We start from the raw sequence: 57671 nt of genomic DNA on the forward strand, positions 1-57671 counted from the left end.
GCCTCGGTCCTGTCCGTGTCGATGTCCCATGGGTCAGTCTCCAATGAAAAATGCCCTCCAGACCAACGCCTGGAGGGCACTTCTCGTCGACTCGATGCAGACTATTTACACAGCCTGATGAAGCCGGCTTCTTGATCCAGGAGCGCAAGGCCCCCGAGTGCTTACTTGACGTGCTTGCCGATCAGCGCGGCCAGCTCGAACATCGACACTTGGGCCTTGCCGAAGATTTCCTTCAGCTTGGCGTCGGCGTTGATGTTGCGCTTGTTGGCCTTGTCTTGAAGGTTGTTCTTCTTGATGTAGTCCCACAGCTTGCTCACAACAGCCGTGCGCGGGAGCGGCGTCGAGCCGACCACGGCAGCGAGTGCCGGGCTGGGGGTCAGGGCCTTCATGAACGCGGCGTTGGGCGTGCGCTTCTTGGCGGGAGCAGCCTTCTTTGCGGGTGCGGCCTTCTTTGCAGGAGCAGCAGCCTTCTTCGCGGGAGCGGCGGCCTTCTTCGCAGGAGCAGCAGCCTTCTTTGCGGGAGCGGCGGCCTTCTTCGCAGGAGCAGCGGCCTTCTTTGCCGGAGCAGCAGCCTTCTTCGCGGGAGCCGCAGCTTTCTTTGCCGGAGCTTTCTTTGCAGTTGCCATGGTTGATTTCCTTTTTTGATTGAACGTTCACCAATGAAAAACTTGCGTCTCCAGTGGCATTGCGGATGCTAAAGGAGAAAAAACGCGTTTCCAAGGGGAAAAGCGCTTTTTTCATTGGGGGCTGTTGTTTTTTCAGAGGGCAGATCGGTGCTTTTTCACGTTCGCCGTGCCGGCCACGTTGCGAGCACCACGCCCACGATGGCGATCACGAACGCAATCAGCTGTGGCGAAGACAGGTTTTCGCCCAGCACGAGCACGCCGACAAGGGCCGCGCTCACCGGCAGCAGCACCGCGAACACACCCGCTTGTGCGGCTGGTACGTTGCGAAGTCCGGTCATCCAGAGCCACACCGTCCAGATGCTCGCGGCCAGCGCGTAGGCCACGAGCAAGGCCCAGGTTCCGAAGCGCACGGCAGTGAAATCGAACTGCAGCGCGAACCAGATGCCGAACGGCATCGAGAGCATGAAGCCCCACAGGTTGATGAGCGATGCGATGCGCTTGGGGCCGAGGCGTCCCGTGAGCGACTTGCCGATCACCGCGTACGCCGTCTCGCAGAGCACCGCGCAGAACACCAGCAGGTTGCCGAGCCACGGCATCGACGACTGCGTGGCGGTGGGGGCCGCGGGCGCGTGAGTGGGAGACAGCGCCAGCAGGCCGATGCCGAGCGCGGCACACGCGATGGCCGCGCCGATGCGCGAGGTGATGCGCTCGCGCAGGAAGAGCCAGCTCGCAACGGCCACGCAGGCAGGGATCGACGCCATGATCACGCCGGCCGACACCGCGCTCGTCAGGCTCACGCCGAACAGCATGCAGATCGAGAACAGGAAGTTGCCGAGGAACGATTCGAGGAACACCAGCCAGCGCGTGCGCGATGTCATCGGCAGCTCGCCGGGCGCGCGCTTGAGCCAGTGCGGCATGGCGAGCGCGGCAATGCCGAAGCGCAGCCATGCGAGCAGCAGCACGGGGAAGGCGGCGACCAGGGGCTTGGAGAGGGCGACGTAGCCGCCTACGAGCGACATGCTCAAGGCCAGGCAGCCGTAGGCCACGAGGCGGCCTGATGCGGGGGCGGTGGAGTTCAATAGACTGAAGTTTTTTGGTTACGGAAAGCGGATTCGATGATGCCCCACGTTTTTGTTTACGGCACGCTGCGCAGTGGTGGACGCAACGACATCGCGCGCTACCGGCCGCCGCCTGTGCGTCTGGGTGAGGCGAGCATCGAGGGCACGTTGTACGACTTGGGCGCCTACCCTGGCATCGTGCTGGGTGGCGGGGGGCGTGTGAAGGGCGAGGTCTATGCGGTCGAGGCGGGAGTGGAGGCTGCGCTCGATGTGCTGGAAGAGGTGGCCGATGACGATTCGGGCGAGTACATCAAGCGGCGGGTGCGCGTGGATGTGAAGGGGCAGTGGGTCGATTGCCTGGTCTACGAGATCCACCCGTCGCGCATCGTTGGTCGGGGTGTGATCGGGAGCGGTGACTGGATCGCGCACGCGCCAAGAGACGGCGCGTCGTTTTCACCACCGAAAGGTTGATTGCGTATTGTGAAATTCATAAGTGCTGCGCCGCAATATTTTTTCTCAATATGAGAAAAATAATTTTGCATTGAGAAATACTGCTGTAAGTTGTTGATTTTGTTGATTGAAAAATATGTCTTCTATAAGACATAAGAGTCCGCGAGCGGATTAAAGTAAATGCTCGGCCGCAGTGCCAGACCTTCAATCAACCTCACGGAGTGACCATGCCCCAGACCCTCACAGAACAACTCAGCCGCGAACAACAGATCGCCGCGCTCGAAAAAGAGTGGGCCACCGACCCGCGCTGGAAGGGCGTCAAGCGCGGCTACAGCGCGGCCGACGTGGTGCGTCTGCGCGGCTCGTTCCCCATCGAGCACACGCTGGCCAAGCGCGGTGCTGAAAAGCTCTGGGACAAGATCAACGGCGGCGCCAAGAAGGGCTACGTGAACGCGTTCGGCGCCATCTCCGCCGGCCAGGCCATGCAGCAGGCCAAGGCCGGCCTGGAGGCGGTGTACCTGTCGGGCTGGCAGGTCGCAGCCGACGGCAACACCTCCGAGACGATGTACCCCGACCAGTCGCTGTACGCCTACGACTCGGTGCCGGCGATGGTCCGTCGCATCAACAACACCTTCCGCCGTGCCGATGAAATCCAGTGGGGCCGCGGCGTCAACCCGGGCGACAAGGAGTTCATCGACTACTTCCTGCCGGTCGTGGCCGATGCCGAAGCCGGCTTCGGCGGCGTGCTGAACGCCTTCGAACTGATGAAGAACATGATCGCGTCGGGCGCTGCCGGCGTGCATTTCGAAGACCAACTTGCTGCCGTGAAGAAGTGCGGCCACATGGGCGGCAAGGTGCTGGTTCCCACGCACGAGGCCTGCGAGAAGCTGATTTCGGCGCGCTTCGCCGCCGACGTGATGGGCGTGCCGACCATCGTTCTGGCCCGCACCGATGCGGAAGCCGCCAACCTGATCACGTCCGACCACGACGCGAACGACAAGCCGTTTTTGACCGGCGAGCGCACGCAAGAAGGCTTCTACCGCGTCAAGAACGGCCTGGAACAAGCCATCAGCCGCGGCGTGGCCTATGCACCGTACGCTGACCTAGTGTGGTGTGAAACCGGCGTGCCGGACATCGGCTTCGCCCGCGAGTTCGCCCAGGCCGTGCATGCCGCGTGTCCCGGCAAGCTGCTGTCGTACAACTGCTCGCCTTCGTTCAACTGGAAGAAGAACCTCGACGACAAGCAGATCGCCTCGTTCCAGGAAGACCTTTCGGCACTGGGCTACAAGTACCAGTTCATCACGCTGGCCGGCATCCACATCAACTGGTTCAACACCTTCCAGTTCGCCCACGCCTACGCCCGCGGCGAAGGCATGAAGCACTACGTGAACATGGTGCAGGAGCCCGAGTTCGCGGCGCGCGACAAGGGCTACACCTTCGTGTCGCACCAGCAGGAAGTCGGTGCCGGCTACTTCGACGACGTGACCACCGTGATCCAGGGCGGTTCGTCCAGCGTGAAGGCGCTGTCGGGTTCGACCGAGGAAGAGCAGTTCCACTGATCCTTTCGGATCGGCCGATGACGGCCGTGTTGCTGTCACCTTGAAGCCCGGCCGATCGCCGGGCTTTTTTGCTTTTCTGCGCTGCCAGGTCAAAGCGCTTGGGGCTGGAGAACGCCGTGCTCGCGGCCTGAACGGGCAGCGGATAGAATTGTGAGCTCTGCACTCAACAAGAGCGAGAAAGGCACCTTGGTTATGACACCGCGAACTACTCCGCAAGGAATCAGCGGCTTTTTCTTCACTGAAGGAAAAGGCCGGTAGCCCCGCGCGTGCTGGCTTCTGTCAGCTCTACATCCAAGCAAAGCGCGGTCTTCCACCGCGCTTTTTTGTTTTTCTCCCCGAGGTTTTCAAATGATCCAGATCACGCTCCCCGACAACTCGCGCCGCGAGTTCCCCGGCCCGGTTTCGGTGGCCGAAGTGGCTCAATCCATCGGCCCCGGCCTTGCCAAGATGACGGTGGCGGGCAAGGTGGACGGCAGGCTCGTCGATGCCAGCGACGTCATCGACCACGACGCCAAGCTCCAGATCATCACGCCCAAGGACGACGAGGGCCTGGAGATCATTCGTCACTCGACGGCCCACTTGGTCGGTCATGCGGTGAAGCAGCTCTACCCGACGGCCAAGATGGTCATCGGCCCGGTGATCGACGAGGGCTTCTACTACGACATTTCGTACGAGCGCCCCTTCACGCCCGAGGACATGGCGGCCATCGAAGCGCGCATGCGCGCGCTGATTGCGCAGGACTACGACGTCGTCAAGAAGATGACGCCGCGTGCCGAGGTGATCGAGGTCTTCAAGTCGCGCGGCGAGGACTACAAGCTGCGTCTCGTCGAAGACATGCCCGACGAGCAGGCCATGGGCCTGTACTACCACCAGGAATACGTCGACATGTGCCGTGGTCCGCACGTGCCCAACACGCGCTTCCTGAAGATCTTCAAGCTCACGAAGCTGGCCGGCGCCTACTGGCGCGGCGACGCCAAGAACGAGCAGCTGCAGCGCATCTACGGCACGGCCTGGGCCGACAAGAAGCAGCTGGACCAGTACATCCAGCGCATCGAGGAGGCCGAGAAGCGCGACCACCGCAAGCTGGGCAAGGAGCTCGACTTGTTCCACATCGACGAAGTGGCACCGGGCGTGGTGTTCTGGCACCCCAAGGGCTGGGCGGTGTGGCAGCAGGTCGAGCAGTACATGCGAGGCATTTACCGCGACACGGGCTACTGGGAAGTCAAGGGCCCGCAGATCCTGGACAAGAGCCTGTGGGAGAAAACGGGCCACTGGCAGAACTACCGCGACAACATGTTCACGACGGAGTCGGAAAAGCGCGAATACGCGCTGAAACCGATGAACTGCCCGGGGCACGTGCTGATCTTCAAGAGCGACCTGCGCAGCTACCGCGACCTGCCCTTGCGCTACGGCGAGTTCGGCCAGTGCCACCGCAACGAGCCCAGTGGCGCGCTGCACGGCATCATGCGCGTGCGCGGCTTCACGCAGGACGACGGGCACATCTTCTGCACGGAAGACCAGATCCTGGACGAATGCATCGCCTACACGGAGCAACTGCAGAAGGTCTACGCCGACTTCGGCTTCACGGACATCCTCTACAAGGTCGCCACGCGTCCCGAGAACCGCGTGGGCTCCGACGAGCTGTGGGACAAGGCCGAGCATGCGGTGATGGAGTCGCTGCGCCGTTCGGGTGTCGACTTCATCATCTCGCCGGGCGACGGCGCCTTCTACGGTCCGAAGATCGAGTACACGCTGCGCGACGCCATCGGGCGCCAGTGGCAGTGCGGCACGATGCAGGTCGACTTCAACACGGCGGAGCGCCTGGGCGGCGAGTACGTGACGGAGTCGAGCGGCCGCGCGCACCCCGTGATGCTGCACCGCGCGATCGTCGGCAGCCTGGAGCGCTTCATCGGCATGCTGATCGAACACCACTCCGGCGCCTTCCCCGCATGGCTCGCGCCGGTGCAGGTTGCGGTGCTCAATATCAGCGAAGGACAGGCCGATTACGCTCGAGACGTGGCGAAAGCGCTGCAAAATCAAGGGCTTAGGGTTCAGCTTGACCTGCACAACGAAAAGATTACGTATAAAATACGGAAGCATTCGTTGCAAAAGCTTCCTTACATCCTCGTCGTAGGCGACAAGGAAAAGGAAGCAGGTGCCGTCGCAGTGCGCGCCCGGGGCAATCAAGACCTCGGTGCAATGTCCCTCGAATCGTTCGTGCAACGGCTCGTCCAGGATGTTGCCGACAAGCGTTGATTTGTCCGGGAAACACCCCCATATGTTTCCCCTGCAAGTCGTGTCGCCTGTCCGCGAGGACTGACCGGCGTTCGCTACAGATTTTGTAGCAAATTTTGAAGGATTCTGACCATCGCTACTGCATTTCGCGACCGCCGCCACCGCGAGGAACGCCAACACCGCCTTAACCGGGAAATCATGGCCCCGGAAGTCCGCCTGGTCGGCCCGGAAAACGAGCCCATGGGTGTCATGAGTCTCTCGGAGGCCTTGCGCCTTGCTGGTGAGGCTGACGTGGATCTGGTGGAGGTCGTTGCGGCGGCCAACCCGCCGGTTTGCCGCCTGATCGAGTACGGAAAGTTCAAGTACCACGAGCAGAAGAAGGCAGCCGAGGCGAAGTCGAAGCAGAAGGTCATCGAGGTCAAGGAAATCAAGTTCCGCCCCGGTACCGACGACGGCGACTACAACATCAAGATGCGCAACATCAAGCGCTTTCTCGATGAGGGCGACAAGTGCAAGATCACGCTGCGCTTCCGCGGCCGCGAGATCACGCACCAGGAGCTCGGTCTGGCACTGCTGCAGCGCATTCGCGACGAACTGGGCGACCTGATCATGGTCGAGCAGTTCCCCAAGCTCGAAGGCCGGCAGATGATCATGATGATCGCGCCGGGCCGCAAGAAGGCTGGTGGCGCTGCTCCGAAGCCGGCAGCAGATGCTGCGCCGGCAGCGGCGTCCCCCGCTACGGCCTGAGCGGGCGGGGTCGCAGTAGACAGGTTTTGAAGGGATTTCGCCGTTGCCGGCACTTCGAAAGAAGGGCAGGCAGGGGCGAGATAAAGAAGTGTCTCGGGGCCAACAAGTTCGTGGAGTTTCCACGGCGCCTCACGAGCACAAACTAAAGGAGCATTCACATGCCCAAAATGAAGACCAAGAGCAGCGCGAAAAAACGTTTCCGCGTTCGTCCCGGTGGCACCGTCAAGCGCGGTCAAGCCTTCAAGCGTCACATCTTGACGAAGAAGACCACCAAGAACAAGCGTCACCTCCGTGGTGCAGTCGCAGTGCATGAAACCAACATGGTTTCTGTCGCCGCCATGCTGCCCGGCCGTGGCATTTAACTAGACGAACAGGAGTACACACATGCCTCGCGTCAAACGTGGTGTAACGGCTCGCGCCCGCCACAAGAAAGTTCTCGCACTCGCCAAGGGTTTCCGCGGTCGCCGCGGCAATGTCTTCCGCGTCGCCAAACAGGCGGTGATGAAGGCAGGCCAATACGCCTACCGTGACCGCCGTACCAAAAAGCGCGTGTTCCGTCAGTTGTGGATTGCGCGTATCAACGCCGCCTCGCGTGAACTGGGCCTGACCTACAGCCAGTTCGCCAATGGCATCCGCAAGGCCGGTATCGAGATCGACCGCAAGATGCTTGCGGACATCGCCGTGCACGACAAGGCCGCTTTTGCCGGCATCGTGGAGCAGGTCAAGGCCAAGCTGGCTGCTTGATTCTGCACAGCAGGCTGCTGCCTTCGGGCGGCTTCCTGTGCCCACGGCTCAAGGGCTGGCGCTTGAAAAGGCTCCAGCTCTTTTTTATTTCCCCTCGAAGATTTTGTTGCTATGAACGAGTTGGACTCCCTTGTCGACACTGCACGCGCCGCTTTTGCCCAGGCGAAAACGCCCGCTGAACTCGAAAATGCCAAGGCGCAGTTCCTTGGCAAGTCGGGTCGCATCACCGAGTTGATGAAGGGCATGGCCGCACTGAGTGTCGAAGAGAAAAAGTCCCGCGGCGCCGCGATCAACGTGGGCAAGCAGGCCATCGAGGCCGCCTTGACCGAGCGCCGCCAGCAACTGGCCGACGAAGAACTCTCGCTGCAACTGCGCGCCGAAGCGCTCGATGTGAGCCTGCCCGGCCGCCGCCGCATTCCGGGTGGCCTGCACCCCGTGAGCCGCACGTTGGAGCGCATCGAGGAGATCTTCTCGAGCATGGGTTTCGATGTGGCCGACGGCCCCGAGATCGAAAGCGACTGGCACAGCTTCACCTCGCTCAACAACCCGCCGAACCACCCGGCGCGTTCGATGCAGGACACCTTCTACGTCGACATCAACGGCGACGACGGTGTTCCCTACAACCTGCGTCCGCACACCAGCCCGATGCAGGTGCGCTATGCGCATCAGCACATCAAGAAATACGCGGCCGAGTTCGCCGCCGCCGCCGCCGATGCGACCGGCACCGTGAAGGCGCCTGAGATCCGCGTGATCGCGCCCGGCCGAACTTACCGAGTCGACAGCGACGCCACGCATTCGCCCATGTTCCACCAGTGCGAAGGCCTGTGGCTCGGCGAGAACGTGAGCTTCAAGGACCTGAAGGTTGTCTTCACCGACTTCTGCCGCACCTTCTTCGAGCGCGACGACCTCGTGCTGCGATTCCGCCCGAGCTTCTTTCCTTTCACCGAGCCCAGCGCCGAGATCGACATCCAGTTCTCGAGCGGTCCGCTGGCCGGCCGCTGGCTCGAGGTGTCGGGTGCCGGCCAGGTGCATCCGAACGTGGTGCGCAACATGGGTCTGGACCCCGAGCGCTACATCGGCTTCGCCTTCGGCATGGGCCCCGACCGCCTCACGATGCTGCGATACGGCGTGAACGACCTGCGCCTCTTCTTCGACGGCGACCTGCGTTTTCTCTCGCAGTTCCAGTAAGCACCCACCCATAAAAAAACCAGATCGAGATCGAAGAGATGCAATTCCCGGAATCCTGGCTGCGCGAGTTCTGCAACCCGCCCCTCGACAGCGCCGCACTGGCCGAAACGCTCACCATGGGCGGCTTCGAGGTCGAAGAGCGCCGCCCGGTGGCGCCGCCTTTCACGCGCATCGTGGTCGGCGAAATCAAGGAAGCGGTGCAGCACCCCAACGCCGATCGCCTGCGCGTGTGCCAGGTCGATGCGGGGCAGGGCGCCTTGCTCAACATCGTGTGCGGCGCGCCCAACGCGCGCGTCGGCATCAAGGTGCCCTGCGCGCTGGTCGGTGCCGAGCTGCCACCGGGCGAAGACGGCAAGCCCTTCCTCATCAAGCTCGGTCAGCTGCGCGGCGTCGAAAGCCAGGGCATGCTGTGCTCGGCGCGCGAACTGAAACTGAGCGAAGACCATGGCGGCCTGCTCGAGCTCGATGTCGATGCGCCTATCGGTGCCGACGTGCGCGACGTGCTCAAGCTCGACGACGCACTGCTTACGCTCAAGCTCACGCCCAACCTGGCGCACGGCCTGAGCGTCTATGGCGTGGCGCGTGAACTTTCCGCGCTCACCGGCGCGCCGCTCAAGACCCCGGCCATCGCCGCGGTCGCGACGTCGTTCACCGACGTGTTGCCCGTCAAGGTCGAAGCCCCCGAACTCTGCGGCCGTTTCTCGGGCCGCATCATGCGCGGCGTGAACACCAAGGTGACCACGCCGGCATGGATGGTCGAGCGCCTCGCGCGTTGCGGCCAGCGCAGCGTGACGCCGCTGGTCGACATCTCCAACTACGTGATGTTCGAGTATGGGCAGCCGACCCACATCTTCGACCTCGACAAGATCCACGGCGGCCTCACGGTGCGCTGGGGCAAGGCGGGCGAACAGCTCAAGCTGCTGAACGGCACGACGATCACGGTCGACGACAAGGTCGGCGTGATTGCCGACGACCGCGAAGTCGAATCGCTCGCCGGCATCATGGGCGGCGACGCCACGTCGGTGTCCGACGACACGCGCAACATCTATGTCGAGGCCGCATTCTGGTGGCCCGAAGCCGTGCAGGGCCGTTCGCGCCGGTTCAACTTTTCGACCGACGCGGGCCATCGCTACGAGCGTGGCGTCGATCCGAGCCGCACGGTGCAGATCATCGAGCGCATCACGCAACTGATCGTCGAGATCTGCGGCGGCCAGGTCGGCGCCATCGACGACCAGACGCTGCACGTGCCCGTGGCCGTGCCCGTCACGCTGCGCGTGGCGCGTGCAGCGCGCGTCATCGGCATGCCGCTGAGCCAGGCGCAGTGCGCCGATGCGCTGAACCGCCTCGGCTTTGCCATCAAGGAAGGCGAGGGCACGTTGACCGTGACGCCGCCGCCGCATCGCTTCGACCTGTCGATCGAAGAAGACCTGATCGAAGAAGTCGCCCGCCTGATCGGCTTCAACAATCTGCCGACCGCCGCGCCGCTCGCGCCCATCACCGCCCGCGTGCGGCCCGAGGCGCAGCGCAGCCGTTTCGCGGTGCGCCGCAGCCTGGCTGCGCTGGGCTACCAGGAAACGATCAACTTCAGCTTTGTCGAAGCGCACTGGGAGCAGGACCTTGCCGGCAACGCCAACCCGATCCAGCTGCTGAACCCCATCGCCAGCCAGATGAGCGTGATGCGCTCGTCGCTGCTCGGCTCGCTGATGCAGGTGCTCAAGTTCAACCTCGATCGCAAGGCGCAGAGCGTGCGCGTGTTCGAAGCGGGCCGTGTGTTCCTGCGCGACGACAGCGTGGCCACCACCGACAGCACGGTGCGCGGCGTGAACCAGCCGATGCGCGTGGCCGGCCTGGCATGGGGCGATGCAGATGAATCGCGCTGGGACGGCAAGTCGCAGCGCGTCGATTTCTACGACATGAAGGGCGACGTCGAAGCGCTGCTTGCGCCCGTGGTCCCGACCTTCGAGGTGGCCGAACACCCCGCGCTGCACCCGGGCCGCTCGGCGCGGGTGCTGGTCGACGGCAAGGCCATTGGCTTCGTCGGCGAACTGCATCCGCGCTGGCGCCAGAAGTGGGACTTTTCGCAGGCGCCGGTGCTGTTCGAACTCGATCTCGACGCCGTGACCGCGCGGCCCGTGCCGGTGGCGCAGGCCGTGCCCAAGCACCAGGCCGTCGAACGCGACATCGCGATCGTCGTGGCCGAGTCGGTCGCGCATGACGCGCTCATGCAGACCATCCGCGCCGCAACCGCCGCACAGGGGCTGCTGCGCGATGCGGCGCTGTTCGACATCTACCGTTCGCAGCCTTTGCGCGACGGCGCCGTGGCGGCGCCGGGTGCGCTGGCGCAAGGCGAGAAGAGCATGGCGGTGCGCCTGAGTTTTCAGAGCGACAGCGCCACCTTGACGGACGAGCAGGTCGAGCCTGCCGTGCGTGCCATCGTCGAACAATTGGGCGCCACGCTCGGCGGCCGCTTGAGGGGTTGATGAGAATGAACGCTGCCGAATTCACGCTCGAAGCCATCGAAACGCCGGCGCTCACCAAGGCGCACTTGGCCGACCTGCTGTTCGAGCAGATTGGATTGAACAAGCGTGAGTCCAAGGACATGGTCGAAGCTTTCTTCGAGCTCGTGGCCGGCAGCCTCATCGAGGGCACGGACGTGAAGATCTCGGGCTTCGGCAACTTCCAGATCCGCGTGAAGGCGCCCCGGCCGGGCCGCAATCCGCGCACCGGCGAAGCCATTCCCATCGGTGAACGCCGCGTGGCGACCTTCCACGCGAGCGCGAAACTGAAGGAGCAGATCCATGGGAGCATCGATCAGGGCAGCGCGTCCGAGGTCGAGTGGAGCTTGGGCGCGGAATAGTGCTTGGTACTGTGCGCCTGCGTGGAGTAATCTCTAAGGTTTCCCGCGCACAGTCTTGATTTCAATGGAGAAAACGCTCCCGCCGATTCCTGTCAAACGCTACTTCACCATCGGTGAGGTGGGCGAACTCTGTGGCGTCAAGCCGCACGTGCTGCGCTATTGGGAGCAGGAGTTCACGCAACTGCGTCCCATGAAGCGTCGCGGCAACCGTCGCTACTACCAGCACCACGAGGTGCTCATGATTCGCCGCATCCGCGATCTGCTCTATGACCAGGGCTTCACGATCAGCGGCGCGCGCAACAAGCTGCAGGAACTCGTGCAGGGCGAGCGCGAGCGCCGCAAGGCCGGCGAGGTTCCGCTCGAAGGCATGGAAGCGATCGAGATCGACCAGGAAGAATTCGACGCCGCCGTCGTGCAGGACGCGCCCGTGCCGGCGTCCGCAACGGCGAAGACGGCCGATCTGTCCCAGTTGTTGCACTTGCGCCGCGAACTCTTTGAAATTCGTGAGCTGTTGACCATCGGACGCTGAATTTACACAGCTATAATCGAGAGCTTCGGTGTGTGGCGCAGCCTGGTAGCGCACTTGCATGGGGTGCAAGGGGTCGAAGGTTCGAATCCTTTCACACCGACCAAAATCAGTAGTTTGATCAACGGGTCAGAGCCACAAGCTCTGACCCGTTTTTCTTTGTCTTCGGCAGTTCCGGTCACTACTGACAAACCCATTCCGTTTCCAACTCCGGCCGCAGCATTCCAAATGCGGCGGCAAGGATGTTCCGGTCGGAACTCGGCGTACTCCACCGTTGACTCACTCACCTCCAGCCCTCACGCTGGCAGCCTTGGCGTTTCCAACTGCCGCAGGTCACGCTCGATTCGGCGACGGGCCCCTGCGCTACTTCGCCGGACGCGGCCGCACGCTGACGCCGGGCTGTTCGGTCGACTTCTGACGACGGCGCGCTCGCTGGTTCTGTTGCGCGTGGTCGCGGCGCTGGGTGGCGGCTACGGCCTGCCGACCGAGCGCACACCGCTGCTGCGGTTCTCGGCGCAGCGAACCGGCGGCGCGCCAGTCAGCCGGCTGCTCGACCTCCGCACCTTCGCGCCGCTGCCCGACCCCGGCACGCTGGGCGCGAGCGGCTTCTTCTTTCCGTCGATGCGTCCACGGGCAAGCTGTTGCAGGGCTTCCAGGCGGCGCCGGCCATGAGCGTGCAGCGTTTCCTGTCCAGCGTGCATTTCATCCAGTTCAATTACTGGGCCCTGCGCTGGCTGTACTTCGTGCTGGGCCCGTCGGGCTGCGTGACGATCGCGTCCGGCCCGGTGTTCTGGTTCGAAGCCCGGCCTGCTGGCGGCAAGGGACATCGCAGGCCGGTGGGGCATGGGTGTGCTGCCATGAGCTTGCACGGTGTGCGCCACCGGCCTGCTGGTGGCCTTGACGCTGGCCTGGTTGAACCCCGCCGACGGTTTCGTGCGCGAGCGCCCATGAAAAAGCCCGCACGAGGCGGGCTTTGGAATGTGGTCGTGAACTCTTACGCGGTCCACGCTACGGCAAATTCTTTTGCATGAAGTCAATTTTGTTTTTCTCGTCGTAGTGACTTCGACGCGCCGGTATGAGATTCGGCTTGCCTGGCCAGGCAACGCTCAGGATCTTTGAGCGAAGCCGCGAGTATAGCAGGGCCTCCTATAGGACATTCGTCCAGTGGCGGCCGCCTCCCCTAAGGCGGACAGTACGGGTTCTCCATCACTCCCTCCCGAGACCCTCATGACCACCGCCCAACGCTTCAAGCTCGCCGCCGCTGCCGCCGCCATCGGCCTCTCGTTTTCCGCCACGGCGGCCACCCCGGCGGCGCCGGACACCGCCAGGCCCAGCGTGGTGATCGTCCACGGCGCCTTCGCCGACGGCTCCGACTGGGCCAAGGTCATTCCGCTGTTGCAGGCCAAGGGCCTGCACGTGGTGGCCGTGCAGAACCCTCTGACCTCGCTCGAAGACGACGTGGCCGCCGCCAGGCGCGCCATCGACGCGCAGCCTGGCAAGGTGGTGCTGGTGGGCCATTCGTGGGGCGGCTCGGTCATCACCGAGGCCGGCGCCAACGACAAGGTGAGCTCGCTCGTCTACGTGGCTGCCTTCGCGCCCGACGCCGGCCAGAACAGCGCCGAGCTCGGCAAGGACTACCCGCCGGCACCCGGCTTCGCCCACATCGTGGCCGACAAGAGCGGCTTCCTGTCGCTCACGAAGGAGGGCATGAGCAAGCACTTCGCGCAAGACCTGCCGGCCTCGGCCACCGCCGTGATGACCGCCACGCAAGGCCCCATTCTGGGCAAGTCGTTCGAGCAGAAGCTCTCGGTCGCCGCCTGGAAGACCAAGCCGTCGTGGTACCTGGCCACCAGCGCCGACCACATGATCCAGCCCGCGCTGCAGCTCGACATGGCGAAGAAGATCGGCGCGCACCTCACGCGCGTGAACAGCAGCCACGTGCCTCAGCAGTCGCAGCCCGCCAAGGTGGCCGAGGTGATCCTGGACGCTGTGCGCCAATCCAAGTAAGGTGCCGCGTGCCGGTGCGGGGCAACCTGCGTGCCGGCGCGCCTCCCTCAGCTTCTTCCGCCTCCCGTGCCGCCTTCTTCCCACGTCCAGGTCTTCGACGCCATTCGCGCCCTCGCATTCGTCGGCGATCTCAGCATGGGCCAGCCCATCGACCATTCGGCGCGCACCGCGTGGCTCGCGTCGCAGCTCGCGGCCGCCACCGGGCGCAGCGAAGAAACGCAGGGCCATGCGGCCTGCGTGTCGCTGCTGCGCTGGTCGGGGTGCACGGCCAATGCCCCCGAGTTCTCCGACCTGCTGGGCGACGACGTCGGCGGGCGCCGCACCATGCTCTCGACGCCCTCGGCGCGCGCGGCCTCCGACTTTGCGGGCACCGTCGGCCCGCTCGCCGAAATCCATTGCGAGGTGTCCGGCGACATCGCCCGCACGCTGGGCATGCCGGCGGCGGTGGAGCTGCCGCTGCGCCACATCTTCGAAACCTTCGACGGGCATGGCAAGCCGAACGGGCTCGATGCCGCGTGCATTCCCGAAGCAGTGTTCCTGGTGTCGATCGCGGGCGACCTCGAGATCTTTTCCCGCGTGCACGGCCTGAACAACGCGCTGCGCTACATCGCCGACCGTGCCGATGCGCGCTACCCGGCTTTCCTGGTCGATGCGGTGCAGCGGCATGCGCTCGACTGGCTCCACGTGCTGGAGCAGGGCGCCGCCGCGGAGCCCTTGCCCCTGGCCGGCGCGTTGCAGGGCACCACGGCACCGCTCGAACTCATCGCCGACGTGATCGACCTCAAGCTGCCCTGGATGACCGGCTTCTCGCGCCGGGTGGCCGAAGCAGCCTTGCGCTGCGCGGCGGACATGGGGCTCGACGCCGCGCGGCAGCAGCGCATCTACCGCGCGGGGCTGATCCACGGCATCGGGCGCGCGTCGGTGCCCAACGGCGTGTGGGACGTGCCCGGCGTGCGCAGCGAGGCCGACGCCGAGCGGCTGCGCCTCGTGCCGTACTGGACGGAGCGCGCGGCGCGCCGCATCGACACGCTGCGCCCCGAGGCCGAGATCGCCTCCTTCGTGGACGAGCGCCTCGACGGCTCCGGGTTCTTTCGGGGCGTGAAGGGCGCGGCCATCGACACCGAGGCGCGCGTGCTCGCCGTGGCCGCGCACTGGGTGGCCTTGTGCACCGGCCGCCCCGGCCAGGCCGCGCTCGCCGAGGCCGACGCGATCGCCGCCTTGCGCGCCGAGGCCGATGCAGGGCGGCTCGATGCGCAAGCGGTGGCTGCGCTCGCCGGTCTGCCGCACATCGATGCAGCGGTGCCGTTGCCGGCGGGCGACGCGTCCGCGCTGCTTTCCGGCCGCGAGGTCGAAGTGCTGGGGCGCATCAGCCTCGGCGAAAGCAACAAGGAGGCGGCACGCTCGCTGGGCATCAGCCCGAGCACCGTGCGCGCGCACCTGGAGAACATCTTTCGCAAGCTGGGCTGCACCACGCGCGCCGCGGCCACGCTGAAGGCGCTGACGCTCGGCCTGCTCTGAGGCCGGCCGCGTGGCGCGCACCCCGCTCAGCCGAAGGTGAACACGTAGGCCTGCGCACCGGCATCGAGAAACTCGATCTCGAACAACCGGTCTTGCGCGTTCGACGCCTGCCGCACCAGCTGGTAAAGCCGCTGTGCGTCGACCGTGCCGTTGCCCTGCGCATCGGTGTCCGCGCCGTGGTCCGCCAGCGGCGGCTGGCCGTCGATTCGCACGCGAAAGCGCACCGGCTTGCCGTCGGCCGACGGGCCCAGCACCAGGTGCAGGTCGCGCGCGTGGAAGCGGTAGACGATGCGGCCGTTGGCATGGCCCAGCACGGCGCGCTCGCTGCCCACCGCCCACTCGCCGTCCAGCGCCCACTGGTTGGTGCGCAGCGACGCGGGCGCCTGGTACGCGCGTGCACGGTCGCTCGCGATGCCGCCCGGCGAAGCGAAGCCGTGCGCGCGCTCATAGCCCAGGTAGGTCTCGCCCGAGAGAGCCGGTGACGCGGCGGCCGCGGCCTGCGTGCCCTGGCCCTCCGGCGAAACGAATGCGCCGGGCGCGGCCGGCCCACCGGCCTCCGCCAGCAGCTGCTGGATGACCTGCTCCGACTGCGCGTACTTGCCTTCCCCGAACTGGTGATGGCGAATGCGCCCCTGCGCGTCGATGAAGTACAGCGCCGGCCAGTACTGGTTGCCGAAGGCGCGCCAGATGGCGTAGTCGCTGTCCACCGCCACCGGAAAGCCCACGCCCAGGTCCTGCGTGGCACGGCGCACGTTGGCCGGCTGCTTCTCGAAGGCGAATTCCGGCGTGTGCACGCCGACCACCACCAGGCCCGCGTCCTTGTACTTCTCGGCCCACGCGCGAACGTAGGGCAGGGCGCGCAGGCAGTTGATGCACGAGTAGGTCCAGAAGTCGACCAGCACCACCTTGCCGCGCAGGCCTTCGGGCGTGAGCGGCGCGGAGTTGATCCATTCGACGGCGCCGGTGAGCGGCGCGAAGCCGCCCTCGTCGGGCAGGGACAGCGCAGGCTTCTTCGGCGCGGGCTGCGCGGAAGTCGGCATCAGGCCACTGCGCTCGACGGCCCCCTGGGGCTGCGGCCTCTTCACATCGACCCGGTCCACGAGCGCCTTCTCCAGCGCAGAGGTGGTGCCGAAGGAAATCTGGCCGAGCAGGCCGGTGTCCAGCCCCAGCGCGATGGCGCCCACACCCGCCAGCACGGCCACGCCTGCCGCGCGCCGCACCCATTCGCCCGTGCGCAGCGAGCCCTTCATGGCCGCGAACAGCCGCCCGCCGAACAGCAGCGCCGCCGCCAGCGAGGTGCACGCTCCCGCCGCATAGGCGAGCAGCAACAGCGAGGTGCCGATGCTCGCGCCGTTCAGCGCCGCACCCGTCAGGATCAGCCCCAGGATCGGTCCCGCGCACGGCGCCCACAGCAGCCCCGTGCCCACGCCCAGCAGCAGCGGCGACCACACCGGCGCCGCTTCGCGTTCCGTGCCTGACAACCGGATGCCCAGCGCCACCAGCGGCCGGCTCAGCCGGTCGGCCAGCGATGGAAACAGCAGCGTCACGCCGAACACCGCCAGCAGCGCGATGGCCGCCTGGCGCCCGTAGTCGTTCAGCGTCACCACCCAGCCACCGCCCACGGCCGCCAGCGTGGCAACGGCCGCGAAGGCGAGCGCCATGCCCGCCAGCATGGGCAAGCCATGCGAGCGGAACGGGCGGTCGGCCCGTGCGAACACGAAAGGGAGCACCGGCAGGATGCACGGGCTCAGGATGGTGAGCACACCACCCAGGTAGGCAACGATGAGGAGCAGCATGGTGTAGTTCTCGGCAAGGGGTCGGCGGCGGAAGAAGCTCAGCCTTGCGGCGCGGCGCGAAGGTTCAGGCTGAGCCGGGCTTCCAGCCCGCCTTCGCCGCGGTTGCGCAGCGCCAGCTCCGCGCCCATCGCCATCGCCAGCTGGTGCGCAATCGCCAGGCCCAGGCCCGTGCCGCCGGTGCTGCGGTTGCGCGAGCCCTCCACGCGGTAGAAGGGCTTGAGCACGTGCTCCAGCTCGGCGGGCGGAATGCCCGGGCCGTTGTCGACCACGGCCAGCACCAGCCTGTCTGCGCCGGCATGCACCTGCAGGCGCACGTCGTCGCCGAACTTCAAGGCGTTGTCGATCAGGTTCATCAGGATGCGGCGCAGCGCGTTCGGCCGCGTCACGATGGGTTCGCCCACGCGGCCTTCCAGCCGCACCTGCTGGCCCGCGTCCTCGTAGTCGGCCAGCATGCTTTCGAACAGCGCGTCGGCGTCGATGCGCAAGGGCGGCTCGGTGGCGCCGTGCAGCGTGCGGGCGTAGGTCACGCCTTCGCGCACCAGGGCATGCATCGCGTCCAGGTCCTGACGGAACTTATGGCGGTCCGGCTCGCTGTCCATCAGGTCGGTGCGCAGCCGCATGCGCGTGATGGGCGTCTGCAGGTCGTGCGAGATGGACGCCAGGATTTCCACGCGCTCGGCCATGTAGCCCGCAATGCGCTTTTGCATCGCGTTGAAGGCGCGCGCCGCATGCTTCACCTCGGTGGGGCCTTCTTCCGCCAGCGGCTTGCCCTTCAGGTCGGGCCCCAGTTCGTCGGCCGCGTCGGCCAGCTGCGCCAGCGGCCGCGTCACCAGCCGCACCGCATGCCAGGCGCACACGGCCAGCACCAGCAGTTGCACCGCCAGCAGCCACATGACCCAGGTCGACACCGGCATGTCGACGCGGCGCGCATGCACGATCACGTCCGAGCCGTCCGACAGCCGCACCTGGATCTGCAGGCCCTGCGGCGGGTTGTCCACCTGCGCGACCTTGACGATGCGAAACGGCTGCATCGCATCGGCGATGGCCGTGGCGAACTGCTGCTGCAGCGGCGCGTCGGGCGGCATGCCTTGTGCGGCGCCACCGAGCGCGAAGCTGTAGTTGCGCCGCCCCAGCCGCGCGAGCCAGCCCGCGCGTTCGGCGGCAGGCAGGCGGTCGAGCAGCGCGACCGAGCTGGCAATGTCGCGTTCGATGCCCGTCATCATCAGCTCGCGCATCGCAATGCCGCGTTCGTAGCGCACGGCAGAAAAGGTCAGCAGCTGCGCGATGGCCAGTCCGACGACGATGATCAACGTCACGCGCGAGAACAGCGAGCGCGGAAGCCATCGGCGCAGGCCGAGGGGGGCGGGAAGGCTGGCGGTGATGGTGGGCATGGGCTGGTTTATAGACCCCGGTCCGGCCCATCGGGCGCCTCTTTGTATTGCAGTGTGTTGGCCGCGGCTTCAGACATGGAACATTACCCGGCAGCAGCGGCGTACGCGGCTCGCAGTCGCCGCTCGCTTTCCCCGCGCACGCACCGTGGCCCCGCGCCCCGCCGGATACACAGCCATACAAACGCGCGGATTCCCGGCACGGCGCGGGCTACATTGCGGCTTTCGCCCAAGCCAGCCCACCGCACGGCCGCCATGACCCTCCACACCTCCGACCACATCCTCATCGTCGACGACGACCGGGAGATCCGCGAGTTGCTCACCACCTACCTGGTCAAGAATGGCCTGCGCGTGGTGGCGGTGCCCACGGGACGGCACATGCGCGCGGCGCTGGAAGCGTCGGGCCCGTTCGACCTGATCATCCTGGACCTGATGCTGCCTGGCGAAGACGGACTCACGCTGTGCCGCGACCTGCGCACCGGCAAGTACAAGGCCACTCCTATCCTGATGCTTACCGCGCGCAGCGAGGAGGCCGACCGCATCCTGGGCCTGGAGATGGGCGCCGACGACTACCTGGCCAAGCCCTTCGCCGCGCGCGAGCTGCTGGCGCGCATGCGCGCGGTGCTGCGCCGCACGCGCATGCTGCCGCCGAACATGCGCTCGACGGAGTCGGCCTCGATGCTGGTTTTCGGCGAATGGCAGGTGGACACCACGGCGCGCCACCTGATCGACGACGCCGGCGTGATGGTGGCGCTCAGCGGTGCGGAGTACCGGTTGCTGCGCGTGTTCCTGGACCACCCGCAAAAGGTGCTGAGCCGCGACCAGTTGCTCAGCCTCACGCAGGGCCGCGAGGCCGAGCTGTTCGAACGTTCGATCGACCTGCTCGTGAGCCGGCTGCGCCAGCGTCTGCGTGACGTGGCGCGCGAGCCGCGCTACATCAAGACGGTGCGCAGCGAGGGCTACGTGTTCGCGTCGTCTGTCGAGGCGCTGGACTGACGCTGGCGCAGGCGTGCATCGGCGCGCGTGGTGATGCATTGGCAACTGACCGGGTTGCGCACTTCATGCGCGACGCCGCCTGCGAGGAACAGCAGGGCCAGCCATAGCTTCTTCATTTCGTTTGCTCCGCCAGCCGCGCCTGGATCTTCTTCTCGGTAACGCCATGGCTTCAGAGCGCGTGTCTACCTGTTCTCGGGGATGGATTCCTCCGACCGAAAAACACACACTCCGACACGTTTCGAAATTCACCTGATCTGAAGGCTTTTTCCATGTCCGCGCGCGTTCTCACCGATGGCATCTGTTCTCGAACTTTGCGCGCGAGCGCCGCCGGGCGCTCGTGGTCCGATCGAATGAGCAAGGCCGTGCTGGGCATCATGGTCGTCGGGCTGGCCTCCTGCGGTGGTGGTGGAGGAGGTGGCGCTGGAAGCGGTGGTTTCGCGTTCCCGATTTCTTCCGCATCGACAGCGACGGCCCCGGTCGAGCCCGCGCCCGCGCCGTCGGCAGCGTCTGGCGCGACTTACACCGTGAGCGGCAAAGTCAGCGGCCTGCTGGGCACCGGCCTGGTGTTGCAGAACAACGCCGGCGACGACCTCGCCATTGCTGCCGACGGCAGTTTCAGCTTTGCCACTGCGGTCCTCGGCGGCACGGGCTATGCGGTCACGGTCAAGAGCCAGCCGAAGATCCTCACCCGGGTCTGCACCGTCGTCAGCGGCACCGGCACCGTGGGCACTGCAGCCGTCGCCGACGTGGCGGTGAACTGTGCCGCGCCCGCAGCGCGCTTTGCCTACGTGACGAACTGGGACTCCAACAACCTCTTCGCCTACACCGTCGATGCCGACACCGGTGCCCTGGGAACGGTGCCCGGACCGATGCCGTCGACCGGGCGCAGGCCCGGCTACATGGCGGTGCACCCCACCGGTCGTTTCGCCTACGTACCCAACGAGGCCGACAACACCGTGTCGGCCTACACCGTCGATACGGTCACCGGCTTGCTCACTCCGCTGGCAGGGCCGCCGGTTGCCACAGGCGCTGGCCCCATGGCCGTGGTCGCGGAGCCGACGGGCCGCTTTGCCTACGTCACCGAAAGAGATGCCGACACCGTGTCGGCCTACGCCGTCGATGCCGGCACCGGCGCGCTCACGCGGCTGGCCGCGCCGGCGGTGGCCACAGGCAGATATCCGTCGCTCCTCGCCGTCGATCCACTGGGCCGCTTCGCCTACGTGGCGAACCTGGGGGACGTCAACTTGTCGGCCTATGCCATCGATGCCGGCACCGGCGTGCTCACCCCGCTGGCCGTGCCGACGGTGTCTACGGGGCCGGGGCCCAGCGCCGTCGCGTTGGACCCGAAGGGCCGATTCGCCTATGTGTCCAATTCGTTCTCCAACACCCTGTCCGCCTTCGCCATCGATGCCGGCACCGGCGCCTTGACGCCGATGGCCATGCCGAGCGCGGCCACGCTGAACTATCCCTCGTCGATCGCCGTGGATCCCTCGGGCCGGTTCGCCTACGTGGTCAACGGCAGCTCGAACACCGTGTCGGCCTACACCCTCGATGCCGGCAGCGGCGCGCTGAGCCCCGTGGCCGGACCGCCTGTGGCCGTAAGGAGTTCTCCGACTTCCATCGCCGTGGACCCCACCGGTCGATTCGCCTACGTGACGAATTCCGTCTCCAAAGACATATCGACTTTCAACATCGACGCCCGCACCGGCGTCTTGAGCCCGATGGCCGTGCCGACCGTGGCGACCGGAGGCGTCCAGCCCCAGTTCCTGGTCTTGTCCAGGTAGTCATCGGCTCGGGCAACCCGAGCCGCCAGGGAGCCGGTGCACCCACCAGTGCCGCACGCCAGGGTGAACGCCGCCCGGAAGGTCGATAGCGCTTGAGATACAGTCGCGAACCTTCCGCCCCCACGACGTATCACCCGAGTGAAACTTAGAAAATCTGTCAATAGCCTGGTTTTTCGGCTGATTGTGATGGGCTTGGTGATGGCGCTCGTGGGAACCGCCGCCAGCTATTTCCAGCTCAGCCGCTTCCTGCGCCAGGACTTGACGGAATCGGTGGCGACGCAGCAGACGGCCCTGGCCGGCTACGTGGCCCGCGACATCGACAACTACCTGGGCGAGCGGCTGCTGTTCCTCGAGCGCCTGGCCGCAGCCCTGCCGCCCGACCTTCTCTCGCAGCCCGGGCAGCTGCGTGCATGGCTGCAAGACCGCAGCGCGCTAAGCCCCGTGTTCCCGCTCGGCCTGATGGTGGCGGACGTTTCCGGCCAGCGGCTCGACGGCGCCGGACCGCTGCCGGTCGGCGGCGCGGAATTCACCGGCGCCCTGGCGGGGCGTTCCAGCCTGGGCCGTGCGCAGGCCGTGCCCGTCACGCAGCATTCGGTGCTGCCCATGGCCACGCCGGTGCGCAACGCCGCCGGCCAGGTCGTCGCGGTGCTGGCGGCCACCGCCGACCTGTCGGCCGATGGGCTGCTCGAGCATCTGCAGCGCGGGCGCGTGGGGCCGGCCGGCGGCATTCTGGTGGTGTCGCCGCGCGACCGGCTCTTCGTGGCCTCGACTGACATTTCGATGTCGCTCACGCCCACCCCGCCGGTCGGCGTGAACCTGCTGCACGACCGCGCCATGGAGGGCTATCGCGGCAGCGGGACCACGCGCAATGCCAAGGGCATCGACGAAATCTCGGCCATCGCCTCGGTGCCGACCAGCGGCTGGTTCGTGGTGGCGCGGCTGCCCGTGGCGCAAGCGCTGGCACCCGTGGGGCGCATGCAGCGCTTCATCCTGCAGCAGCGCGCGCCGGCCGTGCTGGGCGTGCTCATCGTGATCGGCTTCGTGCTGGTCTGGCTGCTGCGCCCGCTGCTGCGCGCCGCCGACCAGGCCGACCGCATGACCCGCGGCGAACTCCCGCTCACGCCGCTGCGGGTGGTGCGCAACGACGAAATAGGGCACCTCACGCAGGCCTTCAACCGGCTGCTCGCCAAGCTGGTCGACAACCAGGCGGCGCTGGCGCGCCTGGCCCACCATGACAGCCTCACGGGCCTGCCCAACCGCAAGCTGCTGGACGACAGGCTGCAGCAAACGCTGGTGCGGGCCAAGCGCAAAGCCAGCCAGGTCGCAGTGCTGTACCTCGACCTGGACGGCTTCAAGAACCTCAACGACACCCTGGGCCACGAGGCGGGCGACGAGGCCCTGCGCGAAATTGCGCGCCGGCTGCTCGGCCTGGTGCGCGAGACCGACACGGTGGCGCGCATGGGCGGCGACGAGTTCGTGCTGCTGGCCGCCGATTTCGAAGAGCCGGCGGACAGTGCCGCGCTGGCATTGGCGCAAAGGTGCATCGATGCGATCGCGCGGCCGTTGCTGCTGCGGCACTCGGGCACCGTCATCGGCGTATCGATCGGCATCGCGCTCGGCGGCGGCGACGAAACCCCGCAAGACCTGCTTGCCGCGGCGGACAAGGCCATGTACCAGGCCAAGCAGAACGGACGCGGCAGCTACGTGGTCGCGGCGCAGCTGCCGGCCATGCGGCTGGTGCCAGGCGCGTTGCGCGCGTAGCTCGGCGCCAGCGGGTTGCTTGCAACCGGGGGCGATGCGGTGAAGGCGTGCCGTCCGACGCGGCGCCGCAGGCGCGCGCGATAAGGTTCGGCATCCACCACCGGAGCACCGCACATGCCCAGAACCCTGCGACACCTTCTTGCCCGCCCGCCGCTGCACATGGCGCTGGGCGTGCTGGCCGCATTCCTGATGACGGGCTGCGCCGTGTCGCCGCCCACCATCACGCCGGTGAAGCAGGTCGACCTGCAGCGCTTCATGGGCGACTGGTACGTCATTGGAAACATCCCCACGCGGCCGGAGCGCAACGCGTTCAACGCGGTGGAGTCGTACAGCCTGAAGCCCGACGGCAGCATCGACACGCGCTTTCGCTACCGCGAAGGCGGCTTCGACGGTCCGCTGAAAACCATGAACCCCACGGGCACCGTGGTGCCGGGCACCGCCAACGCGGTGTGGGGCATGCAGTTCATCTGGCCGATCAAGGCGGAGTACGTGATCGTGGACATCGACCGCGACTACCAGCTCACGATCGTCGGCCGCAGCGACCGCGACTACGCCTGGATCATGGCGCGCACGCCGACCATTCCGGAGCCGCGCTACCAGGCCGCGGTCACGCAGCTGAAGACGCTGGGCTATTCGGTCGACAACCTGCGCCGCGTGCCGCAGCAGTGGCCGGAAGACGCGGACGCGGCGCGCGCGAAGTAATTCGCAAGCAATCCGCAGCCGCGCCGGTTTGCCCGGGCGCTAGATGTGCAGTGCCGCCAGCACGCCGATGGCCAGCCCGGCCACGGCCACGCCGAACATGCCGCGCTCCAGCCATTTCTTCTTGGTGAGCAGCGCCATCGCGGCCAGCGCGATCGACACCTGCAGCACGGTGGTGGCCTGCGCCCAGCGGTGGTGCTGGTGCATCTGCTCTTCGGACTGCGCGTCCCAGCGGTTCGACTCGTCTTCCAGCTTGCGGGCGGCGGCCTGGATGTCGGTCTTTTCCTGCTCGTAGCGCGCCACCTTCACCTGCCAGCCCTGCCGGCGGCCGTCGTCGGTGGCGGTGTCGCGCGCGAACTCGGCCAGCGCCTGCTTGGTGCTTTTCGACTGGAAGTAATTCCACTGGTTCGACGCTTCGGTCTTCTTGATGGCGGCGTTGTTCTTGTAGAGGCCGGCGTTGGCCTGGGTGGCCCCGCCCATGTACGAAAAGATGGCGCCCACGGTGGCGATCACGGCGGTGCACACCGCGATCTTGCTGGTCATGCTCATGCCGCCGCCTTCGCCCTGCGTGGTGTCGCCGCCGGCGCCATGGCCGTCGCCATGCCCTGCGGAGGCTGCGTGTTCGAGTTCGTGATCGTGCGGGCCGTGCACGTGAAAACCATGTCCTGACATGAGGTCCTTCGATGTATTTATAAATTTCGGGCGCGCGCGAGTATGCCCGGTCTTCATGACCGGGCGGCCGATGCGCGTGCGTCGAGGACCCGGCCCGCGGGCTTCACTGAAGAGGCCGGTTTCAGGCCATCGGCGGTGTGGCGTCGCCTTGCGCGCGGCGGGCAGCCAGTGCCCGAAGAAGCACGCGCAGCCTCAGCAGCGTCCTGCGCGCCTGGGTCTGCCAGGTCGCGCTGCGGGGCCTGGGGGGCGCCAGCCGCAGCGGAAGCGGCATGTGCTCGGAGTCGGGCGCGTTCGGGCCGAACGGGTCCTGCTTCATGGCGTGGGCGATCCGCACGAGCCGCATCGACGCCCCGGGTTCGTGGCGGCGCAGGGCCTCCACTTCTTCGGCATAGCTCTCGGTCAGGCGCGCCCACCTCGAGAAGTCATGTCCTGACGTTGCAGCTTCGCGGTTCATCCTGAACCTTTCCTTGTTGATCATTCGCGCCGGGAGGCGGGCCTCGGCGGTGACCCACTCCAGGTTCAGGCGCCTGAGTGATCTATCGGAAAGTCCAGCGATATCTTTAGTACGAAGCCCTTCTTTTTTTTTTTTGGAGTGCCGGGCTAGATCTTCAGTGCCGGGAACGACTTGACCAGGTCGTCCAGCGCCTTCAGCTGGGTCAGGAAGGGCTCCAGCTTGTCCAGCGGCAGGGCGCTCGGGCCGTCGCACTTGGCCTGTGCCGGGTCGGGGTGTGCCTCCAGGAACAGGCCGGCCAAGCCCACCGCCATGCCGGCGCGCGCCAGGTCGGCCACCTGCTCGCGGCGCCCGCCGGAGGCCGCGGCACCGGCTTCGCGCTGCTGCAGCGCATGGGTCACGTCGAAGATCACCGGCAGGTCCTGCGTGATCTTCTTCATCACGCCGAAGCCCAGCATGTCGACCACCAGGTTGTCGTAGCCGAAGCAGGTGCCGCGGTCGCAAAGAATGAGCTTGTCGTTGCCCGCTTCCTTGAACTTCTCCACGATGTTGAGCATCTGCGAGGGGCTCAGGAACTGGGGCTTCTTGATGTTGATGACGCGGCCCGTCCTGGCCAGCGCAACCACCAGGTCGGTCTGCCGCGCCAGGAAGGCCGGCAACTGCAGCACGTCGACCACCTCGGCCACCGGGGCGGCCTGGGCGATTTCGTGCACGTCGGTGAGCACCGGCACGCCGAAGGTGTCCTTCACGGCCTGCAGGATCTTCAGGCCCTCGTCCAGCCCGGGGCCGCGGTACGAGTGGATGGACGAGCGGTTGGCCTTGTCGAAGCTGCCCTTGAACACATAGGGAATGCCCAGCTTCTTGGTGACGCGCACGTACGCTTCGGCGCTGCGCAGCGCCAGGTCGCGAGACTCCAGCACGTTGACGCCGCCGAAGAGAACGAACGGGCCGCTGTTGCTGACGGCGACTTGGGGGCTGATGGTGACGGTGGACAAGGTTTTCTCCAGGCTGTTTGCCTCTATTGTCCGTCCGCTTGAATTGCCGCCCTTTGCCGCCCTTTGCCGACCTTTGCTGCCGGGCTCGCAGCCGCGTGCTACTTCTTGCGGGGCGGCGGCGTGGTGGCCTTGACGGCCGGTTCACCGCCGTCTTCGCGATAGCGCAGCTGGTTGCCGACCCGGCTGGGGTACTTCAGCGCATCCATCGACCCGGCGCGACCCGTGAACGGCAGCATTTCGCTGCCCGTGTACGTTTCGCGGCGCAGGGGAGGCCGGGGGCCCACGGTGGGCTGCGGCGTCGTGACGCCCTGCTCGTCGTGCGCCCGCAGCGCCTCGCGCCCCTGGGCGGTGATCGTGTGCAGATGGCTCGGCGTTCCATCGTGCCGGGGGCTGGAAACCTCGCGCACGTAGCCCTGTGCGCGCAGCTCGGCCAGGTCGTCGGAGACCGGTCTGCCCAGGCTCTGGCCGATGGCGATGCCGAGCGACAGGTCCATGCGGGCCACCGCGCGCAGAACGGCAAGATGGTCCGGGGTGAGGGATGCGGGGGATGGGAGAGTCATCTCGCATTCTCCACGGATCGCGTCACAAAGCGAAATCAGGGCACTGTCAGGTGGTCAGCGTGCCTTGCGCAGGCCCGCTGCCCAGCACCTGCTGCGCCGCGGCCTCGAGCCGTTCGGCCACCGCGTTCAGGAGGGCGTCCGCGAAGCCGCCGGTGGCCCGGGCCTCCTTGCGCGCGCTGGTCACCACCCGCGGCTTGGCGCTCCAGGCCACGGTCGCGCCCGACGCCACCAGCGAAGCGACAAAGGCCACGTCCTCGCTGCACGCCAGAAAACGGAACCCGCCCGCGCGCCGGTACGCGGCGGCGGTCACGCCCAGGTTGGCGCCGTGCACATGGGAATGGCCATCGCTGTCGGTGTAGGTCTGCTGAAAATGCCATTGCAGCAACGGTGCGTTGGCGCCATGCGACGCCCAGTCTTCCACGCCCACCGTGCCGCACACGGCATCGGCCTGAAGCGAGAGTTGGTCGACCAGCCACGACGGCGAAGCGACCGTGTCCGCATCGGTGAACGCGAGCCAGCGCGCCCCGCGGACCAACAGCGCCTCGGCACCCACCGCGCGGGCCATGCCCACGTTGCGGGCGCGAATGCTCAGCGTCGATGCGCCGCCGGCTGCCGCGAGAACACCCGTGGCGTCGGTGCAGGCGTCGAGCACGACGGCGATCTCCACAGGCTCGTGCTGCAGATCGGGGTGGCGCGCAGCAGCCCGCAGCGCGTTCAGGCAAGCGGTGATGGCGGCTTCTTCATTGTGGGCAGGAACGACGATGCCGATCATGGGATGCTCTCTTTGTCGGGCGGGGTGGCTGTGGAGGAAGCTTCAACGTACAGACACCCCATGGGGGCTGCGTCGGAGAACACGGGCGGCTTGTGTAGGGCGCGCACGTAGGCACGGGTACGAAGTGCCGACTACTCGTCGCACGCCCGCACACGGACGCCCCTTGAAGAGGCTTGCGGCGCAGGCGCTGTCAAAAGAGTTGCCGACACTCGAACAGCAGGCCGCCGCGAGCTAAGTGCGCCAACGCACGGACCAGCGGTGCTGTCAGGCGTAACGTGCGCTCGGGGAAGTGTTGCCGCACCACACAAAGGCTCGCATGCCGCTCGACTACCTTCGCAAGATTGAACACGTGGGACTGCCGCTGCTCGTCGACGACGAGAACGACATCCGCTGCATTGCCGTGCTGCTTGCTGCCGGCCTGCTGGACGCCGCGGTGCCGCCGCCCTCCGCGGGCGGAGAAGCCGACGGCGTGCAGTTGCCGGCCGTCGTGAAGAAGATCACGCCGCTCGGACGGGCCGAACTGAGTCGGCGCGGCGGGCCTCAGGGCCCCGGCCATGACGCGTTGAAACCGTCGGGCCCGCCGGCTGCCAGCCCCTGAAACCCTGGCGGGTCAGAGGCTGCGACCCTTCAGCCGATGCGCACGGGCGCCGATCCCCCGGCCGAAGCCGTCGGCCCGTGCTGCAGCGCCACGGGCAGGCGGTCGTCCAGCCAGTCCATGCGCCAGGCCAGCACCGCCACCGCGAGCGCCAGCACCGCCGCCGCGGCAAAGCCTGTGGCGCCGTGCCGGTCGCGGTACGGGTCGCGGGCGATGCGCCGGGCGCCCGGCGGCACACGGGCGGTCTGCGACAGCATGCCGCCCAGTCGCACGTTGACCTTCATTCGCCCGTTGATGGCCCAGCCGCTCGCGTCCAGGATCGGGCCCAGGCTGCGCTGGCGCAGCTTGAGCCAGGCAATCAGCATGCTCGGCCCCGAGATCGCCAGCACGATGCCCAGCAACGCCACCGGTATCCATTGCCCCAGGTCGACGAACTTGCCGAAGACGGCCACCAGCACCGCGCTGATGCTCCCCAGCGCCACGCCGATGGCGGCCACCGTGCCCACGTCGATCTTGCTGGCGGCGCGGGGCAGGGCGCTCGGCACCTTCACCGCGTCGGTGGCGGCGGCCTGGTCTGCGGTGGTCAGCCGGGTCGCGAAGCTCGTCAGGCTGCCCTGGCCTACGGCCTCCTGCGCCGCGGCGCGCTTGGCCACCTGTTCCTCGATGACGCGCACGAACTTCTTGTAGGGCGCGAAGAAGGCCTGCGCCACGCTGGTCGGGTTCTCGATCAGCTTGGTGATGGTGGCGTCCCAGTCGCGGCCCTGGCGGTCGTAGAACACGCCGTTGCGCCCGACGAACAGGAAGTCGATGTCGCCCGCGGTGAACGCCGCGACGATGCTCATCTTCGCGCCCTGGCGCGTGCAGTCGCAGTACGCCAGGCAGGTCTTGGCCAGGCCCGCCAGCACGGCGTGCTTCGCGGTGTCCTGCACCTGCACCGTGAGCTCGCAGCTGCGCCCGTCCAGGTACAGCGTGCCGGCCTGGAAGATCGCGCCATCGCGGCTGTAGAAAGCCTTGAAAGACACGAAGTTGTTCAGCAGCACGACCAGATCGCGCTGCAGCCGGATGAGCTTTTCCAGGTCGACCAGCAGCGCGTTGTGTTCTTCGGCCGCCTCGTCGTCGCTGATGAGGGCCAGCAGGGGCTCGCGCGTTCGCAGCAACGCGTCGAGCTTGTCCAGCGGGAGCGCGGCGGCCCAGTTGCCGGGGCGCTGGGCCATCAGCGCCTGCAGCGGCGAGAGCGTGCCCTTGATGGCCAGCCAGTCGGCCTCGGCAAGCGCTTCGCGCAGGCCGAGCAGCGGCGTCACCGTGCGTTCGTTGAAGACGCCGATGGCCTCGGCCCAGGCGGGGTTCAGGCTGGTGCCGTGCAGCGTCAGCACGCACCGGGGCGTGACGGGCGCCAGCGGCAGGTCGGCGATGGGCTCGGCCTGCAGGTCGAGCGTCTTGGCGCCGAGTTCGTCGTAGGCCTTGGGGGACGGGTTCAGGGCGGTCACGGCCTGCACGTCGAAGGCAGCCACGCGGCAGCGCGCGAAGAAGTCGTCGAGCTTGGCCTGCACCTTGTTCGCCGCATCGGCGGCCGCCAGCGTGGCGTCGCCCAAAGGCATGAGCGTGGCGTTGCCCGCGTCGGCTTGCGCATGCCAGTCGCGCGCCACCTGCACTTCGGCAAAGAAAGTCTCGGCGCGTGCACGGTCGATGCCCGGCGTCGCCTTGTGGCGGTCGGGCACGCTCCCGTGGACATGCATCACCTGCTCGACCGTGGCGCGCACCGCGTCGTCCTGCGCCGTTTCAGGCGTGACGATGCCGTCGCCGTTGAAGCGCATGGCCGCCAGCAACTCACCGCGATCGGCAATGTCGGCCAAGGTGAGCGTGGCCGCGTCGGGCTTGCCCTGGATCGCCAGCAGGCGGCGTGCTTCGTCCCGCAGGCGCGCACCGTCGGGGCTGCTGTCGTCGAGTTCGTCGAGCGTGAGCACGTCGCTGCCCTTCAGCAGCACGTCGGGGTTGCGCAACCTCGCGCACACCCACTGGCAGGCGGCCACGACTTCGGGCGGACGCACCCGCCCATCCTTGTCGGTGTCGATCAGGTCGAGCGTGCGCGCATCGAAGTCGATGCCGCGCGTGGGGCAGGCCAGCGCGACCCAGAGCTTCTGGTCGAGTTCGCCGACGCGGGCGATGTCTTCGCCCGTGCGAAACACCACCTGGTCGGTGCCGCCCGCACGGATGAACTGCCACCGGTGCGGGGTGGTGGGGAGGGGAGCGAGGGTTCGGCTGTCGGCGGCTTTGGGGTTCGTTCGCGTCGTCGCTGGCGTCATCGTCGGCGGCCCTTACCCGAAGCGCCTCAGACCGCGACCTTCTTGTGTTCGCCCATGTCCTTGGGCGGCTCGCCGGTGACGGCGGCCTTGGCCATCTTGTAGAGCTGCACCATCTTGCTGTCGTCCACGTCCCAGTACTCGGCGTCCGCCACGGTCACGGCCAACAGGCCGAGGTTGGGGTCGGTCGGGCCGTTGGGGAACCAGGCCTGTGCCATCTTGGTGAACAGGGCTTCCTTCTTCGCCTGGTCTTCCAGCAGCGCTGCGCTGCCCGACACCGACACGTAGCTGTCGGCATCGGTGTTGGCATAGGCGACGTTCACGACCGGGTCGCTGGCCACGTGGCGCGCGATTTCGCCATTCTTCGGCACGAAGAAGTACAAGGTGCCGGCTTCGTCGCCGTCCTTGTTCTGCGTGGTGAGCGGGTGGCTGTGCAACTGGCCGTCGCCGTGGCGATGGGTCAGCATGCCGAAACGGGTGTCCTTGATCAGCTCCCAGAGCTTGCTTTGGTCGTTGGTGGTGCTCGTCATGTCGGATGCTCCAGAGTCTGGTGGTTTGGTACTGAAGGCTTGACCGTAAGGCCGCCAATGCGACGGCCTTGAGGACACACACCCCACGGGCGTGTCGTCCGGCGCCGACACATGCACTTCACCCCTGGCGTGCCTGCAGCCCCAGCACCTTGTCCAGCGTGAGCGGGTAATCGCGAATGCGCACGCCGGTCGCGTTGTAGACCGCATTGGCCACTGCCGCGCCCGCGCCGCAGATGCCCAGTTCGCCCACGCCCTTGATCTTCAGCGGGTTGGTCTTGTCGTCCACCTCGTCGAGGAACAAGGCCTCCACGGCGGGAATGTCCGCATGCGAGGGCACGTGGTATTCGGCCAGGTCGTGGTTCACGAAAGCACCGTGCCGCGTGTCGACCACCGCGTCCTCGAACAGCGCGGAGCCCACGCCCCAGATCATGGCGCCCGTCGCCTGGCTGGTGGCGGTCTTCATGTTCAAGATGCGGCCCGCCGCGAACACGCCCAGCATGCGGCGCAGGCGAACCTCTCCGGTGTCGATGTCGACCGCCACTTCGGCGAAATGCGCGCCGTAGGCCTGTTGCGAGAACTTCTTCGACATATCGCCCTTCTTGATCTGCCCCTCGGCGCGCAGGCCGATGGTGCCTGCCAGCGCACCCAGCGTTTCGCTGCGCCCGCCAGCCATGGCGCGGCCTTCGGCAAACATCACGTCGGCCGGCTTGGCGTTCATGCGCCGCGCAATCTGCTCGCGCAGGTGCGTGCACGCGTCGAACAGGGCGGAGCCCGCGCTCGCCGCACCCCACGAACCGCCCGAGCCGGGCGTTGCAGGGAAGTCGCTGTCGCCCAGTTCGATGCGCACCTTGTCCAGCGGCAGGCCGAGCATTTCCGCGGCGATCTGCGTGAACACGGTGTAGCTGCCGGTGCCGATGTCGGTCATGGCCATGCGCGCCGTGAGCACGCCCTGGCGGTCGAGCGACACCGCGCATTTGGCGTCCATCAGCAGGTTGCTGCGAATGGCGGCGGCAAAGCCCAGGCCGATCTGCCAGCGTCCCTCGCGCACCGCGCCCGGCGCCGCATTGCGCCGGTTCCAGCCGAAGCGCTCGGCGCCTTCGTCCATGCAGCGCAGCAGCTGGCGGGTGGAAAAGGGAATGTTCTTCTCCGGGTCCATGGCGGGTTCGTTGCGCCGGCGCAGCTCGATGGGGTCGAGCTTGAGCTTTTCGGCCAGCTCGTCCATGGCCTGCTCCAGCGCCAGCATGCCCACCGCTTCGCCCGGCGCGCGGGTGGAGTCCGAAATCGGCAGGTCCAGCTTCACCACGCGGTGCGTGGTGAGCCGGTGGGGGGCGGCATAGAGCGTGCGCGTCTGCGTGCTGGCGGTTTCATAGAAGTTGTCGAAACGCGCGCTGTGCGACAGCGAGTCGTGCCCGATGGCCGTGAGCTTGCCTTGCGCCGTTGCGCCCAGGCGCACGCGCTGCACGGTCTGGCTGCGGTGCGTGGTGAAGTGAAACATCTGCTGGCGCGTGAGCGCGGTCTTCACCGGGCGCTTGAGTTCCCGCGCAGCCATGGCCGAGAGCATCACGTCGCCGTAGACAGGCAGCTTGCCTCCGAAGCCGCCGCCGATGTAGCGGCTCACGATGCGCACCTTCGAAGGCGGGATCTGCAACGTGTTGGCCACGGCGTTCTGCGCGCTTTCCAGCAACTGGGCCCCGCAGTGCACCGTCACCTTGTCGCCGGTCCACCACGCGGTGGTGGCGTGCGGCTCCATCTGCGCGTGGATGTGGGTGGGCGTGGTGTAAGTGGCGTCGATCTGCACGGGCGCGCGGGCGAAGGCCGGCTCGAAGTCGCCGACGCGGCTGTCGGCCTTCTGCTGCTCGTCGTCCTCGGGTTTCTCGGCCTTGCCTTGCGCGGCGGCCATGTCGAACTCGCCGGGCTCCGCCTCGTAGCGAATGCGCACCAGCCTGGCGGCCGCGCGTGCCGTCTCGAAGCTCTCGGCCACCACGAAGGCGACCGCCTCGCCGTAGTAGCGCACGCGGTCGCTCGCCAGTTGCGGCGACGAACGCGCGAAACGGTCCTTGGCGTCCACGGGGCCCCAGGCGCCTTGCCTGGGCGCATTGCGGTGAGTCATGACCATCAGCACGCCGGGCGCGGCCTCGGCGGCCGCAGCGTCGATGTCAGCGACGCGGCCTTTGGCAATGGTGGCCTCCACGATGAAGCCGTAGGCGGGCGGGCCGGGTGCCTCCTGCACTTCGTAGGCATAGGGCGCCTTGCCGGTCACCTTGAGGCGGCCGTCGACGCGGTCGATGGGCTTGCCGATGAAGCCGCCGCGGTTCTCGTCGATCGGGTTGCGGGCGGAGGGGGCGTTCATTTCCATGGGGTCGTCTCCTCAGGCGGCGCGCACTGCGCGCGCGGCTTCGGTGATGGTGGCCTGCAGGGTGCGGCGCACCAGCGGGAGCTTGAAGTCGTTGTGGCCGCGCCCGCGGGCGCCGGCCAGCACGGTGTCGGCGGCGGAATCGACGGCCGCATCGTCCAGCACGGTGTCGGCCAGGCGCGCCTCGGCCGCCTCCACGCGCCATGGCTTGTGGGCCAGCCCGCCGAAGGCCATGCGCGCGGAGCGAATGCGCCCGCCGCTGGCGTCCACGATCGCGGCCACCGAGATCAGCGCGAACGCATAGGAAGCCCGGTCGCGCACCTTGCGGTACACGTGCTGGCCCGGCACCGGCGGCGGCAGGGTGACGGCGGTGATCAGCTCGCCCGGCTGCAGGTCGGTCTCGATCTGCGGGGTGTCGCCCGGCAGGCGATGAAAGTCGGCAATGGGAATCACGCGGCGCAGGCCGCCCGGCGTCACGGTTTCCACCTTCGCGTCGAGCACGCGCATGGCCACCGCCATGTCCGACGGGTGCGTGGCGATGCATTGCTCGCTGGCGCCCACCACCGCGTGCATGCGGTTGTAGCCCTGCAGCGCGGAGCAGCCCGTGCCCGGCTCGCGCTTGTTGCAGGCGCGCGCGGTGTCATAGAAGTAGTAGCAGCGCGTGCGCTGCAGCAGGTTGCCGCCGGTGGTGGCCTTGTTGCGCAGCTGGCCCGAGGCGCCGGCCAGCAGCGCGCGGCTCAACACCGCGTAGTCCTTTCGCACGCGGGCATCGGCCGCCAGCTCGGCATTGCGCACCATGGCGCCGATGCGCAGGCCGCCCTCGGCCGTGGGCTCCACGGTGTCCAGGCCCAGGCGGTTGATGTCCACCAGGTGCACCGGTGTCTCGACCTGCAGCTTCATCAGGTCGAGCAGGTTGGTGCCGCCCGCGATCATGCGAGCGCCGGGTCGCGAGGCCGCAGCGGCGGCGGCTTCGGGCGTGGCGGCGCGTTCGTAGCTGAAGGCTTTCATGAGCGCGCTCCCGATGTGTTCTTCGCCACGACCTGGATGGCCGCGACGATGTTCGGGTACGCGCTGCATCGACAGATGTTGCCGCTCATGCGCTCGCGAACCTCGGCGTCGCTCAGCGGCACGTCGGCGGGGCCGCCCGCACCGGCCGCAAGATCGCGCGTCACATGGCTCGGCATGCCCGACCTGGCCTCGGCCAGCATGCCCACTGCCGAGCAGATCTGCCCCGGCGTGCAGTAGCCGCACTGAAAGCCGTCGTGGTCCAGAAAGGCCTGTTGCAGCGGATGCAGCGTGTCGCCTTGCACCATGCCCTCGATGGTGGTGACCGATTGGCCCTCGTGCATCACCGCCAGCGTCAGGCATGAGTTGGTGCGCCGGCCTTCGACCAGCACCGTGCACGCGCCGCACTGGCCGTGGTCGCAACCTTTCTTGGTGCCGGTCATGCGCAGGTTCTCGCGCAGCGCGTCGAGCAGCGTGGTGCGGGTGTCGACATCCAGGCGATGGGGCTGGCCGTTGATCTGCAGTTGCACCTGCATGCGTTGCGGCGCGGGCTCTCGCGGGGCCGGTGCAGGCGGGGTGGCAGCGGCGACAGGCGCGGCCTGCGCGGCGGCGAGCAAGGTGGCGTTGGCACCGACGAGCGCGGCGCCCGACTGGAACACGGCGCGCCGTGTGACACGTGTGCGGGCGTCTTCCACGCCGTCGGGGTGGTTTTCGAATTTCATCGTGGGGGCTCCGGGGGAGGGCGCGGCTCGCGGCCCGGAAGACGGCCTGCAAAAGCGTTGCGCTTGCGAAAAGCCTAGGGAGCCCCGCCGGAGCGGCGACAGCGCATTCACGCTGTCGTGGTGTAGGTACTGACCGACGCTGCCGGCGCTGCCTGCGGGAGGGGCGCTGCTCAGCGCTGCTGCAAAGCGGTGGTGGCGGTGCCACTGAAAGGAGCAGCGGAAGCGGTGCCACCGGCACCGGGCCTGGGTCGCGACGACGGCTCCCACGAATCCGGCGTGGTGCCCACCAGCGACTTGAAGTCCTTCCACTTCCTCGCGCCGGGAATGGTGCGCCCACCCACGATCAAGGCCTTGGCGTACGCCACCATGCGCTCGCGCAGGTAGGCCCGGTCGGACTCGGGCCAGGTCTCGATCGAATGCGGCCCGCGCGCCAGCACGATCTCCTTCAGGCCGCGAATGCGGTTGTAGGCGACCACGGTGCCCTCCAGCGTCTCGGCCCGGTCCCACAAGCCCTTGCCGAAGAAGGCGGACGGCCAGCGGTCCATGCCCGCCAGCGTGGACGAGTTCGGGTAGAACACGATGTGGTGGTCGGCCGCCATGCCGCCCAGGAACAGGTTGCGGTCGGCCAGGTCGGGCGAGTCGCCCACGTAGCCAGCGCCGCTGGCGAACGACGACAGCAGGATGGCGCCGCGGATGTTGCGCATGCCCTTGGGCGGCGTGCAGTTGGGCTCGGGCATGTCGAAGCTGCACTGGGCCACGTAGTTGCGCGTCATGGCCCACGCGGTGGACATGGAGCCGCGCGAATAGCCGCCCAGCACCAGCGGGATCTCGCTGGCCGGCATGCCCGCGAGCAGCCGCCCGCGCGTGGCCTCGCCTTCGAGCAGTTCGCCCCGGGGCGTGAGGATGCGCAGGCCGCGCCCGGTGTCCAGCGCGGCCAGCGCGCGGAACACGTCCTCGCCTTGCTCCAGCGTGTTGGTGTCGCTGAAGCCGCCCGACAGCCCTTCGCCGCGACGGTCGTAGGCCAGCACGTCGTAGCCCGCCTGGTTCAGCGCATACAGGTTCTCGCGCCACCAGCGCTGGCCCATGGTCTCGGTGGTTGCGTTGGGAAAGTTGACGGGCGTGGTCTTGCCGGTCTTCTCGTCGATGCGGTAGGCCACCTCGTCCGGATGCTGGATGGCCGTGAGCTGCCCGCCGCCGCCCGGCGCCATGATGACCAGCGCGCGCGTCTTCTTTCCCTTGCCCTTGCCGTCGTCCACCCCGGCGCCCTCGATGTACCAGCCGCGCAGCTTGATGTCGCCGGTCATCTTCAGGTCGATGCGCTCGAAGGTGTCGCGCGGCACCGTGAACTCGACGATGCTGGTTCGCGCATCGGCCTCGGCAATGCCTTCGCGGTAGGGCGCCTTGGCGAAGAAGGCGGGGCGGCGGATGGCCTTCAGGTCGACCTGGCCTTCCGGATCGATCCGGCCCGACGGGTCGACCGTGCCGGTCGAGCGCGTGGCGCGCTCCTTGTTGGGCGGCAGCCAGCGCTGCATTTGCGCGTCGATGCGCTTGAAGCAGGCCGCGTCTTCCTTGCAGGTGCGCCAGCGGGCCTTGAGCTTCTCGTCGGTGAATTCGCTGACGTGGTAGTCGCCGCCGGCATAGGCGGCCGGCGTGGGGTTGGCCGTCATGAGCACGGGCACGCACACCTTGGTGCCGCCCAAGCCCTTGCCTTGCGGCAGCAGGTAGCCGCCCATCATGGCGTTGCGGTCGGTGCCGACCCATGCCGTGCAATCGGTGGGCGGGGGCTTGCTGGCGCTGGCTTCGCGCTGCGCTTCGGTGGTGGCGGAGGTGCAGGCGCCGAGCAAAAGCAGCGCCGCAAGGCCGCACGCCGGGGCCCAGCGGGAGAGCAGCGCGGGGCGCAGGGTCATTTCGGTCATCGAGACGGTGTCTCCGGAAATCTGGAGGTTCGATCTTCGCCGCATTGGCGCCGTGCCACCCAAGCCAACACGCCCTGTGTGTGCAAGCGCCGGCCTTGCCGTGCGTAGGACATTTCCTGCACACGCATGCGTCGATGTCCACTCTCCAGGGGCCGCGGATGCGCGCTCAATCTGGCCCGATTCACAGGAGACAACACAGATGAATTTCGAAGGCATCTACTGCTTCGACACGGCGAGCGTGCGCTTTGCCGTCTACCCCGAAGGCCCGGGCGGCCCGCGTGTCATCGTGCAAATTTCGGAGCACACCCTGCACGACGGGTTCGGAACGCGTGAGGTCGGCGACCGGCTGCTGGAGGTGTGCCGAAAACACTTCCAGGTGATCGAGCCGGCGGCTGTCGCACGCTACCGTGCCGCGCCGCGCAGCCCCCTCACGCTGACCATCGACGACTTCGCACTGCACGCCTGAGCGCGCGCTGCACGAAACACCGGCATACGGGCAACTCTCCGACAAGGCGAGGCGGTTCAGACCGTAGCCGCGGCATGCGGCAGTGCCGCAAATTGAGATTCCGCCAGACGACAAGACGCAGACGTTCCTCGAACAGGCGTGTCGCTGGCCCTCAATCAAGGAATGCCGGTGCCTCTGAACCATTCACTCCTGGGCGAGCGAGACGCCTACCTTTTCCACGAAGGAACCCACGCCCGCCTGTACGACCTGCTGGGTTCCCACCCGCAGCCCGGTGGCGGCGTGAATTTCGCGGTGTGGGCGCCCAACGCCGAATCTGTATCGGTGGTCGGCGACTGGAACCACTGGTCCGGCGATGCCGATCCGCTTTCCCCGAGCGCCGACAACACCGGCATCTGGCAAGGCCATGTGCCCGGCGCGGCGCTCGGCCAGACCTACAAATACCGCATTCGCTCGCGCCTGAACGGCTACACCGTCGACAAGGCCGACCCCGTGGCCTTCAGCGCCGAGTTGCCGCCAGCCACCGGCTCGCGCATCTGCGAACTCTCGTACACGTGGAACGACGACGAATGGATGGCCACGCGCGGCGCGCACAACGCGCTGGACGCACCGCAGTCGGTCTACGAGGTTCACCTGGGCTCGTGGCGCCGGCACGACGGCGAGTTTCTGGGCTACCGCGAGCTGGCGCACGAGCTGGGCGCCTACGTGAAGAAGATGGGGTTCACGCACGTGGAACTCATGCCCGTCACCGAGCACCCGTTCTACGGCTCGTGGGGCTACCAGACCACCGGCTACTTCGCGCCCACCGCGCGCTACGGCTCGCCGCAAGACTTCATGTACATGGTCGATCACCTGCACCAGCAGGGCATCGGCGTGCTGCTCGACTGGGTGCCCTCGCACTTTCCGACGGACGAGCACGGCCTGGGCTACTTCGACGGCACGCACCTGTACGAGCACGCCGATCCGCGCCAGGGCTTCCACCCCGAGTGGAGCTCGGCCATCTTCAACTACGGCCGGCCGGAGGTGCGCAGCTTCCTGGTGTCGTCGGGCCTGTTCTGGCTCGACCTGTACCACCTGGACGGCCTGCGCGTGGACGCGGTGGCATCCATGCTCTACCTCGACTACGCGCGCAAGCACGGCGAGTGGATTCCCAACCGCCACGGCGGGCGCGAGAACCTGGAGGCCATCGACTTCCTGCGCACGCTCAACCGTGCCGTGTACCGCGAGTTCCCCGACACGCTCACCGTGGCCGAAGAATCGACCGCATGGCCGCGCGTGTCCCGCCCCACCGACATGGACGGCCTGGGCTTCGGCGAGAAATGGAACATGGGGTGGATGCACGACACGCTCGACTACCTGAAGGAAGACCCGGTCAATCGCAAGTACCACCACCACAAGCTGACCTTCTCGCTGGTGTATGCCTTCAACGAGAACTTCGTGCTGCCGCTCTCGCACGACGAGGTGGTGCACGGCAAGGGCTCGCTCATCAACAAGATGCCGGGCGACAACTGGCAGCAGTTCGCCAACCTGCGCGCACTGTTCGGCTTCATGTGGGCGCACCCGGGCAAGAAGCTGCTGTTCATGGGCGGCGAGTTCGGCCAGCGCCGCGAGTGGACGCACGACGGCGAGCTCGAGTGGTGGGTGACCGAGCAGCCCAGCCATGGCGGCTTGCAGCGCCTGGTGGCGCAGCTCAACCGCGTGTACCGCGAGCTGCCGGCGCTGCACCAGCGCGACTTCTCGGCGGCCGGCTTCGAATGGATCACCGCGGACGACGAAGAGAAAAGCGTGTTCGCCTTCCTGCGCAAGAGCGCGGACGGCAGCGCGCCGCTGCTGGTGGTCTGCAACATGACACCGGTACCGCGCACCAACTACGTGCTGGGCGTGCCGGGCAACACCCGTGGCGGCTTCTGGCGCGAGGTCATCAACACCGACGCGGCCGAGTTCGGCGGCACCGGCTGGGGCAACCTGGGCGGCGTGGAGGCCGCCCCCGTGCGCTCGCACGGCCGCATGCAGTCGTTGAGCCTGACCCTGCCGCCGCTTTCGACGCTGATCCTGGAGCAACGCACCACACCATGAAGAACATCTTTGCCACCCGCCAGGCTCCCGTGGCGAGCGACATCGCGGACCCGCACGGCAACGTGCGCGCGGTGATCGACGCCGTGCTGCCCGCCGTCGACAACGGCCGCTTTCCCGTGAAATGCGTGGCCGGCGAGCGCGTGCGCGTGCGCGCGCACTGCTTCACCGACGGGCACGACGTGCTGCGCGTGCAGTTGTGCTGGCGCGCGCACGACCAGGCCGAGTTCCGCGAAGTGCCCATGAAACCGCTGGGCAACGACGTGTGGGAGGCTGCGTTCTCGCCGCCCGCGCTCGGGCGCTACGTGTACACCGCAGTGGCCTGGGTCGACCCGTTCGAGTCGTGGCGCAGCGAGATGTCGCGCCGCGTCGACCCCGACGACGTGCGCATCGCCTCGCAGGTGGGCGCGCTCGAAATCGCGGCGGCTGCCGGCCGCGCCGAAGGCGCCGACAAGACGGCGCTGCAGCGCTGGGCCAGCGAGCTGGACGCCGTGGCCGCCATGCCGGGCGCCGACGCCGTGTCGCTGAAGGCGCTGGCGCTCGACGACGAACTGGCCGACACCGCGCGCCGCCACCCCGACCGCCGCCACCAGGCGCGCTACCCGGTCGAGCTGCCGCTGGTGGCCGACCGCGAGCGCGCCCGCTTCAGCAGCTGGTACGAACTGTTCCCGCGCTCGGCCGGCACCGAGCCCGGCGTGCACGGCACCTTCAAGGACGTGGAAGCGCGCCTGCCCGCCATTGCCGCGATGGGCTTCGACGTGCTGTACTTCCCGCCGATCCACCCCGTGGGCCGCGTGCAGCGCAAGGGCCCCAACAACAAGCTGGTGAGCGGGCCGCAGGACGTGGGCAGCCCCTGGGCCATCGGCGCGGCCGAAGGCGGCCACAAGGACATCCTGCCGGCGCTGGGCACGCCCGAAGACTTCCGCCACCTGCTGGCGCGCGCGGCCGACCACGGCCTGGAGATCGCGCTGGACATCGCCTTCCAGTGCGCCCCCGACCACCCGTACGTGAAGGAACACCCCGACTGGTTCCGCTGGCGGCCCGACGGCAGCGTGCAGTACGCCGAGAACCCGCCCAAGAAGTACCAGGACATCTACCCCTTCAACTTCGAGTGCGACGACTGGCGCGGCCTGTGGACCGAGCTGAAGAGCGTGTTCGAGCACTGGGTGGGCGAGGGCGTGCGCATCTTCCGCGTGGACAACCCGCACACCAAGGCCTTTCCGTTCTGGGACTGGGTGATCGCCGAAATCAAGCGCACCCACCCCGAAACGATCTTCCTGGCCGAGGCCTTCACGCGCCCGAAGGTGATGCACCGGCTGGCCAAGGGCGGCTTCTCGCAGAGCTACACGTACTTCACCTGGCGCAACACCAAGCAAGAGCTGGTCGAATACTTCACCGAGCTGTCGACCGCACCGGGCATCGACTACTTCCGCCCCAACGTGTGGCCCAACACGCCCGACATCCTGCACGAGCAGATGCAGGGCGGCGAAGCTTCGGTGTACATGTCGCGCCTGGTGCTGGCGGCCACGCTGTCGGCGAGCTACGGCATCTACGGGCCGGCCTACGAGCTGCGCGAGCATCTGCCGCGCGACCACGGCGGCGAGGAATACCTCGACTCCGAGAAGTACCAGCTGCGCCACTGGAACCACGACGACCCCGAGAGCCTGGCGCCCTTCATCGCGCGGGTGAACCGCATCCGCCGCGAGAACCCGGCGTTGCAATGGGACCGCACGCTGCGCTTCCTGCACGTGGATAACCCGCAGCTGCTGGCCTACGCCAAGACCTCGGCCGACGGCAGCAACGTGGTGGTGACGGTGGTCAACCTCGACCCGCACACGCCGCAGTCGGGCTGGGTGGGGCTGGAGCCCGGCAGCGTGGGCGTGAGTCCGCCTTCGCGCAGCTTCCAGATGCACGACCTGCTCAGCGGCCAACGATTCGTCTGGCAGGGCGACTGGCACTACGTGCGGCTCGATCCGCAAAGCGCACCCGCGCACATCTTCGTGGTCCGTCGTCGCCACGGCGACGAGCGCGACTTCGACTACTTTCTTTGAGGTCTCGACTGCCCATGAATGCACCTGTCTCGCACATCGCGCTTGAAACCGTGGCAATCGACAACAGCGACGATCCGCTGTGGTACCGCGACGCGGTGATCTACCAGCTCAACGTCAAGGCCTTCTTCGACTCCAACAACGACGGCATGGGCGACTTCCAGGGGGTGACCGCCAAGCTCGACTACGTGAAGGACCTGGGCGTCAACACCATCTGGCTGATGCCGTTCTATCCGTCGCCGCTGCGCGACGACGGCTACGACATTGCCGAGTACGAAGACGTGCATCCACAGTACGGCTCGCTGGCCGACTTCCGCGAAATGATGGCCGAGGCGCACAAGCGCGGCCTGCGCGTCATTACCGAGCTGGTCATCAACCACACCTCCAGCGACCACCCGTGGTTCAAGGCTGCGCGCCTGGCGCCGCCCGGCTCGCCGGAGCGCAACTTCTACGTGTGGAGCGACACCGACCAGATCTACCAGGGCACGCGGATCATCTTCACCGACACCGAGACGTCGAACTGGACGTGGGACCCGGTGGCCAAGCAGTACTTCTGGCACCGCTTCTTCAGCCACCAGCCCGACCTGAACTTCGACAACCCGGCGGTGATGGAAGCCATTCTGAAGACCATGCGCTTCTGGCTCGACATGGGTGTGGACGGCTTCCGGCTGGACGCCATTCCCTACCTTGTGGAGCGCGACGGCACCAGCAACGAGAACCTGCCCGAGACGCACGCCGTCATCAAGCAACTGCGCGCGACCATCGACGCCGAGTACAAGAACCGCTTCCTGCTGGCCGAGGCCAACATGTGGCCCGAGGACGTGCGCGAGTACTTCGGCGACGGCGACGAATGCCACATGGCATATCACTTTCCGCTGATGCCGCGCATGTACATGGCCATTGCGCAGGAAGACCGGCACCCGATCGTGGAAATCATGGCGCAGACGCCGGACATTCCCGAGGGCTGCCAGTGGGCCATCTTCTTGCGCAACCACGACGAGCTCACGCTCGAGATGGTGACCAGCAAGGAGCGCGACTACATGTACACCATGTACGCGGCCGACACGCGCGCGCGCATCAACCTGGGCATTCGCCGGCGCCTGGCGCCGCTGATGGAAAACGACCTCGACCGCGTCAAGCTCATGAACGGCATGCTGCTGTCGATGCCGGGCTCGCCCATCATCTATTACGGCGACGAGATCGGCATGGGCGACAACGTGTTCGTGGGCGACCGCAACGGCGTGCGCACGCCCATGCAGTGGAGCCCCGACCGCAACGCCGGCTTTTCGCGCGCCGACCCGCAGCGCCTGTACCTGCAGCCCATCATGGACCCGATGTACGGCTACGAAGCGCTCAACGTGGAAACGCAGGCGCGAGACGCCAGCTCGCTGCTGAACTGGACCAAGCGCATGCTGGCCGTGCGCAAGACCAGCCACGCCTTCGGGCGCGGCAAGCGGCGCTTTCTGAAGCCGGGCAACCGCAAGATCCTGGCGTACCTGAGCGAGTACGACGGCGACGTGATCCTGGCCGTGTTCAACCTGTCGCGCGCCGCGCAGCCGGTGGAGCTCGACCTGTCGGAGTTCAAGGGGCATGTGCCCATCGAGATGCTGGGCCGCTCGGCGTTTCCGCCCATCGGCGAGCTGCCCTACCTGCTCACGCTGGCGTCGTACGGCTTCTACTGGTTCAAGCTCACGGCCGAGGCCGACGCGCCCAGCTGGCACGAGCAGGGCGTGGCCCTGCAGGACTGGCCCACGCTGGTGCTGTTCGACGGCTGGACCAGCTTCTTCCGCGACCGCGTGATGCCCTGGCGCATCGGCATGGCCGAGCGCATGCGCAACCAGTTCGAACTCGACACGCTGCCGCGCCACATCGAGATCCAGCGCTGGTACGCCTCCAAGGGCGTGCCGATTCAGCGCGCGCGCATGACCGATCACGCCGTGTGGGAGGCCAACGGCCAGAGCTGGATGCTGCCGTTGCTGGCACTCGACGGCCCGCCCGGCGGCGCCACCTACTTCATGCCGCTGGCACTGGCCTGGGAAGAGCGCGACGAGGAGCGCATGGCCGGCGTGGCGCAGGCCGCGATCGCCAAGGTGCGCCAGCAGGCGCAGGTGGGCCTGATGGGCGATGCCTTCTACGACGAGGCCTTCTGCCGCGAGCTGGTGCGCGCCATCGGCCAGGGGGCCGAGCTGGCCACGGCCAATGGCAAGTTCGTGTTCAAGCCCACGGCTGCTTTCGCCGCGCTGAACATCGACATCGATGCGCTGGCCGTCGGCCGGCCCAGCGGCGTGAGCAGCAACACGGCCGTGACGCTGAACGAAACGCTGTTCCTCAAGGGCTACCGCCACGTGCGCCCGGGCATCAACCCCGAGCTGGAAATGGGCCGCTTCCTCACCGAGGTGCACTACCCCAACTGCGTGCCGGTGCTGGGCTCGCTCGAATACATCACCGCCGACGGGCGCACCATGACGCTGGCCATGGTGCAGAGCTACGTCGCCAACCAGGGCGACGGCTGGGACTACACCCTGGGCTACCTGGAGCGCTTTTTGCGCGACGTGGCCACCACCGACGGCACGTCGCCCGACGCGGGCGACGTGGCGGCGGCGCATGGCGGCTTCCTGGCGCTGATGGCCACGCTGGGCCGTCGCACGGCCGAGCTGCACCGCGCGCTGGCCACCCGCACCGGCTCGGCCGGCTTCGACCCCGAGCCGCTGGTGGCCACCGATGTGGCGGGCTACCGCACGCATGCGGCCACCGACGCCACCGCCACCATCGCGTTGCTGCGCGAGCGCATTGGCGGGTTGTCCGCCGGCACGCAGGCCGATGCCAACACCTTGATCGCGGCCGCCGACGCACTGCAGTCGAACATTGCCGAGCGGCGTTTTTTCGAGGGCGGCGCCGCCGTGCTGAAGAGCCGCTACCACGGCGACTACCACCTGGGCCAGGTGCTGGTGAAGGACAACGACTTCGTCATCATCGACTTCGAGGGCGAGCCCGCGCGCAGCTTCGAGGAGCGGCGCGCCAAGGGGTCGCCGTTGCGCGACGTGGCGGGCATGCTGCGCTCGTTCAACTACGCGCGCTGGTCGGCGCTGCGCCGCGTGGCACAAAGCCCGGAAGAAGCCGAGAAGCTGGCCGCGCCCGCAAAGGCTTGGGAGCAGGCCACGCGCGACGCCTTCCTGAAGGGCTACGCCGACGCCATTGGCGGCCCCGGCCTGCAAGGCGCGCCTCTGGACGCCGAGCTGCTGTCGCTGTTCGAACTGGAGAAGGCGCTGTACGAGCTGCGCTACGAGCTCAACAACCGCAACGACTGGGTGCAGGTGCCGCTGAACGGCGTGCTCTCGCTCATCCAGCGTTGACGCGCGCTTGAAGCCCACCTGACGCCACCGCCAATCACATTCGGGAAAGACTCATCATGGAAAACTTCGGCATTCACCTGGAGCCGCTGCGCGCCATCCTCTATCAGGTGGGGGCGTTCATTCCGCGCCTGCTGGTCGCGCTGGTGGTGGTGTTCGTGGGCTGGATCGTCGCCAAGGCGGTGCGCTTCGCGGTAACCAAGGCGCTGCGCGCCATCAACTTCAACGTGCTCACCGAGCGCGCGGGGCTGGACAACTTCCTGCGCCAGGGCGGCTGGCGCGGCGACACGAGCAGCGTGTTCGGGGTGCTGGCGTACTGGCTGGTTATCCTGGCGTCGCTGCTGATTGCCTTCAACGGCATGGGGCTGAGCTACATCGCCGACCTGCTGGGGCGCATCGTGTGGTTCGTGCCCAACGTGGCGGTGGCGTTGCTGGTGCTGGCCTTCGGCTCGTATTTCGCCAAGTTCGTGGGCGACGCGGTGGGCAGCTATTTCCGCGGCGTGAAGATGCAGGACGCGATGCTGTTCGCCAAGATGGCGCAGTACGCGGTGATGGCCTTCGTCATTTTGATTGCGCTCGACCAGATCAAGGTGGGCGGCGACATCGTGCGCGAAAGCTTCCTGGTGATCTTGGCGGGCGTGGTTTTTGCGTTGGCTCTGGCCTTCGGCCTGGCCGGCAAGGACTGGGCGAAGGCGCAAATCGAGCGTTGGTGGCCGCGCGCGGTCATCAAGGACGGAAAGGCGCTGAAAGACGTGCCCCCCGTCACCCCCGTGGGCAGCACGACTCCGCCGCCCCGCTTCGACGACCGTCCGCCGCGCTGACCGCCTGCCTGCCTTGCTTGCCTTCGATTGCTTCCGGCCACTGAATGACACGAAAAACAAATCCGACGATCACGGCCATCTGGCCGGGCAAGCCTTATCCGGGCGGCGCCACCTGGGACGGGGAGGGTGTCAATTTCGCGCTGTTCTCCCAGCACGCCGACAAGGTGGAGCTGTGCCTGTTCGACGAGCGCGGGCGCCATGAGCTGCAGCGCATCGTGCTGCGCGAGCGCACCGACGGCGTGTGGCACTGCTACCTGCCCGAGGCGCGGCCCGGCCAGGCCTACGGCTACCGGGTGCACGGCCCCTACAAACCCGAGGAAGGCCACCGCTTCAACGCGCACAAGCTGCTGCTCGACCCTTATGCCAAGGACCTGGTGGGCCAGCTGCGCTGGGGCGACGCGCTGTACGGCTACACCGTGGGCAGCAAGCGCGAAGACCTTTCGTTCGACCGCCGCGACAGCGCCCCGCTGATGCCCAAGGGCCGTGTGCTGGAAACCGCCTTCACCTGGGGCGACGACCGCCGCCCTTCGGTGCCGCGGCAGGACATGGTCATCTACGAGATGCACGTGCGCGGCTTCACCATGACGCACCCCGACGTTCCGCCCGAGCTGCGCGGCACCTACGCCGCCCTGGGCTGCGCGCCGGTGGTCGACTACCTCAAGCGCCTGGGCGTGACCACGGTGGAGCTGCTGCCGGTGCACAGCTTCCTGAACGACCGTCACCTGTCCGAGAAGGGCCTGCAGAACTACTGGGGCTACAACACCTTCGGCTACTTCGCCCCCGAGATGCGCTACAGCGCCTCGGGCAAGGTGAAGGAGTTCAAGACCATGGTGAAGACGCTGCACTCCGCGGGCATCGAGGTCATTCTGGACGTGGTCTACAACCACACCTGCGAAGGCAACCAGCTGGGCCCCACGCTGTCGATGCGCGGGGTGGACAACTCTTCTTACTACATCGCCAAGGCCGACAACCGCCGCTTCTACGACGACTTCACCGGCTGCGGCAACACGGTGAACCTGGAGCACCCGCATGCCCTGCAGCTGGTGATGGACTCGCTGCGCTACTGGGCCGAGGAAATGCACGTCGACGGCTTTCGCTTCGATCTGGCTTCGGCCCTGGCGCGCGAGGCCGGCAAGGTGGAAAACCTGGGCGGCTTCTTCGACGCGATTCGCCAGGACCCGACGCTCAACCGCGTGAAGCTCATCGCCGAGCCCTGGGACCTGGGCCATGGCGGCTACCAGGTGGGCAACTTTCCGCTGGGCTGGGCCGAGTGGAACGACCAGTACCGCGACGGCATGCGCGGTTTCTGGAAGGGCGACGGCGGGCTGGTCGGCGAAATGGCCAAGCGCGTCACCGGCTCGCAGGACCTGTACGGCTGGTCGGGCAAGCAGCCCAGCGCGAGCATCAACTTCGTCACCGCGCACGATGGCTTCACGCTGCACGATCTGGTGTCGTACAACGACAAGCACAACGAGGCCAACGGCGAGGACAACCGCGACGGCAGCAGCCACAACGTGTCGTGGAACTGCGGCGTCGAAGGACCCACCGACGACCCCGAGGTGGCGACCCTGCGCGAGCGCCAGAAGCGCAACCTGCTGGCCACGCTGCTGCTGTCGCAGGGCGTGCCCATGCTGCTGGCGGGCGACGAGCGCGGCCACACGCAGCAGGGCAACAACAACGTGTACTGCCAGGACAACGAACTCGGCTGGCTCGACTGGTCGGCCACGCCCGAGCGGCTGGCGCTCACCACCTTCGTCGAACGCATGGTCGCGCTGCGCCGCGCGCACCCGTCGTTCCGGCGGCGCACCTTCTTCGCGGGCAAGCCGGCCGCCGGCGAGACCGTGACCGACGTGCACTGGCTCAAGCCCGACGGCGAAGAAATGCGCACCGAAGACTGGAACGACACCAATGCCCGCTGCATTGCCATGTACATCCCCGGCGGCGGCATTGCCGACCGCGGGCCGCGCGGGGAGACGCAGCACGACGACGACTTTCTGCTGCTGCTGAACGCGCACCACGACGAGATCGCCTTCACGCTGCCGCCGATGCCGCACGGCGCGTGGCGGCTGCTGGTCGACACCGCCAGCACCACGCCGCCGCCCACCACCCAAGACGCCGCTTCGCTCGCCCCCGCGTGGGCGGAGCCTTCCTATCCCCTGCAATGCCGCTCGCTCGTCGTGCTGAGTCGGCCGGACGTACGGCCATGACCACCCATCACACCCAGCCCCGCACCCACACCATGCCCTTCGGCGCCACCGTGCACGACGCCGGTGTCGCCTTTTCCCTGTGGGCGCCGTCGCAAAACGCCGTGCGGCTGTCGCACCGGCCTGCAGGCCAACACGACTTCGCCTCGCATGCCATGGCGCGCGACGCCGACGGCTGGCACCGGCTCGACCTGCCCGCCGCGGCGCACGGCGACAGCTACCGCTTCGACATGCCCGACGGCTCGGCCGTGCCCGACCCTGCCTCGCGCTTCAACCCCGAGGACGTGCACGGCCCGAGCGTGGTGATCGACCCGCGCCGCTATGCCTGGCGCGACACCGCCTGGCGCGGCCGGCCTTGGGAAGAGGCGGTGGTGTACGAGCTGCACATCGGCGCGTTCACGGCGGAGGGCACCTTCAACGCCGCGCGCGAGCGGCTCGGCGAACTGGCCGAGCTGGGCGTGACCGCCCTCGAGCTGATGCCGCTGGCGGACTTTCCGGGCAAGCGCAACTGGGGCTACGACGGCGTGCTGCAGTTCGCGCCCGATGCCTCGTACGGCACGCCCGAAGAGCTCAAGGCCCTGGTCGACGCGGCGCACGGGCTGGGCCTGATGGTGCTGATCGACGTGGTCTACAACCACTTCGGCCCCGAAGGCAACTACCTGCACGGCTACTGCCCCGAATTCTTCAACGCCGAGCACCGCACGCCCTGGGGCGCGGCCATCAACTTCGACGGGCAGGACGCGCGCACCGTGCGCGACTTCTTCGTGCACAACGCGCTCTACTGGATCGAGGAGTACCGCTTCGACGGCCTGCGCATGGACGCCATTCATGCCATCAGCGACGGCTCGCATCCGCACATCGTGCAGGAAATTCGCGAGGCGGTGCAGGCCGGCCCGGGCCGCGAGCGCCACGTGCACCTGGTGCTGGAGAACGAGACCAACCAGGCCTCGATGCTGGTGCGCGACAGCCAGGGCCTGCCGGTGGCCGGCACCGCGCAATGGAACGACGACCTGCACCACGCGGTGCACGTGCTGGCCACCGGCGAGCGCGACGGCTACTACGCCGACTACGCCGACGACCCGGTGCGCAGCCTGGCGCTGTCGCTGGCCGAAGGCTTCATCTACCAGGGCCAGCCCTCGGCGTTTCGCCACGGCGAGCGGCGCGGCGAGCCCAGCACGGGCTTGCCGTCGCAGGCCTTCGTGTCGTTCCTGCAAACGCACGACCAGGTCGGCAACCGCGCCTTCGGCGAGCGCATCCACGCGCTGGGCGACCCGGTGCGCCTGCGTGCGGCCATGGCCTGCCTGCTGCTGTCGCCGCATGTGCCGATGCTGTTCATGGGCGACGAGTTCGCCGCCTCCACGCCGTTTCTCTACTTCTGCGACTTCGGGCCCGAGCTGGCCGAGGCGGTGTCCAACGGGCGGCGTTCGGAGTTCGGCGGCTTTGCCGCGTTCAAGGACGAGGCGGCGCGCGCGCGCATTCCCGACCCGAACGACGAGGCCACCTTTCTCGCGTCCAAGCTCAACTGGCGCGAGCGCGGCGCCCGAACCCATTTCGAGCAGTACAGCGCGGTGCAGCAGTTGCTGGCCCTGCGCCACAAACTGATCGTGCCGCGCCTGGCCGGCGCGGCGGGCGCGGGCGTGTTCGTCTGCGAGAACGACACGCTGCGCGTGCACTGGAACCTGGGCTCGGGCCGGCTTCACATGCTGGCGCATTTCGGCGCGCAGCCGGCGGCAGGCGTGGCCGGCGCGCCCGGCGCCCTGGTGTACAGCCATGGCGTGCAAGAAGACGGCGGTGTGCTGCAGCTGGCCCACGGCGCGGTGCTCGTCACGCTGGAGGACGCGCACGGTGAATGACATGGACGCGATTTTTCACAAGGAGGCGGCGGGTGTGATTGCGTCGCTGTGCGCGCACTTCGGCATTGCCACTTCCTACAACGACGCCTTCGGCACTCGGCGCGAAGCCAAGCCGCAGAGCCTGCTCGCGCTGCTGGCCGAGTTCGGCGTGCGCATCGAGAGCGCGGCCGACGCGCACCATGCGCTCGACGCCGTGCACCGCGCGCGCTGGGCGCAGGCACTGCCGCCGGTGGCGACCGTGGCCGCGGGCAGCACGGCCTGGCAGCTGCCGCTGCGCGTGCCGCATGGCATGCGTGCGCTGCGCTGGCAACTGACAGACGAAGCCGGCCGCACGCAACAGGGAGAGGCCGACGCCGCGCAGCTTCACGAAACCGCGCGTGCCGAGTGCGACGGCGCATGGCTGTGCGAACGCGTGCTGCCCATGACACTGGCGCTGGAGGCCGGCTACCACCGCCTGCAGATCGACGGCCTGCCCGGCGAAACGCTGGTGCTGGCCACGCCGGGGCAGTGCTACCGGCCGCCGGCCGTGCGCGACGGCGGGCGCGTGTGGGGCCCGGCGGTGCAGCTGTACAGCCTGCGCTCGCCGCGCAACTGGGGCATCGGCGACTTCGGCGACCTCGACGATCTGGTGACGCACATGGCCGCGCAGGGCGCGGACATCGTCGGGCTCAACCCCCTGCATGCGCTGTTCGCGGCCAACCCGGGGCATGCGAGCCCGTACAGCCCGTCGTCGCGGCAGCAATTGAACGTGCTCTACATCGACGTGGAGGCGGTCGACGGTTTTGCCGACTGCGAGCCGGCGCGCCACCTGGTGCGATCGGCCGCCTTCCAGGACCGGCTCGCGGCCTTGCGCGCCGAGCCGCTGGTCGACCTGCCCGGCGTGGCCGCCGCCAAGCTCGAGGTGCTGGTGCTGCTGTTCGCGCACTTCCGCGAAGCGCACCTGCCCGAACTGGGCGCGCCCGACAAAGACGGCCTGGCGTTCCTGGCCTTCGTGGCCGAGCGCGGCGAGGGGCTGCGCCAGCATGCGTTGTTCGAGACCCTGCATGCGCACTTTCTGGCGACAGACCCCGGCCTGTGGGGCTGGCCGGTGTGGCCCGTGGCCTACCGCGACCCCGACGCGGCCGAGGTCACGGCCTTTGCCGTGCAGCACGCGCAGCGCATCCAGTTCCACCAGTTCCTGCAATGGCAGGCCGCGCGCCAGCTGGCGCAGGCGGCCGCGCGCTGCGAGGCGGTGGGCATGGGCATCGGCCTGTACGTCGACCTGGCGGTGTCGGTGGACCGCGCCGGCTCCGATGCCTGGACCGCGCAGTCGGTGCTGGCGCCCGGCGCCGCCATCGGCGCGCCGCCGGACGAGTTCAACCCCGCCGGCCAGAACTGGGGCCTGCCGCCGCTGCGGCCCGACAGCCTGCGGGCCGACGGTTATCGCTACTTCATTCAGACCCTGCGCGCCGGCATGCGCGGCGCGGGCGCCTTGCGCATCGACCACGTGATGGGGCTCATGCGCCTGTTCTGGATTCCGCCGGGCCGCGGCGCGCACGACGGTGCCTACGTGTACTACCCGCTGGACGAGATGCTGGCCATCGTCGCCATCGAGAGCCACCGCCAGCGCTGCATGGTGGTGGGCGAAGACCTGGGCACGGTGGAAGACGCGGTGCGCGAGGCGCTGAGCAAGGCCGACGTGCTGTCGTACCGCCTGCTGTACTTCGAGAAGTTCGACGGCCGGCACCACGAGCACCACGAAGGCGGCTTCAAGCCGCCCGAGGCCTACCCGAGCGCCGCGCTGGTGGCGGTGAGCACGCACGACCTGGCCACCTTCGCCGGCTGGTGGGCCGGTCACGACCTGCGCGTGCGGCTGGCGCTGGGCCTGTTCCCCGACGAGCGCGTGTTCGACAAGCAGTTGCTCGACCGCGCCCAGGAGCGCATCCAGCTGATGCTGGCGGCCGAACGCGGCGGGTTGCTCAGCCGCGACGAGATCGCCGAGGCCGCCGGCCAGGCCGTGCCGCCCACGCGCGTGGTGGAGGCGGTGCATGCCTATTTGGCGGCAGCGCCGTCGGCGCTGATGATGGTGCAGCTGGAAGACGCGGCGGGCGTGGTGGAGCAGGCCAACATGCCCGGCACGGTGAACGAGCAGCCCAACTGGCGGCGCAAGCTGCCGTTGCCGTTGCGCGCGCTGGCCGAGAGCGACCGCATGCAGGGCATTGCCGCGCATTTGCGCGCGGTGCGCCCGAGTCTTCGTTCGCGCACCCGTGCCGTCGCGCCGCAAGACCTGCAGGCCTGCGTGCCGCGCGCCACCTACCGGCTGCAGTTCCACAAGGACTTCGGCTTCGACGACGCCATTCGCGTGCTGCCCTACCTGGCCGCACTGGGCGTGAGCCATGTGTACTGCTCGCCCATTCAGCGGGCGCGCGCAGGCAGCATGCACGGCTACGACGTGGTAGCGCACGACGAAGTCAACCCCGAGCTGGGCGGCGAGGCCGGCTTCGAGCGCTTCGTGCAGGCGCTGGAGGCGCACGGCATGGGCCAACTGCTGGACATGGTGCCCAACCACATGGGCGTGTTCGGCGCCGACAACGAATGGTGGATGGACGTGCTGGAAAACGGCCCGGCCTCGCTGTATGCGCAGCACTTCGACATCGACTGGCAGCCGCTGAACGTGGAGCTCACCGGCAAGGTGCTGCTGCCCGTGCTGGGCGGCCACTACGGCGAGGTGCTGGGCAGCGGCGAGCTGGTGCTGCACTTCGAGCCCGAGCTCGGAGGCTTTGCGCTCATGTACTTCGATCACCGCTTTCCGGTGGCGCCCGAGCACTACCCGGTGGTGATGGCGCGCGCGCTCGCGCAGCTGGACGAATCGGCCGACGAAGCGGCCAGCCTGGCCAGCATTTCTGCGGCCTTCGGCCACCTGCCGGGCCGCGATACGGCCGACCCCGAGCAGCGCGCCGAGCGCGCCCGCGACAAGGAACTGCTGAAGGCCCGGCTGGCGCGGCTCGCGCAGCGGCACGCGACGGTGCAGCGTGCCCTGGGCGCGGCCGTGGCCGAGCTGAACCTGGCAACGCCCGCCGCGCGCGACGCGCTGCATGCGCTCATCGAGGGGCAGGCCTACCGGCTGGCCTACTGGCGCGTGGCGACGGACGAAATCAACTACCGGCGTTTCTTCGACATCAACGACCTCGCGGCGGTGCGCATGGAGCGCGACGACGTGTTCGAGGCCACGCAGTCCTTCGCGCTCGACCTGGCGGCGGCCGGCAAGGTGGACGGCCTGCGCATCGACCACCCCGACGGGTTGTACGACCCCGCGCGCTACTTCGAGAAGCTGCAGCAGGGCTATGCGCGCCGCGCCGGCTTGGTGCTGCCCGCGCACGACGCGCAGGGCCGCCCGGCCCGCCCCCTCTACGTGGTGGCCGAGAAGATCGCCGCCAACGACGAGGAAGTGCCCGTGGGCTGGCATGTGCACGGCACCACCGGCTACCGCTTTGCCAACGTGGCCAACGGCGTGCTGGTCGACACCGCGGCCGAAGAAACCATCGGCCATGCGTGGCGCCGCTTCACCGGCGAGACGCAGAGCTTTCATGCGCTGTCGCAGACCGGGCGCCGCGAGGTGATGCGCAATGCGCTGTCGTCGGAGCTCAACATGCTGTCGAGCGAACTGCTGCGCATTGCGCGCGCCGACCGTGCCACGCGCGACTACACGCTCAATGCGCTGCGCCGCGCGCTGGCCGACGTGGCGGCCTGCATGCCGGTGTACCGCACGTACATCATCGACGGTCCTTCGGCGCAGGACGAGCGCTTCATCGACGAGGCCATTGCCGGCGCCGGGCGCCAGAGCAGCGATGCCGACCGCTCGGTGTTCGAGTTTCTGCGGCGCGTGCTGCGCGGCCAGGCGGTGGAGGGCGCGTCGGCCGCGCTGGCCGAACGCGTGCGCCGCTTTGCCGTGCGCTTTCAGCAGTTCAGTGCACCGGTCACGGCCAAGGGCGTGGAAGACACGGCCTTCTACCGCTACTTTCCGCTGAGCTCGCTCAACGAGGTGGGTGGCGAGCCCGACCGCTTCGGCATCGAGGTGGAAGAGTTCCACTCGCTCAGCACCGACCGCGCGCGGCGCTGGCCGCACACCATGCTGGCCACCTCGACGCACGACAACAAGCGCTCGGAAGACGTGCGCAACCGCATCGACGTGCTGTCGGAAATGCCCAACGAGTGGGTGCTCGCGCTCACCCGCTGGCACGGCCTGTGCCGCGACACGCGCCGCAAGCTGGAGGCCGACGACGCACCTTCGCGCGCCGACGAGTACCTGCTGTACCAGACGCTGCTGGGCACGCTGCCCTTCACCGGGTTCGGCGGGTCCGGCGGGCTCGACGCGGACACCGCGCCGGCCTATGCCGAGCGGATCTGGCAGTACATGCAGAAGGCCGCGCGCGAGGCCAAGCTGCGCACGCGGTGGACCCAGCCCGACGCCGAGTACGAGGCCGCGCTCGAAGGCTACGTGCGCGCCATCGTCTCCGACATGGAAGCCGGTGCCTGCCTTTCGGACATCCAGCGGCTGGCCGACCGGCTGTCGTGGTTCGGTGCGTGGAACGGGCTCACGCTCACCTTGCTGAAGTACACCTCGCCCGGCGTGCCCGACCTGTACCAGGGCAGCGAGCTGATCGAGCTGAGCCTGGTCGACCCCGACAACCGGCGGCCGGTGGACTATGCGCTGCGGCAGGGGCAGCTCGACGAGCTGCGAGGCATGGCGGAGGCAGCCGAGGCAACCGATGTGGCCCAAGGCGCCGAACTGGCCGCGCGCATCCAGGCGCTGGCCGCCGCGCCGCACGACGGCCGCTCCAAGCTGTGGTTCATCTGGCGGCTGCTGTCGCTGCGGCGCGCGCAGCCCGAACTGTTCCGCGAAGGCAGCTACGAAGGGCTGCAGGCCCAGGGCCCGATGGCGCGGCATGTGGTGGCCTTCGTGCGGCAGCACGAGGCGCAGGCGCTGGTGGTGCTGGCCGGGCGCATGTTCGTCGGCCTGTGCAAGGGTGACACGTCGGAGCCAGCATTGCCGCAAGGCGAGGCATGGCAAGACACCACGGTGCAACTGCCGGCGTGGCTGGAAGGCGAGATGCTGCAGAACGTGCTGACCGGCGAGCGCTTCAGGGTGGGGGCAGAGGCGCTGGCGTTGTCCGACGCGTTGCGCTTCGTGCCGTGGGCCGCGTTCAGCGTGGTGCGCGCGGCGTCGTGATTTGCGCCGGTGCGGACGCGACCATTTCCTACGCGGGGTGCGCTCGCGGGCGCTGACGCTGTGGTGTCAGCGTTTTATTTCCCACCCTGGAGCTTTCGATGAAGACAACCGTTCCCGCACTGATGATCGCCGGCCTGCTGGCCGCCACTGGCGCCTACGCGCAATCGAACCCGCCCGGTGCGGCGGTTCCGCCCAACACGCCGGGCATTGCGACCGGCAAGTCGGACATGGCCGGCGAGGCCCGCAAGGACCGCCGCACGCCTGGCCTGGTGAAGGCCCCCGCCGGTGACGAAGCGAAGACGCCCGAAGGCGGCGCCATCGGAACCGACCGTGCAGCGGTGGCTGGCGAACGCCGTGCCGAAACGCGCGACGAGCGTCGTCCCGGCAAGCCGAAGCCTGTGCCCGGCGGCACGCCCAAGTAAGCGACAGAGCCCGGCTGGCAGGCGGCACGCCCCGCTGTCAGCCGGTGCTGGACGCAGTGCGTTCGCGGATCGCACTTTTCAGCGCGCGCTGGCCCGCCGACAGCGCCAGCTCGTAGCTGTCTGCCGCGTCGTACGCTTTTCCCAGCAGGCGCGGGTGCGTGCCCTGGTCGTCGGTTTCGAGCAACTGCCAGACAAAGGCGCCCGGCAGCGGCTCCTGGATGGTGAGTTCGATGGGATGTGTCATCGCTTCAACATGCGCCTTTCGCCGCGCGTGTCTGTAGGTCTGCGGCGACGATGAGGCGGGGCGGCCTGCCCGCTTTCCTACAGGGGCCCGTACTGCGGGCCGACCCGGGAAAATTTGCTGCCCGGTACGCTGCACTGCATATGGACAACAGCGACCCTCACCACGCCTGCGATCCTTCCACCGAGCGCTTCGTGCGCTTGCGCGGTGCGCGAGAACACAACCTGAAGAATGTGGATGTCGACATTCCCCGCGATGCGCTGGTGGTGTTCACCGGCATCTCGGGCTCCGGCAAATCGTCTTTGGCTTTCGGCACGCTGTACGCAGAAGCGCAGCGCCGTTACCTGGAATCGGTCGCGCCGTATGCGCGCCGGCTGATCGACCAGGCTGGCGTGCCCGAGTTCGACAGCATCGAGGGCCTGCCGCCGGCCGTGGCGTTGCAGCAGCAGCGCGGCACGCCCAGTGCGCGCTCTTCGGTCGGCAGCGTGACCACGCTGTCGAACCTGCTGCGCATGCTGTATTCGAGGGCGGGCGACTACCCCGCGCGCCAGCCCCTGCTGTACGCGGAAGACTTCTCTCCCAACACCGTGCAAGGCGCCTGCCCGGTCTGCCACGGCCTGGGCCGGGTCTTCGAGGTGACGGAGCAGTCCCTGGTGCCCGATGACTCGCTCAGCATCCGCGAGCGCGCCGTGGCTGCGTGGCCGCCCGCATGGCACGGGCAGAACCTGCGCGACATCCTGGTCACGCTGGGGCATGACGTCGACAAACCCTGGCGCGAGCTGCCGAAGAAAACCCGCGACTGGATCCTGTTCACCGACGAGCAGCCCACGGTGCCGGTGTATGCCGGCTTCACGCCCGCGGAAACCCGGGCCGCGCTGCGCAGCAAGACGGAGCCGAGCTACCAAGGCACCTTCACCGGTGCGCGCAAGTATGTGCTGCACACCTTCGCCACCACGCAGAGCGCGCTCATGAAGAACCGCGTGTCGCGCTTCATGACGGGCGCCCTGTGCCCGTCGTGCAAGGGAAAGCGCCTGAAGAAAGAAGCGCTGTCGGTGCGCGTGGCCGGCCACGACATCGGCGAGATGGCGCAGATGCCGCTGGGCGAACTGTCGCGCGTGCTGGCGCCGCTTGCGGCGGGCAGGCTGAAGGGGCAGCCGCAAGAAAAACGCATCGCCGCGCAGCGCCTCGCGCACGACCTGCTGGAGCGGGTGGGCACGCTGCTGGGCCTGGGGCTGGGCTACCTGTCGCTCGACCGGCGCACGCCCACGCTGTCGCCGGGCGAGTTGCAGCGGCTGCGCCTGGCCACGCAGATCCGCTCCAACCTGTTCGGCGTGGTGTACGTGCTCGACGAGCCTTCGGCGGGGTTGCATCCCGCCGACAGCGAGGCGCTGGTCTCGGCACTCGACATGCTCAAGCGCGCGGGCAATTCGCTCTTCGTGGTGGAGCACGACCTGTCGTTGATGCGTCGCGCCGATTGGCTGGTCGACGTGGGGCCCGAGGCGGGCGAGAAGGGTGGCGTGGTGCTGTACAGCGGGCCGCCCGAGGGGTTGCGCCATGTACAAGGCTCGCACACGGCGCACTATCTTTTCGGCGAGCCGGTGCAGCGCCCCACGGCGAACCGCACACCCACCGGCTGGCTCGAACTGGCCGGCGTCACGCGCAACAACCTGAGCGGCTTGGCCGCTATATTTCCGCTGGGCGTGCTGACGGCGGTCACGGGTGTGTCGGGTTCGGGCAAGTCGAGCCTGGTGACGCAGGCGCTGGTGGAACTGGTGTCGGCGCACCTGGGCCACGAGCCGCCAGAGGCGGACGCGCCCGACGGCGGCGCCCACGCCGCGCCGGCGGTGATGGAGCGCACGGCCGGACGCATCGTGCAGGGCATGGAGCGCATTCGCCGGCTGGTGCGCGTGGACCAGAAGCCCATCGGCCGCACGCCGCGCTCGAACCTTGCGACCTACACGGGGCTGTTCGACGCGGTGCGCAAGCTGTTCGCGCAGACCCAGGCCGCGCGCACGCGGCACTACGACGCCGGGCGCTTTTCGTTCAACGTGGCCAAGGGGCGTTGCCCGGCCTGCGAGGGCGAGGGCTTCGTCAGCGTCGAGCTGCTGTTCATGCCCAGCGTGTACGCGCCGTGCCCCACCTGCCACGGCTCGCGTTTCAATCCGCAGACGCTGAAG

45 protein-coding genes, 1 tRNA gene and 1 pseudogene (1 of these 47 running past the window's edge) are annotated in these 57671 nt (G+C 67.8%); 30 read left to right on the plus strand and 17 right to left on the minus strand.

The features are described 5' to 3' along the window. Window positions 1–161: 161 nt before the first annotated feature. On the minus strand, window positions 162–626 hold the full coding sequence (locus ACSFA5_RS32125) for an SWIB/MDM2 domain-containing protein (RefSeq protein WP_093128656.1): 465 nt from the start codon (window positions 624–626) through the stop codon (window positions 162–164). A gap of 155 nt (window positions 627–781) precedes the next feature. Further along, window positions 782–1705, minus strand: a complete 924-nt coding sequence (locus tag ACSFA5_RS32130) for a DMT family transporter (protein ID WP_435448103.1) — start codon at window positions 1703–1705, stop codon at window positions 782–784. A gap of 36 nt (window positions 1706–1741) precedes the next feature. Between ACSFA5_RS32130 and ACSFA5_RS32135 the strand changes: the two genes are divergently transcribed. The 15 genes and pseudogenes from ACSFA5_RS32135 (at window position 1742) to ACSFA5_RS32205 (ending at window position 15515) form a co-directional block, all read left to right on the plus strand. Further along, window positions 1742–2155, plus strand: coding sequence for a gamma-glutamylcyclotransferase family protein (locus tag ACSFA5_RS32135; protein WP_435448104.1), 414 nt, complete (start codon window positions 1742–1744; stop codon window positions 2153–2155). 206 nt (window positions 2156–2361) lie between these two features. Then, entirely contained in the window at window positions 2362–3693 is a 1332-nt protein-coding gene (aceA, locus tag ACSFA5_RS32140) for an isocitrate lyase (protein ID WP_435448105.1), read from the plus strand. A gap of 348 nt (window positions 3694–4041) precedes the next feature. Continuing rightward, window positions 4042–5949: a threonine--tRNA ligase gene (gene thrS, locus ACSFA5_RS32145; protein ID WP_435448106.1), complete on the plus strand. Its 1908-nt coding sequence runs from the start codon at window positions 4042–4044 to the stop codon at window positions 5947–5949. A gap of 102 nt (window positions 5950–6051) precedes the next feature. Beyond that, window positions 6052–6675, plus strand: coding sequence for a translation initiation factor IF-3 (infC, locus tag ACSFA5_RS32150; RefSeq protein ID WP_435436705.1), 624 nt, complete (start codon window positions 6052–6054; stop codon window positions 6673–6675). Between the two features lie 158 nt (window positions 6676–6833). Beyond that, window positions 6834–7037, plus strand: a complete 204-nt coding sequence (rpmI, locus tag ACSFA5_RS32155) for a 50S ribosomal protein L35 (RefSeq protein ID WP_007832497.1) — start codon at window positions 6834–6836, stop codon at window positions 7035–7037. Between the two features lie 22 nt (window positions 7038–7059). Further along, on the plus strand, window positions 7060–7419 hold the full coding sequence (gene rplT / locus ACSFA5_RS32160; protein ID WP_007832499.1) for a 50S ribosomal protein L20: 360 nt from the start codon (window positions 7060–7062) through the stop codon (window positions 7417–7419). Between the two features lie 111 nt (window positions 7420–7530). Then, window positions 7531–8607: a phenylalanine--tRNA ligase subunit alpha gene (gene pheS / locus ACSFA5_RS32165; RefSeq protein ID WP_435448107.1), complete on the plus strand. Its 1077-nt coding sequence runs from the start codon at window positions 7531–7533 to the stop codon at window positions 8605–8607. Window positions 8608–8645: 38 nt separating this feature from the next. Next, complete coding sequence (gene pheT, locus ACSFA5_RS32170) at window positions 8646–11087, plus strand: phenylalanine--tRNA ligase subunit beta (RefSeq protein ID WP_435448108.1); 2442 nt, start codon at window positions 8646–8648, stop codon at window positions 11085–11087. 5 nt (window positions 11088–11092) lie between these two features. Then, the gene (locus tag ACSFA5_RS32175; protein WP_435448109.1) at window positions 11093–11464 is read left to right on the plus strand and encodes an integration host factor subunit alpha; all 372 of its coding nucleotides are present in this window, start codon (window positions 11093–11095) and stop codon (window positions 11462–11464) included. Between the two features lie 64 nt (window positions 11465–11528). Then, the gene (locus ACSFA5_RS32180) at window positions 11529–11993 is read left to right on the plus strand and encodes a MerR family transcriptional regulator (protein ID WP_435448110.1); all 465 of its coding nucleotides are present in this window, start codon (window positions 11529–11531) and stop codon (window positions 11991–11993) included. Between the two features lie 26 nt (window positions 11994–12019). Beyond that, window positions 12020–12096: transfer RNA gene (locus ACSFA5_RS32185), tRNA-Pro, on the plus strand. A 341-nt stretch (window positions 12097–12437) separates the two neighbouring features. Then, window positions 12438–12662: a hypothetical protein gene (locus ACSFA5_RS32190; protein WP_435448111.1), complete on the plus strand. Its 225-nt coding sequence runs from the start codon at window positions 12438–12440 to the stop codon at window positions 12660–12662. Further along, window positions 12569–13021: pseudogene (locus ACSFA5_RS32195) on the plus strand (hypothetical protein); the annotation flags it as partial. The gene ACSFA5_RS32190 and the pseudogene ACSFA5_RS32195, both read left to right, overlap by 94 nt. A gap of 196 nt (window positions 13022–13217) precedes the next feature. Next, entirely contained in the window at window positions 13218–13997 is a 780-nt protein-coding gene (locus ACSFA5_RS32200) for an alpha/beta fold hydrolase (RefSeq protein ID WP_435448112.1), read from the plus strand. 66 nt (window positions 13998–14063) lie between these two features. Then, window positions 14064–15515 (plus strand): HD domain-containing phosphohydrolase, encoded by a 1452-nt coding sequence (locus tag ACSFA5_RS32205; RefSeq protein WP_435448113.1) that lies wholly within the window; start codon window positions 14064–14066, stop codon window positions 15513–15515. Window positions 15516–15541: 26 nt separating this feature from the next. On the opposite strand, the gene ACSFA5_RS32210 is transcribed toward ACSFA5_RS32205, so the two are convergent. Beyond that, entirely contained in the window at window positions 15542–17311 is a 1770-nt protein-coding gene (locus ACSFA5_RS32210; RefSeq protein ID WP_435448114.1) for a cytochrome c biogenesis protein DipZ, read from the minus strand. Window positions 17312–17349: 38 nt separating this feature from the next. After that, a complete protein-coding gene (locus tag ACSFA5_RS32215; protein WP_435448115.1) occupies window positions 17350–18702 on the minus strand; it encodes an ATP-binding protein in 1353 nt (450 codons plus the stop codon). A gap of 252 nt (window positions 18703–18954) precedes the next feature. Between ACSFA5_RS32215 and ACSFA5_RS32220 the strand changes: the two genes are divergently transcribed. Then, window positions 18955–19695, plus strand: coding sequence for a response regulator (locus tag ACSFA5_RS32220; RefSeq protein WP_435448116.1), 741 nt, complete (start codon window positions 18955–18957; stop codon window positions 19693–19695). On the opposite strand, the gene ACSFA5_RS32225 is transcribed toward ACSFA5_RS32220, so the two are convergent. Beyond that, a complete protein-coding gene (locus ACSFA5_RS32225) occupies window positions 19659–19811 on the minus strand; it encodes a hypothetical protein (RefSeq protein WP_435448117.1) in 153 nt (50 codons plus the stop codon). The two genes, ACSFA5_RS32220 and ACSFA5_RS32225, sit on opposite strands and share 37 nt — an antisense overlap. 234 nt (window positions 19812–20045) lie before the next feature. On the opposite strand from ACSFA5_RS32225, the gene ACSFA5_RS32230 reads away from it, so the two are divergent. From ACSFA5_RS32230 to ACSFA5_RS32240, 3 genes are all read left to right on the plus strand, one after another. Continuing rightward, a complete protein-coding gene (locus ACSFA5_RS32230) occupies window positions 20046–21479 on the plus strand; it encodes a lactonase family protein (RefSeq protein ID WP_435448118.1) in 1434 nt (477 codons plus the stop codon). Window positions 21480–21677: 198 nt separating this feature from the next. After that, window positions 21678–23240, plus strand: coding sequence for a diguanylate cyclase domain-containing protein (locus ACSFA5_RS32235; protein ID WP_435448119.1), 1563 nt, complete (start codon window positions 21678–21680; stop codon window positions 23238–23240). A 114-nt stretch (window positions 23241–23354) separates the two neighbouring features. Beyond that, entirely contained in the window at window positions 23355–23942 is a 588-nt protein-coding gene (locus ACSFA5_RS32240) for a lipocalin family protein (protein ID WP_435448120.1), read from the plus strand. A gap of 39 nt (window positions 23943–23981) precedes the next feature. On the opposite strand, the gene ACSFA5_RS32245 is transcribed toward ACSFA5_RS32240, so the two are convergent. The 5 genes from ACSFA5_RS32245 to ACSFA5_RS32265 form a co-directional block, all read right to left on the minus strand. Then, window positions 23982–24611 (minus strand): DUF4337 domain-containing protein, encoded by a 630-nt coding sequence (locus ACSFA5_RS32245; RefSeq protein WP_435448121.1) that lies wholly within the window; start codon window positions 24609–24611, stop codon window positions 23982–23984. A 121-nt stretch (window positions 24612–24732) separates the two neighbouring features. Beyond that, window positions 24733–25065, minus strand: a complete 333-nt coding sequence (locus ACSFA5_RS32250; RefSeq protein ID WP_435448122.1) for a hypothetical protein — start codon at window positions 25063–25065, stop codon at window positions 24733–24735. Window positions 25066–25211: 146 nt separating this feature from the next. Then, complete coding sequence (gene kdsA / locus ACSFA5_RS32255; RefSeq protein WP_435448123.1) at window positions 25212–26057, minus strand: 3-deoxy-8-phosphooctulonate synthase; 846 nt, start codon at window positions 26055–26057, stop codon at window positions 25212–25214. Window positions 26058–26155: 98 nt separating this feature from the next. Further along, complete coding sequence (locus tag ACSFA5_RS32260; RefSeq protein ID WP_435448124.1) at window positions 26156–26617, minus strand: MarR family transcriptional regulator; 462 nt, start codon at window positions 26615–26617, stop codon at window positions 26156–26158. 46 nt (window positions 26618–26663) lie between these two features. Beyond that, window positions 26664–27389: a glycosyltransferase family 2 protein gene (locus ACSFA5_RS32265; RefSeq protein WP_435448125.1), complete on the minus strand. Its 726-nt coding sequence runs from the start codon at window positions 27387–27389 to the stop codon at window positions 26664–26666. 316 nt (window positions 27390–27705) lie between these two features. On the opposite strand from ACSFA5_RS32265, the gene ACSFA5_RS32270 reads away from it, so the two are divergent. Continuing rightward, window positions 27706–27987: a hypothetical protein gene (locus ACSFA5_RS32270; protein WP_435448126.1), complete on the plus strand. Its 282-nt coding sequence runs from the start codon at window positions 27706–27708 to the stop codon at window positions 27985–27987. A 29-nt stretch (window positions 27988–28016) separates the two neighbouring features. Here the strand turns inward: ACSFA5_RS32270 and ACSFA5_RS32275 are convergent, their stop codons facing one another. The 6 genes from ACSFA5_RS32275 to ACSFA5_RS32300 form a co-directional block, all read right to left on the minus strand. After that, the gene (locus ACSFA5_RS32275; protein WP_435448127.1) at window positions 28017–30287 is read right to left on the minus strand and encodes a hypothetical protein; all 2271 of its coding nucleotides are present in this window, start codon (window positions 30285–30287) and stop codon (window positions 28017–28019) included. Between the two features lie 26 nt (window positions 30288–30313). Continuing rightward, the gene (locus tag ACSFA5_RS32280; protein ID WP_435448128.1) at window positions 30314–30814 is read right to left on the minus strand and encodes a pyridoxamine 5'-phosphate oxidase family protein; all 501 of its coding nucleotides are present in this window, start codon (window positions 30812–30814) and stop codon (window positions 30314–30316) included. Window positions 30815–30932: 118 nt separating this feature from the next. Beyond that, on the minus strand, window positions 30933–33170 hold the full coding sequence (locus ACSFA5_RS32285) for a molybdopterin cofactor-binding domain-containing protein (protein WP_435448129.1): 2238 nt from the start codon (window positions 33168–33170) through the stop codon (window positions 30933–30935). Window positions 33171–33182: 12 nt separating this feature from the next. Continuing rightward, window positions 33183–34175, minus strand: coding sequence for an FAD binding domain-containing protein (locus ACSFA5_RS32290; RefSeq protein ID WP_435448130.1), 993 nt, complete (start codon window positions 34173–34175; stop codon window positions 33183–33185). Then, window positions 34172–34894 carry a 2Fe-2S iron-sulfur cluster-binding protein gene (locus tag ACSFA5_RS32295; protein ID WP_435448131.1) on the minus strand — a complete coding sequence of 241 codons (723 nt, stop codon included), beginning with the start codon at window positions 34892–34894 and terminating at the stop codon, window positions 34172–34174. The genes ACSFA5_RS32290 and ACSFA5_RS32295 overlap by 4 nt, the downstream gene beginning before the upstream one ends. Window positions 34895–35064: 170 nt before the next feature. Then, a complete protein-coding gene (locus ACSFA5_RS32300) occupies window positions 35065–36810 on the minus strand; it encodes an alpha/beta fold hydrolase (RefSeq protein WP_435448132.1) in 1746 nt (581 codons plus the stop codon). Window positions 36811–37009: 199 nt separating this feature from the next. Here ACSFA5_RS32300 and ACSFA5_RS32305 point away from each other — a divergent pair, with 199 nt between their 5' ends. From ACSFA5_RS32305 to ACSFA5_RS32345, 9 genes are all read left to right on the plus strand, one after another. Further along, a complete protein-coding gene (locus ACSFA5_RS32305) occupies window positions 37010–37276 on the plus strand; it encodes a hypothetical protein (RefSeq protein ID WP_435448133.1) in 267 nt (88 codons plus the stop codon). A gap of 162 nt (window positions 37277–37438) precedes the next feature. Continuing rightward, a complete protein-coding gene (glgB, locus tag ACSFA5_RS32310) occupies window positions 37439–39349 on the plus strand; it encodes a 1,4-alpha-glucan branching protein GlgB (protein ID WP_435448134.1) in 1911 nt (636 codons plus the stop codon). Continuing rightward, window positions 39346–41397 carry an alpha-1,4-glucan--maltose-1-phosphate maltosyltransferase gene (locus ACSFA5_RS32315; RefSeq protein WP_435448135.1) on the plus strand — a complete coding sequence of 684 codons (2052 nt, stop codon included), beginning with the start codon at window positions 39346–39348 and terminating at the stop codon, window positions 41395–41397. The genes glgB and ACSFA5_RS32315 overlap by 4 nt, the downstream gene beginning before the upstream one ends. A gap of 14 nt (window positions 41398–41411) precedes the next feature. Further along, window positions 41412–44747, plus strand: a complete 3336-nt coding sequence (gene treS / locus ACSFA5_RS32320) for a maltose alpha-D-glucosyltransferase (RefSeq protein WP_435448136.1) — start codon at window positions 41412–41414, stop codon at window positions 44745–44747. A gap of 56 nt (window positions 44748–44803) precedes the next feature. After that, window positions 44804–45565, plus strand: a complete 762-nt coding sequence (locus ACSFA5_RS32325; protein WP_435448137.1) for a mechanosensitive ion channel family protein — start codon at window positions 44804–44806, stop codon at window positions 45563–45565. A gap of 44 nt (window positions 45566–45609) precedes the next feature. Continuing rightward, a complete protein-coding gene (glgX, locus tag ACSFA5_RS32330; RefSeq protein ID WP_435448139.1) occupies window positions 45610–47772 on the plus strand; it encodes a glycogen debranching protein GlgX in 2163 nt (720 codons plus the stop codon). Beyond that, window positions 47769–49622, plus strand: a complete 1854-nt coding sequence (gene treZ / locus ACSFA5_RS32335; RefSeq protein WP_435448140.1) for a malto-oligosyltrehalose trehalohydrolase — start codon at window positions 47769–47771, stop codon at window positions 49620–49622. Before glgX ends, treZ begins: the two co-directional genes overlap by 4 nt. A 1-nt stretch (window position 49623) precedes the next feature. Beyond that, window positions 49624–54831 (plus strand): malto-oligosyltrehalose synthase, encoded by a 5208-nt coding sequence (locus tag ACSFA5_RS32340; protein ID WP_435448141.1) that lies wholly within the window; start codon window positions 49624–49626, stop codon window positions 54829–54831. 98 nt (window positions 54832–54929) lie between these two features. After that, entirely contained in the window at window positions 54930–55253 is a 324-nt protein-coding gene (locus tag ACSFA5_RS32345) for a cell envelope biogenesis protein TolA (protein WP_435448142.1), read from the plus strand. Window positions 55254–55290: 37 nt separating this feature from the next. Here ACSFA5_RS32345 and ACSFA5_RS32350 read toward each other — a convergent pair whose 3' ends face one another. Next, a complete protein-coding gene (locus tag ACSFA5_RS32350; protein ID WP_435448143.1) occupies window positions 55291–55497 on the minus strand; it encodes a hypothetical protein in 207 nt (68 codons plus the stop codon). A gap of 140 nt (window positions 55498–55637) precedes the next feature. On the opposite strand from ACSFA5_RS32350, the gene ACSFA5_RS32355 reads away from it, so the two are divergent. Next, on the plus strand, window positions 55638–57671 hold the 5' portion of the coding sequence (locus ACSFA5_RS32355; protein WP_435448144.1) for an excinuclease ABC subunit UvrA. It continues 510 nt past the right edge of the window; only the first 2034 of its 2544 coding nucleotides appear in the window; the start codon lies at window positions 55638–55640; its stop codon lies beyond the right edge, outside the window.

Origin of the sequence: Variovorax monticola (assembly GCF_051216855.1) — a bacterium.
Classification (GTDB): domain Bacteria; phylum Pseudomonadota; class Gammaproteobacteria; order Burkholderiales; family Burkholderiaceae_C; genus Variovorax.

Excerpts from the sequence above, each read along its gene's own strand:
- ACSFA5_RS32125 (WP_093128656.1), bottom strand. The coding sequence starts at position 626 with ATGGCAACTGCAAAGAAAGCTCCGGCAAAGAAAGCTGCGGCTCCCGCG.
- ACSFA5_RS32135 (WP_435448104.1), top strand. The coding sequence starts at position 1,742 with ATGATGCCCCACGTTTTTGTTTACGGCACGCTGCGCAGTGGTGGACGC.
- aceA (WP_435448105.1), top strand. The coding sequence starts at position 2,362 with ATGCCCCAGACCCTCACAGAACAACTCAGCCGCGAACAACAGATCGCC.
- thrS (WP_435448106.1), top strand. The coding sequence starts at position 4,042 with ATGATCCAGATCACGCTCCCCGACAACTCGCGCCGCGAGTTCCCCGGC.
- rpmI (WP_007832497.1), top strand. The coding sequence starts at position 6,834 with ATGCCCAAAATGAAGACCAAGAGCAGCGCGAAAAAACGTTTCCGCGTT.
- rplT (WP_007832499.1), top strand. The coding sequence starts at position 7,060 with ATGCCTCGCGTCAAACGTGGTGTAACGGCTCGCGCCCGCCACAAGAAA.
- pheS (WP_435448107.1), top strand. The coding sequence starts at position 7,531 with ATGAACGAGTTGGACTCCCTTGTCGACACTGCACGCGCCGCTTTTGCC.
- pheT (WP_435448108.1), top strand. The coding sequence starts at position 8,646 with ATGCAATTCCCGGAATCCTGGCTGCGCGAGTTCTGCAACCCGCCCCTC.
- ACSFA5_RS32175 (WP_435448109.1), top strand. The coding sequence starts at position 11,093 with ATGAACGCTGCCGAATTCACGCTCGAAGCCATCGAAACGCCGGCGCTC.
- ACSFA5_RS32180 (WP_435448110.1), top strand. The coding sequence starts at position 11,529 with ATGGAGAAAACGCTCCCGCCGATTCCTGTCAAACGCTACTTCACCATC.
- ACSFA5_RS32200 (WP_435448112.1), top strand. The coding sequence starts at position 13,218 with ATGACCACCGCCCAACGCTTCAAGCTCGCCGCCGCTGCCGCCGCCATC.
- ACSFA5_RS32210 (WP_435448114.1), bottom strand. The coding sequence starts at position 17,311 with ATGCTGCTCCTCATCGTTGCCTACCTGGGTGGTGTGCTCACCATCCTG.
- ACSFA5_RS32215 (WP_435448115.1), bottom strand. The coding sequence starts at position 18,702 with ATGCCCACCATCACCGCCAGCCTTCCCGCCCCCCTCGGCCTGCGCCGA.
- ACSFA5_RS32220 (WP_435448116.1), top strand. The coding sequence starts at position 18,955 with ATGACCCTCCACACCTCCGACCACATCCTCATCGTCGACGACGACCGG.
- ACSFA5_RS32225 (WP_435448117.1), bottom strand. The coding sequence starts at position 19,811 with ATGAAGAAGCTATGGCTGGCCCTGCTGTTCCTCGCAGGCGGCGTCGCG.
- ACSFA5_RS32230 (WP_435448118.1), top strand. The coding sequence starts at position 20,046 with ATGAGCAAGGCCGTGCTGGGCATCATGGTCGTCGGGCTGGCCTCCTGC.
- ACSFA5_RS32235 (WP_435448119.1), top strand. The coding sequence starts at position 21,678 with ATGGCGCTCGTGGGAACCGCCGCCAGCTATTTCCAGCTCAGCCGCTTC.
- ACSFA5_RS32240 (WP_435448120.1), top strand. The coding sequence starts at position 23,355 with ATGCCCAGAACCCTGCGACACCTTCTTGCCCGCCCGCCGCTGCACATG.
- ACSFA5_RS32245 (WP_435448121.1), bottom strand. The coding sequence starts at position 24,611 with ATGTCAGGACATGGTTTTCACGTGCACGGCCCGCACGATCACGAACTC.
- ACSFA5_RS32250 (WP_435448122.1), bottom strand. The coding sequence starts at position 25,065 with ATGAACCGCGAAGCTGCAACGTCAGGACATGACTTCTCGAGGTGGGCG.
- ACSFA5_RS32260 (WP_435448124.1), bottom strand. The coding sequence starts at position 26,617 with ATGACTCTCCCATCCCCCGCATCCCTCACCCCGGACCATCTTGCCGTT.
- ACSFA5_RS32265 (WP_435448125.1), bottom strand. The coding sequence starts at position 27,389 with ATGATCGGCATCGTCGTTCCTGCCCACAATGAAGAAGCCGCCATCACC.
- ACSFA5_RS32270 (WP_435448126.1), top strand. The coding sequence starts at position 27,706 with ATGCCGCTCGACTACCTTCGCAAGATTGAACACGTGGGACTGCCGCTG.
- ACSFA5_RS32275 (WP_435448127.1), bottom strand. The coding sequence starts at position 30,287 with ATGACGCCAGCGACGACGCGAACGAACCCCAAAGCCGCCGACAGCCGA.
- ACSFA5_RS32280 (WP_435448128.1), bottom strand. The coding sequence starts at position 30,814 with ATGACGAGCACCACCAACGACCAAAGCAAGCTCTGGGAGCTGATCAAG.
- ACSFA5_RS32285 (WP_435448129.1), bottom strand. The coding sequence starts at position 33,170 with ATGGAAATGAACGCCCCCTCCGCCCGCAACCCGATCGACGAGAACCGC.
- ACSFA5_RS32290 (WP_435448130.1), bottom strand. The coding sequence starts at position 34,175 with ATGAAAGCCTTCAGCTACGAACGCGCCGCCACGCCCGAAGCCGCCGCC.
- ACSFA5_RS32295 (WP_435448131.1), bottom strand. The coding sequence starts at position 34,894 with ATGAAATTCGAAAACCACCCCGACGGCGTGGAAGACGCCCGCACACGT.
- ACSFA5_RS32300 (WP_435448132.1), bottom strand. The coding sequence starts at position 36,810 with ATGACCGAAATGACCCTGCGCCCCGCGCTGCTCTCCCGCTGGGCCCCG.
- ACSFA5_RS32305 (WP_435448133.1), top strand. The coding sequence starts at position 37,010 with ATGAATTTCGAAGGCATCTACTGCTTCGACACGGCGAGCGTGCGCTTT.
- glgB (WP_435448134.1), top strand. The coding sequence starts at position 37,439 with ATGCCGGTGCCTCTGAACCATTCACTCCTGGGCGAGCGAGACGCCTAC.
- ACSFA5_RS32315 (WP_435448135.1), top strand. The coding sequence starts at position 39,346 with ATGAAGAACATCTTTGCCACCCGCCAGGCTCCCGTGGCGAGCGACATC.
- treS (WP_435448136.1), top strand. The coding sequence starts at position 41,412 with ATGAATGCACCTGTCTCGCACATCGCGCTTGAAACCGTGGCAATCGAC.
- ACSFA5_RS32325 (WP_435448137.1), top strand. The coding sequence starts at position 44,804 with ATGGAAAACTTCGGCATTCACCTGGAGCCGCTGCGCGCCATCCTCTAT.
- glgX (WP_435448139.1), top strand. The coding sequence starts at position 45,610 with ATGACACGAAAAACAAATCCGACGATCACGGCCATCTGGCCGGGCAAG.
- treZ (WP_435448140.1), top strand. The coding sequence starts at position 47,769 with ATGACCACCCATCACACCCAGCCCCGCACCCACACCATGCCCTTCGGC.
- ACSFA5_RS32340 (WP_435448141.1), top strand. The coding sequence starts at position 49,624 with ATGGACGCGATTTTTCACAAGGAGGCGGCGGGTGTGATTGCGTCGCTG.
- ACSFA5_RS32345 (WP_435448142.1), top strand. The coding sequence starts at position 54,930 with ATGAAGACAACCGTTCCCGCACTGATGATCGCCGGCCTGCTGGCCGCC.
- ACSFA5_RS32350 (WP_435448143.1), bottom strand. The coding sequence starts at position 55,497 with ATGACACATCCCATCGAACTCACCATCCAGGAGCCGCTGCCGGGCGCC.